The following is a 55,432-nucleotide window of genomic DNA, read 5'->3' as shown; positions in this document are numbered from 1 at the left end:
AGCTTGTGGCGGTCGAGCTCCTCCTGCGCCAGCACCTCGTCGCGCCAGGCCTCGAACTCGCCGAAACCGCGATCCATCCGCCGCGTCAGCCCGCGATCGAGCCAGATCGTCGCCCGCGACAGCGAGGTCAGGAAGCGCCGGTCATGGCTGATCAGCACCATCGCCGAACGCAGCGATTTCAGCTCCTGCTCCAGCCATTCGATCACCGGCAGGTCGAGATGGTTGGTCGGCTCGTCGAGCAGCAGGATGTCGGGCTCCGGCGCCAGCACCCGCGCCAGCGCCGCACGGCGGGATTCGCCGCCCGACATGGTGGCGGGATCTTCCTCGCCGGTCAGCCCGAGCTCGCTGATCAGATATTGCGCGCGATAGGCGTCGTCGCCGGGCCCGAGCCCGGCCTCGACATAGGCGAGCGAGCTCTTGTAGCCAGTGAAATCCGGTTCCTGCGGGAGGTAGCGGATGGTCGCGCCGGGCTGGACGAAACGCTCGGCGCTGTCGGGCTCGACCAACCCTGCGGCGATCTTCAGCAGCGTCGATTTGCCCGATCCGTTGCGCCCGACCAGGCAGACGCGTTCGCCGGGCGAGACCGCGATCTCGGCCGCCTCCAACAGAGGCTGTCCGCCGAAGGTGAGCGCCACGTCGCGCAGGTGAAGCAGAGGGGCCATGAACTATCCAATCGGTCAGGCGCCGGGGATAGACCGGCAGGGCGGCTCTGTCACGCGCGCCCTCGCCTCCGGCGCCGTCCTCATCCCACCCAGAGGCGAGCGGGATCGTCGAGCCCGAAGCGGGCCGGATCGGCCGCGATCGCGGCGAGCCCCTGCTCCGCTGCGTCGGCCGCCGTGATCACGTGCAGGGCGAAGCGCGCGGTCAGATCCTCCATTGGCGGCTTGGCCCGGAAGACCCGCTCCACCGTGCCGAGATCGGCCAGAGGCAGCAGCCGCGGCACGATGCCGCCGGCGATATAGACGCCGCCGGTCGCCTTGAAGGCGAGCGCCAGATCGCCCGCCACCCGCGCCAGAAGCCGCCAGAAACAGACCACGGCCATCAGCGCGGAGGGGTCTCCGTCGCGGGCCAGGGTGGTGACGTCGGCGGCGCTGACATCAGGCTCCGCCGCGCCGCTGGCGCTGGCGACGGCGCGGTGCAGCCGCACCAGCCCGTCGCCGCTCAGCAGGCTCTCGACCGTGACGCGCGGCAGCCCGGCGGACAGCGCCGGCCAGAGCTTCTCCTCGGTCGCATCCTCGGGGCCGAGCCCGATATGGCCGGCCTCGGTCGGCACCAGCACGCCGCGCCCACCCTTCGGCAGGAAAGCCGCCGCGCCGAAGCCGGTGCCCGGACCCAGCACCAGCTTGAGCCCATCCGGCTCCGCCGCACCGGCGACCAGCGTCTCGATGCTCGACGGTTGCAGGACCGGGAGCGAGGCGGCCAGCGCCTCGAAATCATTGACCAGCAGCCCCTGATCCAGCGTCAGCGCCCGGGCGATGTCCTCGCCCTGGAAGATCCAGCTGGCATTGGTCAGCTGCGAGCGCCGCCCCTCGAGCGGCCCGGCGACCGCCAGGATGGCACTGCGCGGCCGCATCGTCAGCGTCTCCAGAACCGCCTCGAACGCCGCCTCCGGCGTGGCATGGGTGCCGGTGCCGATCCGCGCCAGCGGCTGGTGCGGCGCACCGGGCGCCTCGACCAGCGACAACCGGCAATTCGTGCCGCCGATATCGGCGACCAGAACCGGATGCGGGAAGACGCTCATGCCTCCGCCGCTCGCTTCTTATAGGGCGAGAACCAGCCGAGCCCTTCGAGCGTGCCGGCCTCGGGCCTGTATTCGCAGCCGACGAAGCCGGCATAGCCCAGCGCGTCGAGGCGATCGAACAGCAGCGGGTAATCGGGCCCCGACGCGTCCGGCTCGTGCCGCCCGGCGGCGCGCGCGATCTGGACATGGCCGATCAGCGGGAAGAGCTCCTCGAGCCGCCCCGGCACGTCGCCATGGATCAGTTCGCAATGATACATGTCGAATTGCAGCTTCACGTTCGGCCGGCCGGCTTCGCGGACATAGGCGGCGGCCTGGTCGAAATCGCAGAGGAAATAGCCCGGCATGTCCTTGCCGTTGATCGGCTCGATCAGCAGGTCGATGCCGAACTCGCCGAGACGGTCGGCGGCATGGGCGAGCGAGGCGCGATAGGCGGCCTGCGCCGCCTTGTCCTGCGGATCGGCATGGCCCGCCATCATGTGCAGCCGCTTCGCCCCGGTTTCATGGACATAGGCCAGCGCCGTCTCGATCCCCTCGCGGAATTCGCGCTCGCGCCCCGGGATCGCGGCCATGCCGCGCTCGCCCTTCTCCCAATCGCCCGGCGGCAGGTTGAAGAGCGCCTGCTCGACCTCGGCGCCGGCCAGCGCCAGCCCGACCTTTTCGGAAGCGTGCTCATAGGGGAAGAGGAACTCGACCGCCTCGAAACCCGCATCCGCGGCCGCCTTGAAGCGGTCGAGAAAGTCCCATTCGGTGAACATCATCGAGAGATTGGCGGCAAAGCGCGGCATGTCGGCCTCAGGTCTGGAGCGGGAGCGCCATACGCTAAAGCATGATGCCTGAACCTGCGAACCGGTTTTCGGCTGCCGCCCCCGTCGCATCTCAACGCGACCGCGGCGGATGCGTTCCCCGCGCGGCAGGCTCGCCTACTTCTTCGCCGGAGGGTTCGGATCCTTGGAGAAATTGCGGAAGACCATGTCGGGCGAGGAGGTGTTGTGCCGCGAATGGGTGGTGCGGCCCATCCAGACATCGGTCGCCTTGGCGCCGGCGAAGGGCATCAGCGGCTCCTCGCGCCAGCCCTTGGCGCCGGGCTCCCGCACCGCGATCCGCGCCACGTCGTTGTTGAACTCCGTGACATACATCGAGCGCAGCGCCACGAAGGCCTTGCCGCCGGTCACCGGCTTGTCGAGCAGCGCGTCGAGAACCATCCGGTTCTCGTCGACGCTGTCGAGCTTCAGCGTGCCGTTGCTGCCATCCTTGAACGCCATCTTGAAGGACAGCGTCGCCGGATCGAACTCGATTTCGCGGATGTTCACGACCGGGCGCGCGCCATCCTGCTCGATCGGCCCGAACAGGAAGGAGGAGCCATAGGAGGAGAAGCCGAGATGCCCGGGTGGCATCGGCCTGGCGCGCCAGTAACCATCCTGCGGATAGACCACCAACACCTCATAGGATTTGTCCTTGCCGAGCTTCCAGAGCTGGACGAGATGCAGCCCCTTCTCGACACGATCCCCGACCTTGAAGACCGTGTCGGCCGGCCGCCAGAAGGTCGGGAAGGTATAGCCGACCAGCCAGTACTCGATGCTCTCATAGAAGGTGACGCGGCGCGGCGGCACCGGCGCCTTGAACACCGGGTCGCCGGTCATGTCGCAGGCGGTCCAGTCCGCCTCCCAATTATCCTTGACCAGCCCGGCGATATAGGCCGGATGCGCGGCCTCGATCTGGAAGCGCCGCACCTCGGGCGAGAGCGCCTTGATGGTGACGTTGTCCTTCTCGGCGCAGAGCACCGGCTCGGATTCGTTCTTCACCTCCACCGCCACGTCGCTTGCGGCCCGTACCGGCAGGCTAGACGCGAGCAGCAGGGACAGGAACAGGGTTACGAGCTTGGCTTGCATGGACGTCTTCCGATGGTGGCGGGCAGTGTCGAGCGCGCGCTGGCGCCGTGAAGAAGCATCAGGCGCCGAGCACCGCATACACATCGCCGGAATTGGCGGCGTGCGGAAGCTCCCGCAGGAACTGGCCCATCGCCTCGGCGCTGGCGCCCTCGCTCAGTTCGAGCCGCTGGCTCTCGCCCAGCGCCACGTTGAAGCGATAGGGTCCGAGCGTCTCGAGCAGCGCGAGGCAGGCCTCGGCCACGTCGCGCTGAATGGTGGTGAATTCGAAGGAGATGACCGGGATCGGCCGCGTCAGCCCGGCCAGCACATGGGCCTCGAAGCCCTCGACGTCGATCTTGGCCAGGGCCGGTACGCCATGCGCGGCGATCAGCGCGTCCAGCGTCGTGCATGGCACGCCGAGGCTGCGGTCCCAGACCTGGTCCTGCCAGCCATCGGCCCCCGCGGCCGCGCCGACGAAGGCGTCGGAGGCGGTGGAGACGGTGGGGTTCGCGCTGTTGATCTTCAGCTCGATCACGCCCTCGCGGTCGCCGCAGGCGGCCTGGACCAGCGTGACCAGCGGATCACGGCCATGGATCAGCCTGATGGCGCGCGCCGGCCCGGGTTGCGGCTCCAGCGCGACGACGCGGGCGCCGAGCCTGCGGAAGGAGGAGATCCGGTCGCCGACATGCGCGCCGATGTCGAAGGCCAGGTCGCCCGGCGCCAGGAATTGCGCATAGAGCGCATCCATGGCGCGGTTGCGCTCGGCATCGCCGTGATAGACCCGCAGCGACCGCGCGAGCGCCTTGGCCGTGCCCCTGGGATAGGCGATGCCGGGCATCATTCAGTCAGCCTCGTTGCGGATGGCGCGGAGTTCGGCCGGCGGGTCGAAATCCTCGGGGATGCCGCACAGCCCGGCCTTGGCGAACCAGTGCCCGAGCGCCGGCAGCGCGGTGATCATCGCGAAGGGGATCCCCAGCACATAGCCCGCTGTCAAGGGCAGGGACCAGATCAGCACCGTCGGCGACAGCACCGACAGCGTCGCGAAGATGTAGAGCCCGAACAGCAGATGCGGCCAGAGCCCGGCGAAGGCCGTGGCGAAGGAGAGCGCATGCGCGTCGCGGGCCTGGCCGTTCCAGCCGATCCGGGCCCGGCCGAAGGCGAGGCCGATCATGAACAGCGTCGTGCGGAAGGTGGAGACCGCGCCCTGCAGGAAGGCGAAGACGATCTCGATCAGCGAGGACAGGATGAAGCGGCCCGTGCCGCCATAGCGGGACGTACCGCCGCGCGTCAGCAGGATGTCAGCGAAGCCCGCCAGTTTCGGCGAGAGATACATCGCGAAGAACAGCACGTAGAGACCGGCGGCGAGCGTCGCGGGATAGGCGGGGATGCCGGCATCCTCGATCACCTTCACCGGCAGCAGCGCGATCATCAGCGTCCAGGCCGGCAGGCCGAGGAACATCAGGATCGCCCAGACCAGCTGGAAGCGGCTCATCGGCTTCAGGCCGGGCAGGTCGAGCAGCTTCAGATATTGCAGATTGCCGAGGCACCAGCGCAGGTCGCGCTTGGCGAAGTCGAGCATGGTCGGCGGGTTTTCCTCCCAGCTCCCCATCTCGGTCGGCAGCACGCGCACCTCGTAGCCGGCGCGCCGCATCAGGGTGGCCTCGACCTGGTCGTGGCTCATCACCGCCCCGCCGAGCGGCGGCCCGCCCGGCAGCACCGGCAGATGGCATTCGTCGCGGAAGGGCGCGATCCGGACCATGGCGTTGTGACCCCAGAACGGCCCGCAATCGCCGATCCACCAGGCCGAGCCCATGGTGTAGGGCCGCATCCCGTGGCGCATGCCGAACTGGAAGATCCGGGCGAAGGCCGAGCGGCTCGGCATGCCCACCACCAGGCTCTGCAGGATACCGAGCCTTGGATGGGCCTGCATCATCCTGGTCAACGTCACGATCGCCTCGCCCGACATCACGCTGTCGGCGTCGAGCGGCAGCATGACCTCGTAATCCGCGCCCCAGCGCTCGCAGAAATCGCGGACATTGCCAGCCTTGAACCCGGCATTGTCGCTGCGGCGGCGATAGAGCAGCCGGCCGGCCTCGCCGAGATCGCGCGCCCATTCCGCCGCGAGCCGCTCCTCGACCGCGCCGACCGCCGCGTCATTGGTGTCGGACAGCACGAAATAATCGAAGGCCGCCCCCTCCCCCGTCGCATCGACACTGTCGCGGACGACGCGCAGCCGGCGGAACGCCCGCTCCGGATCCTCGTTGCGCAGCGTCATCAGAATGGCGGTGCGGATGCTGATCGGCGTCGCCAGCTCTCCGGCCTCGGCGAAAGGCGCGACGCGCGCCAGCCCGTCGCGCACGCCATGCAGCAGCCAGAGCCCGATCACCGCGTTCCAGAAGCCCAGCACCGTCCAGGGCGCGCCGAACAGGAAGGCGACAAAGATCGCGTAATCGGCGACACTCCAGCCGCCCGCGCCGAGCACCTCGGCCAGGCCGAGCAGCAGCAAGGCGAGCGTCGCGAGGTTGAGGCCGAGCACCAGCAGGCGGCGGAACCGCAGCACCGCCAGCCCCTGCAGCCCGGCCGGCGTCGTCTGCGTGGCCGCGAGCCCTTGCGCGCCCGGCTGGAACGTGGTCGGAGCGGGGCGCTGGTTCATGGCGGCTTCCGTCAGGGGCTGGCGGGACGAACGGGAACGGATGGACAGACGAGGCACGATGCGGGACCGGGTCGATATGGCGCAGGAGGGACGTCCGGCAACGGTCCCGGGCGCAGGCCGCACGGCCCGGGCGCTCTGGTATGTCGCGGCGGGTGAATGCGCCCTGAACGCGGTTTCGCTTCCGGAGCCCGGTCCCGAGGATTGCGTGGTGCGCACGCTCTGGAGCGGCATCAGCCGCGGCACCGAGCGGCTGGTCTTCGAAGGGCGGGTGCCGCCGAGCGAGTTCGAGCGCATGCGGGCGCCGTTCCAGGAGGGCGATTTCCCGTTTCCGGTCAAATACGGCTATTGCGCCGTCGGTATCGTTGAAGCCGGGCCGGCGCGGCTGCTCGGCCGCATCGTCTTCTGCCTGCACCCCCATCAGGACCGCTTCGTGGCGCCGGCCGACCGGCTGGTCCCCGTCCCCGCCGAGGTGCCGGCCCGGCGCGCTGTCCTCGCCGCCAATATGGAGACGGCGCTGAACGCGCATTGGGATGCCGGCTCCGGCCCGGCCGACCGTATCGTCGTGGTCGGCGGCGGGGTGCTCGGCCTGCTGGTGGCCTGGCTCGCCGCAAGGCTGCCCGGCGCGGAGGTGACGCTGGTCGATCTCGACCCCGCCCGCGCCGCCATCGCCGCCTGGCTGGGGCTCGGCTTCGCCCTGCCGGGCGAGGCGCCGCGCGAGGCCGACATCGTCTTCCACGCCAGCGCCTCCGCGCCGGGGCTCGCCACCGCCATCGCCGCGGCCGGGCAGGAAGGCTGCATCGTCGAGATGAGCTGGTATGGCGAGGGCGCCGTCGCCGCTCCGCTCGGCGGCGCCTTCCATGCGCGGCGGCTGCAACTGGTCTCGAGCCAGGTCGGTGCGATCGCCCCCAGCCGCCGCCCCCGCTGGGATTATGCCCGCCGCAGCGCCGCGGCGATGGCCCTCCTCGCCGAGCCGCTGCTCGACGCGCTGATCACCGAGGAGATCGCGTTCGACGAGGCGCCCGCCAGGCTCCCGCTGCTTCTCGCCCCCGGCGCGCGTGGCCTGACGGCCGCGATCTGCTATGAAGCCGCGCCATGACGTCGCCACGTTCGCATCCCCGTCCGTCGCTCGTGCCGGAACTCTACATCACCTCGCTCCCCGCGAGCCTCGCCTTCTGGCGCGAACTGCTCGGTTTCCGCGTGCTCTATGACCGGCCGGAACAGGGTTTCGCGGCGATCGAGCGCGACGGCGTCGAGTTCATGCTGGAGGAATACGAGACGGGGCCCTCCGAGCGCTGCTGGGATACGGGCGCGCGCGAGAAACCCTATGGCCGCGGCATTAATTTCGAGATCGGCGTGGACGATCTCGACATCCTGCTGGCCGCCCTGAACCGCGCCGCCTGGCCGCTGTTCTTCGGGCCCGAAGAGCGGTGGTACCGAATCGCTGCGGATGAGGAGACGGGCGTCCACCAGTTTCTCGTGCAGGATCCGGACGGGTACCTCCTGCGCTTCTCGCAATCCCTAGGCCGCCGCCCGATCGCGGCCTGATCATCCGCTCCCCACTCTCCGAAGGAAACCGCATGTTCTCAGTCGAAGTCCGCGATCGCATCATGATCGGCCATTCGCTGCCGGACCCGTTCTTCGGCCCCGCGCAGAACATGCATGGCGCCACCTTCGTCGTCGACGTCGCCTTCTTCCGGGAGCAGCTGACCCGGCAGAACGTCGTGGTCGATATCGGCGCCGCGCTGACCGTGCTGAACGCGACGCTGAAGCCGCTCAACTACCAGAACCTCGACACGCTGCCGCAATTCGCCGGCGTGCTGACCACCACCGAATTCCTGTGCAGGCACATCTTCGACGCCATGGCCGCGGCGGCGCGCAGCGGCGCCCTGGGCGAGGACGCTGGCGGCCTCTCCCGCATCCGCGTGACCTTGCACGAGACCGATCTGGCGCGGGCGAGCTATGAGGGTGCGCTCGCGTGAGCGAGATCGCCTTCGCCATCCCCGGCGACATCGACCTGCCGACCGGCGGCTACGCCTATGACCGGCGGCTCCTCGCGGAATGGCGGGCCAGCGGGGTGGCGGCGCGCCATCTCCCGCTGCCCGGCTCCTTCCCGGCTCCGACGCCTGAGGACCTCGCCGAGACCGGCCGCTCGATCCTGTCCCAGCCCTTCGACGCCGCGCTGCTGATCGACGGCCTCGCCTATGGCGCCTTACCCGAGAGCATCGCCGCCGGCCTCGCCGGCCGCGTCGTCGCGCTGGTTCATCACCCCCTCGCCTATGAGACGGGGCTGACGGTCGATCGGGCCAGCGCGCTGCGGGCGAGCGAGACGGCCGCCCTGCGCTATGCCAGCGCCGTCATCGTCACCAGCCCGGCGACGAAGCGGCTCCTGATCTCGGACTATGGCGTGCCCGAGGATCGCATCACGGTGGCCGTCCCGGGGGTCGACCGCGCCGAACGGGCCGCGGGTTCGCCGCCCGGCAGCGGGCTCGCCCTGCTCGCCGTCGGCTCGATCGTGCCGCGCAAGGGCTATGACGTGCTGGTCGCGGCGCTGGCCGGGCTCGCGGATCTGCCCTGGCGGCTGACCATCATCGGGGCTGAAGACCGCGCGCCGGAAACCACGGAAGCCCTGCGGCAGCAGATCGCGGAGGCCGGCCTCGGCGACCGCATCACCCTGGCCGGCGCCGTCGACGACGCGGCGCTGGCGCGCGCCTATGCCGCTGCCGACCTCTTCGTGATGCCCTCGCTGTTCGAAGGCTATGGCATGGTCCTCACCGAGGCGCTGGCGCGCGGGCTGCCGCTGATCTGCACCACGGGTGGCGCGGCCGCCGAAACCGCGCCGGACGCAGCCGCCATCAAGGTGGAGCCCGGAGATGTCGCTGGGATGGCAGCAGCCTTGCGGCAGGTGATTGACGACGGCGCGAGGCGGGCGCACATGGCGGATGCGGCCTGGGCGGCGGCATCGACCTTGCCTGCCTGGGCCGAAACGGCCGCGATCGTCGCGCGGATCTGCCGGAAGGTGATGTGAATGGGTGGTTTCTCTCCCGATTGGCTGGCGCTGCGCGAGCCGGCCGATCATGCGGCTCGCAACCCGCAGGTCCTCGCCGCCGTCGGCGTCCATTTCGCTCCCAGACACGCCATCTCGATCGTCGATCTCGGCTGCGGCGCGGGCTCGAACCTGCGCGGCGCCTATGCCGCCCTGCCCGACCGCCAGCACTGGACACTGGTCGATTACGACGAGAACCTGCTCGCCACCGCCCGCGCGCGCCTGATCGCCTGGGCGGACGAGGCGCGCGAACAGGGCGAGGAGATCATCCTTTCCAAGGCCGGCAAATCCCTGACCGTGGATTTCCGGCAGGCCGACCTGACCCGCGATCTCGAATGGATTCTGGGCTGGCAGCCCGATCTGATCACCGCGGCGGCCCTGTTCGATCTGGTGTCGCGCCGCTGGATCGAGCGCTTCGTCGCCGCTCTCGCCAGCCAGAAACTGCCGCTCTACACCGTGCTGACCTTCGATGGCCGCGAGAGCTGGACCCCGGCCCATGCCGCCGACCGGGCGATGCTCCAGGCCTTCCTGCATCACCAGCGCGGGGATAAGGGCTTCGGCCCCGCCGCCGGCCCCGATGCAACCGAGGCGATGGCCGAGGCCTTCCGCAAGACCGGCTTCGCCGTCTCCACCGGCGACAGCGCCTGGCAGCTCGGCGAGGCGCAGCGCGAGCTCGTCGAGGCGCTGACGCGCGGCATCGCCGACGCGGTGCTGGAGACCGGGCAGATCGAGCCGGCGCGGGTGTCGGAATGGCTCGCGGCCAAGCGCAGCGCGACCGGCCTCGTCGGCCATCTCGACCTCTGGGCCCGTCCGGTCTGAACCGGGCGGCCGCGCTCAGCCGCGCGGCTTCAGCCCCGGCAGCATCCGCCTGAGCACCCCGTCGCGGCGCAGAAAATGATGCTGCAGCGCCGCCGCGACATGCAGCGCCGCCAGCACCATCAGCACCCGCGCCAGCAGGCCGTGCACCGCGAGCGCCCGCTCGGCCCGCGGCTGGTCGGGCCCGGTCAGCGCCGGCAGGTCGAACAGGCCGAAGATGGTCAGCGAGGGATAAAGCGATATGCCGATCCAGCCGAGCAGCGGCACCACCAGCAGCAGGCCATAGAGCAGCCAGTGCACCGCATGCGACAGATGCTTCTGCCAGGGACGCAGGCTCGGCTCGTCCGGCGGCGCTCCCTTCAGCAGCCGGTAGAGCAGCCGGCCGGCGACCAGCCAGAGCAGCAGGAAGCCGAGCAGCTTATGCGTGCTGAACATCGCATTGGTGATGCCGTCCCAGACATCCATCGTCTCGCCGCGATAGGTCATTGCGAAACCCAGCGGCAGCATGACGAGGATGCCGGCGGCCGTCGCCCAGTGCAGATGCCGTGCGGCGGGGCGGTAGACGGGGTGGTTCGTCGCTTGCCTCGCGGACTGGTCATGATCCTGCGTCACGGCTGTCCCCGGTTGCTGCCCCTGTCGCGGGCAGGCATTGCGCGTTAATCATTCATCTGTCGTTCAACGTCTCACCCCTATACGCCCTGTCAACAGATTGGATGGCTGCGAGTTCAGTCGGTAAGGCCTGATCGCCTTGGAACAGTGTCGGACCTGTCGCGTTCTGCCCCGCGGCCTCGGTACGCATCCAGATCGGGCTTTCGCACGTAGATGCTACAATCCTCCGCCGTCCCGCGGCGCAATCTGACGGATACTTCCCATGTCTCAGTCGCGTACCCTATTCGGCCGCCCGCAGGACACTGACCTCGTCACCGTCGACCGCGCCATCGCCGAGTTCCGGGCCGCCCGCCCGGTGCTGCTGCGTGCCGGCGAGACGCTGGCGCTGGCGATGTCGGCGGAGCTGTCGGAGCCGGGTCTCGTCGCGCGGCTGGATACGCTGGCGCAGGGCCATGGCTACCTCATCCTCAGCGCCGCGCGGCTGCGCCGGATCGGCGCCAAGGGCCGGACCGAGACCGGCGTCTTCGCCATGCCGACGATCGACCCCTCGCGGGTCGAGACGCTGGCCATGAAGACCGATGCGAAGATGGACGCCCCCGTCGCGCCGGCCGGCGAGATCGACACCGCCGCGCTCGAGCTGGCGCGGCTCTCGCTCGTCGTGCCCGCCGTCATCATGGTTCCCGTCACGGCCGAGGCTATCGCCGGCGAGCCGCTGGTCTCGGTCGATATCGCCGCGATCAACGCCTATCGCAGCGCGCAGACCGAGACGCTGACCATCGTCGGCCGCGCCCCCGTGCCTCTGGAAGGCGCGCCGGAAACCGAATTCGTGGTGTTCCGCGGCGGCGAAGGCCTGCGCGACCAGGTCGCGATCATCGTCGGCAAGCCCGACCTGGGCGAGGCCGTCCCGGTGCGGCTGCACTCGGCCTGCCTCACCGGCGACCTGTTCGGCTCGCTGAAATGCGATTGCGGCGACCAGCTGCGCGAGACGGTGCAGTGGATGGCCGAGAATGACGGCGGCATCCTGCTCTATCTCGACCAGGAAGGCCGCGGCAACGGCATCTCCAACAAGATGCGGGCCTATAAGCTGCAGAGCCAGGGCTGGGACACCTATGATGCCGACGAGGTGCTGGGCTTCGACCTCGACCAGCGCCATTTCGACTTCGCCGCCGTGATGCTGAAGCAGCTCGGCGTCAGCAAAGTCACCGCTCTGACCAACAACCCGATCAAGATCGGCGCGATCAAGGCCGCGGGCCTCGAGGTCGCGGCGACGCAGCGGGTGCTCGGCCGACCGAACGTCCATAATGTCCGCTACCTCGCCTCCAAGCGGGATCGCGCCGGCCATTTCATCGATATGGACGCGCTGATGGCGCGGGCCGCTCCGAAGGATTGATCGCGCCGCCGGCTTCGGGCACACCCGCCTGATGCCACCGCCTCTCTACGACCCGGACGAGACGCAGCCCCCGCGCTGGCCCCTGGCCGGCGTGGTCCTGATCGTCTGCCTCGCCTGGTTTGCCCTGTCCTGGCCGTGGCTGTCGGGGCTCGTCACCATTCCCTGGGACGCCAAGGCGCATTTCTACCCGCAGCTGCAATTCCTCGCCGGCAGCTGGCACAAGGGGCTCTCCGCCTTCTGGACACCCAATGTCTTCGCCGGCTCGCCGCAGGTCGCCGATCCGCAATCGCTGATCTTCTCGCCCCCCTTCGCGCTGATCGCCGCGCTCAATCCCTCGCCCGATTTCAGCTGGAGCGATGGCGCCGTGCTCGGCATGCTGCTGGCCGGGGCGCTGTGTTTCGTGCTGCTGTTCAAGGATCGCGGCTGGCACCCCGCTGGCGCGGTGGTCGCGGCGCTGGCCTTCGCCTTCGGCGCCTCGGCCGCCTGGCGCATCCAGCATATCGGGCAGGTGCTCAGCCTCGGCTATTTCGCGGTCACGCTGCTGCTGGTCTCGCGCGCGCTGGAGCGCGGCTCGGTGCTGTACGGGCTCGCCGCGGGGATCGTCGCCGGCTTTATGGTGCTGGGGCGGGATCAGGTGGCGCTGCTCGGCGTCTACGCGCTGGCCGGCCTCGTCCTCGCCGCCATCGCCATGGATCGCCGGCCCTGGCAGGCGCTGCGCACCAGCCTGCTGCCGCTGCTCGCCGGCGTGATCGGCGCGGTCGCCGTGGCCACCGTGCCGATCCTGCTGACCGCCTTCCTCGCCCAGGAATCGAACCGGCCGGCGATCGATTTCATCGGCGCCGGCAAGGGGTCGCTGCATCCCGCCGCGCTGTTGACCGGGCTTTTTGCCAATCTCTACGGCGCCGCCGGCCCGCTCGAGAATTTCTGGGGTGCGCCCAGCCCCGGCTGGGAGGCGCGTTTCGGCGCGCTGGAGCTCTATCTCGCCCGCAATATGAGCCAGCTCTATCTCGGCCTGCTGCCGGCCGGGCTGATCCTGACCATCGGCATCGTCAGAGGCGCGCTGTGGCGGCGGGAGATCAGGGCGCTCAGCCTGGCGGCGCTGCTGCTGCTGCTCTTCGCGCTCGGCCGCTACACCCCGGCCTTCCGCCTGTTGTTCGAGCTGCCGGGGATCGATTTCTACCGCCGCCCCGCCGATGCGCTCTTCCTGGTCGGCGCGATGCTGGCCCTGCTCGGCGGCTACCTCACCCATCTCGTGATGAGCGACGCCGCACCGCGCGCCAAACCATGGCAGCGCCTGGTCGAGATCGGGCTCTTTCTCGGCGCGACGCTGCTCGCGCTGTGGCTGGCCTGGACCGTCGGCCGGCTGGATGTCGCTGCTGTGGCGATCCTCACCGCCGGGCTGTGCGGGGTGCTGAGCCTCGGCGCGCTGGTCGCGGCCCGCGGGCTGAGCCTGCAGGGCGCGGGGCTGACCGCGGCGATCGTGCTCGGCGCGACGCTGACCGTCGATCTCGCGGTCAATAACGGGCCGAGCGAGTCCACCGCCCTCCCCGCCGGGATGTACGAGGTGCTGCGCCCCGACAGCCGCAACGATACGATCGCGCTGCTGAAGCGCGAGACCGCGCGCACCGCCGCCCCCGACCGGCGCGACCGCATCGAACTCGCCGGCATCGATTTCCACTGGCCCAATGCCAGCCTCATTCATGGGCTGGACAACACGCTGGGCTATAATCCGCTGCGTCTCGGCCTCTACAGCAAGGCGACCGGGGCGGGCGACCATGTCGCCCTGCCCGACCAACGCAGCTTCTCGCCGCTGATGCCGTCCTACCGCTCGCTGCTGGCGGATATGCTGGGCCTGCGCTTCATCGCCACCGGCGTACCGGTCGAGCAGATCGACAAGGCGCTGAAGCCGGGCGACCTGCCGCAGATCGCCCGCACCAAAGACGCCTATGTCTACGAGAACCCGCGCGCCTTGCCGCGCGTGCTCCTGGTCGCCGATGCCGCCAAAGCCGATTTCGACCAGATCCTGGCGAGCGGCCGGTGGCCCGAGCGTTTCGACCCGCGCCGCCAGGTCCTGCTCGACAGGGAGGCGCCCGCCCGCCCGCCCGGCCCGGCGCTGCCCGGCTCGGCCAGCATCCTCGACTATGGCACGACCGAGGTGGCGATCGCGGTCGACGCCCCCTCCGGCGGCTATCTCGTGCTGAACGACGTCTACCACCCCTGGTGGCGGGTCAGCATCGACGAGAGGCCGGCCGAGCTGCTGCGCGCCAATGTGCTCTTCCGCGCCGTCGCCGTGCCGCCCGGCCGCTCGACCGTGCGCTTTACCTTCGCGCCGCTACAGGGGCTGTACGCGGATGTGGGGAGGCGGCTCGGCGCCCGCCCCTCTCCGCCTGCCGGGTCGGACCGCTGAAAGATGCCGCGCTCGCAGGTTACACTGCCCCTGCCCGTCTCGCTCTAAACCAAAGCCGCCATCGCCGCGATCGGCCGCGCCTTCTGCCCCGCCAGCACCTTCGCCACGCCCGCCGGGTCCAGCACCCCGCCGCGCATCGTCTCGTCGCGATGGATGCCGCCGGCGATGAACAGGCTGTCGAAGCCCATCAGCTGCGCGCCGGCGAGATCGGTGCGGACCGCATCGCCGATCACCAGCACCTTGGCCGGATCGACCTCGCGCCCGCCGCGCGCCTCGCGGGCGGCGGCCAGAGCGAGGTCATAGGCCGGGCGATGCGGCTTGCCGGCCCATGCCACCGAACCGCCCAGCTCCTCATAGATCGTCGCCAGCGATCCGGCGCAGGGCAGCAGATCATGCCCGACATGGACGACGAGATCGGGATTGCCGCAGATGAAGGGCAGCCCGCGCGACGCGAAGCGCTGCAGCAGCGGCCGGTACTGCTCCGGCTGTTCGGTGCGATAATCGTTGAGCTCGGTGGCGACGACGATTTCGGCCTCCTCCTCGCCGACGATCTCCATGCCCAGCCCCTCGAACACGGCGAGATCGCTCTCGCAGCCGATATGATAGGCCTTCTGGTGGTGGCTGGCGGCGATCAAGGCGCGGGTGACATCGCCGGAGGTGACCAGCCTGTCCCAGCAGCTGCGCGGCACCCGCTTCCCGTCGATGACCTCGGCCACCTGGGCCGAGGGCCCCGGTGCATTCGACAGCAGCACCACCGCGCCGCCGGCCTCGCGATAGCGCGTCAGCGCCGCGCAGGCCGGCTCCAGCGCCCAGAGCCCGTCATGCACGACGCCCCAGACATCGCTGATCAGCACGTCGTAGCGCGCGAGCAGATCGCCCGCCTCGGTCAGGATCGGCAAGGTCATCAGCGGCTCGTTCCGGCAAAATCCTGGGCCATGCGCGCTTCCACGACGGCACGGCTCGGCAGCGGCGCCACGGCGCCGTAGCCCTGCGTCGAGAGCGCGGCGGCGACATTGGCATAGGCACCGGCGGCGAAGGCATCGCCGCTGCGGATGAATTCGGCGAGGAAGGCGCCGTCATAGCAATCGCCGGCGCCGGTCGCGTCGATCGCCTCGACCGCGATCGGCACCAGCCGCTCGCGCCGCTCGGGCGTCGCCACCAGCGAGCCTTCATGGCCCAGCGTCAGCGCCACGACCTTGGCGCCCTTGGCGAGATAATGATCGGCGATCGCGTCCGGCTGCTGCAGCCCGGTCAGCAGGATCGCATCGTCGAGCCCCGGCAGCACGATGTCGGCCATGGCGCAGGCGGCCTCGATGATCGCCCGCGCCCGGGTCAGCGGCCAGAGCTTCAGGCGCAGATTCGTGTCATAGGCGGTCAGCACCCCGGCACCGCGCGCCAGCTCGAAGGCTTCGAACACCGCGTCGCAGGCGCTGGCGGAAATCGCCTGGCTGATGCCCGAGGCCTGGATCACCTTTGCGGCGGCGATGGCCTCGCGCGGCAGATCGCGCGGGCCGTAGAGGCTCGCCGCCGAACCGGCGCGCGCATAGGAGAACACATGGCCGGAGGGGCCGTGATCGACGAAATACAGCCCCGTCGGCGCGGAAGGATGGGTGGCGACATGGCTGTCGTCCACCCCTTCCCGCGCCCAGAGCGTGCGGAAGGCGCGGCCGGCCGCATCATCGCCCAGCGCACCGGCATAGGCGACGCGCGCCCCCTGCCGCGCCGCCGCGACGGCGCAATTCGAGGTGTCGCCGCCATGGCCGAACTGGAAAGTGCCGGGCTCGCCGCGAGTGGCGTTGAACTCGCCCAGCGGTTCGCCGATGCACAGAAGATCGAAGCTTGGTGATATCACGGGCAAGGCACCATCCGGCGGTGGGAGCAACAGGCCGGCCTTACTAGAACAGGAGCGGCCCGCGGGAAACCGGATTTGTCGGGCGCGCGGCGCCGCCGCGTCGGGCCTCTAGGGTCGGGGCTTCGCCTTCCGTGGGGGTCGCGGGAGGAGCGCGGCAGGCTATTCCGCCGCCTCCTGCCGGGGCGGCAGCGCCAGCAGCTGCTCGGCGACGCGGCTGATTTCGGCCCGCAGCGCGGCATGGTCCTGGCCGGACGGGCCCGCCTGCCTCATCTCGCGCTTCAACTGCAGCCTGTCCTCGCGCGATTGCGCGAGAGCGCCCTGCAGCGTCTGGATCTCCGCATGCAGCACCTCGAGCCGCTCGTCGCGCTCGCGCATCTGCTCCTGCATCGCTACCGCCTCCTCCTGCCGCAGGGCACGCTCGGCGGCCAGCGTCGCTTCGCTGGCGGCGAGCTTGCGCGCGACGTCGTCGCGGGCGGCTTCCAGCATCAGCTGCTGGGTGCGGCCCTCGACCAGCGCCACCTTCAGCCCGTCCGCTTCCGTGCGCAAGCCGGCGAGCTCGTGCTCGCGCTCCGCCAGCGACGCCTCGGCCCGCTCCAGCGTCTCGTGCAAACCGGCGAGCTCGTTGTTGCGGGCGGCGAGATCGGCAGCGAGCCGCTTCAGCGCGGCGCGCTCCTCGGCCAGCGCCTGTTCGACTTGGGCGAGCTCGGCCAGCCGCGATTGCAGCGTCGCACCCGTCTCGCGATGCGCGCCCTGCTCGGCCGCGAGCGCCTCGCGCGTCGCCGACAGCGCCGCGCTCGTGGCCGACAGCTCGGCCTCCAGCCCGGCGATGCTGCTCAGATGCGCGGCGATCTCGCGCTTCAGCGCGGCGTTTTCCATGTCGCGGCGGCCGGCCTCCTGCATCGCGGCGGCCTTGGCCTGGAAGCCGCGCTCAGCCTGCTGCTCCAGCACGCGTTCGCGCAGAGCGAGCTCCGCCCGCAGATGATCGCGATCGGCGGCGATCTCGGCCAGGGACAGGGGAAAGGCGGCTTCGGCCCGGCGGCGCGCCAGCCTGTCGGCGCGGCGGGCCAGGGCCGGCACCGCGGCGAGCGCGATCAGCGTCGCCGACAGGAAGCCGAGCGTGACCAGCATGACGGCTTCGATCAAGGGCCGCTCCGCAACGAGACCATACAGTCTTGAATTTGGCACGCCGGGCGCGGGAAAGCCAGCATCTCGCGCCGGCCCGCGCCGTCAGAGGCGCCGGATCAGAAGGGATTCCACGTCGCCTGCGGCGTGAATTTGAGATAGCCGAGATTGACGCCGAGCCGCCAGCCGACCCCGGTGCGGATCGGCACCAGCGTCACGCCCTCGGCGGCCATGGCCGTGAAGCCGAAACCGCCGATGAAATAGGCGGAGCCGTCGACGCCGACGAAGCGCTGATACAGCGCGTCGACGCTCGGAAGATTATAGACCAGCATCATCGTGCGGGCGCCCTCGCCGCCGAAATCGAAGCCGACGGAGGGGCCCTGCCAGAACACCTTGCGGTCCCCGGCATTGCGGGTGAAGAGCTGCCCCTCGCCATAGCGCAGCCCGCCGACGAAGGCGCCGGAGGCTTCCTGGCCCAGCACATAGCCGTTGGGCTCGCCCCAGCGCCGCACCGCTTCCTCGATCGTCAGCGCCAGCCCGCGCGAGACATTGCCGAAGAACTGATGGCCGGAATTGACGAGCTCGTTCTGGCTGAAGGACCGCGCGGGCGCATTGGCGCCCTGTGCCAGAGCCGGCAGCGGCAGCGCCAGCGCCGCCCCCGTGGCCGCGAGGCCTCCAGCGACGAAATTGCGACGGGTCTGTGTCATCGTGTCCTCTCCAGGATGGGCGTCCGGTCTCGCCTGGCGGCCGGTGCTCGGAAGGCGGCAGCACCCGCGGAAGGCGAGCTGCCGGAGTCCGTCGCCCGGGCGGGCTGGCTCCGGATCCCGCCCGCTAGACGGGGCCGGGAGCCGGAAAATCGTGACGCCACTCGAATGCGCAGCTTTTCGGTAAGGAGATTGATACGGTGCAAGTGTATCCAACCCGTGAAGATTCCAGCGCTCTCCGCGCGGATGGAAGCAGCCCCAGGGATTTGACGGCATGAAGGCCATAACATGGCAGCGCTGGATTTCGGTCGCGGGCGGGGTGCTGGCGATGTCGCTGGTCCTGCAGCCGGCTTTCGCCTCCCAGCCGGACACGTCCATGGTGGCCGGCCTGCCCGACGGGCTGCCCGAGCTGCCGCGCCTGGGCGAGAGCATGCAGCGGCATCTGCGCAGCGGCATCGCGCTCAGCGGCTTCGACCCGATCGGCTATCACCTGCACGGCCGGCCGACGCCGGGCCGCCCGGAATTCGAGATCCTCTATAACGGCTCCGTCTGGCGCTTCGCCTCGGCGGCCAATCGCGACACCTTCCTCGCCGCTCCCGAGATCTACGCCCCGGCCTTCGAAGGCTTCGACCCGCTGGGCGTCGCGGACGGCCATGCCGTCGAGACCAGCCCGGCCGAATTCGCGATCATCGATGGCCGCCTGTTCCTGTTCCGCACGGCGGAAAACCGCCGCGCCTTCCTGAAGGACAAGGGGCTGATCGCCCAGGCCGTAGCGCATTGGGGCGACGTCGCCCGCGCCGTAATACGCTGAGGCGACCGCCCGCTCCGTGATACGCTGAGGCGAGCGCCGCCGCGGTGGCCGGACGCGCCCCCGCCGAGCCGCTGACGCCGGGGCGTTACGCAGATTGCGGGCAGCGCGTGGCTCTGCAAGGCTGGAGCGAGCGGAGTGCGATCCGCTCGCCGCGCAGCAGGTAGCCATGCGGCTGGTACCCTAGGCAACTGGACGCCGGGCGCCGCCGAATTCCGTCAGGTCAAAACACATTCGGCCGGCCCCCGAGCAGCCCGGCCCCCACAAACAACCCGACCCCCCCGGCGGCCAGACGTCCTGCAGCCAGACCCAGCGCAGCAAAACGCCCTGCAGCCGCCCTCGCCTGCCGACTTAGGCGCCGACATCCCTCCCCCCAGGACAAAGGTGAGGGCCGAATTCCTGGTCCGGCCCTCACAAGTCAGGTCTCTACTTCTGGAGGTTGATGACCGAGGACGCCAACCGGTGATCATCGTGCCATGGCGGCGGCCCTCGGTCGGTGACGAAGTTCACGTTCCGGGGCCGGTGAATCCGGCGGGCAGGCGGCCATGTCGCCGAGATGATCGCGCAGCGCGGCCTGCAGATCGCCCGGCTTCTCGATGATGATGGTCTGGCCCTCGAGGCTGATGATCCCGCTCCGCGCCAGCGCGCTCATCTGCTTGGTGACGGTCTCGCGCTGCGAGGCGATCCGCCGCGCCAGCTCGGCATGGGTCGGGGCCGGCGCGATGACGATCCGCCCGGTCTCGGTGCGCAGGCTGAGCCGGATCAGTTCGGCAAACAGCCGCTCGCGCATCGGCAGCACCCGGCTCTCCACATAAAGCTGGTTCAGCAGGCGCACGCGCGTGCAGAGGCGGCGCGTATAGGCTTCCGCGAAGGGCGCCGAGAGCCGCAGCCGCTCGAGAAACTCGTCGCGCCGGAACAGGATGGCGCTGGTGCGCTCCAGCGCCTCGTAGCAGGCATCGGGAATGCCGCCGTCCAGGGCCTGGAGATCGCCGATGAAATCCCCCGCCCCGAGCTCGCCGAGCACGGCATCCGACCCCTGCGGCGTCATGTAGAAACATTGCGCCCGCCCGCTTTCGATCAGCAGGACGGTCTCGGACAGATCGTCGGGCTGCCTGATGACGGCGCCCTTCTCGAAACTGCGGCGGGGCAGACGCTCCATCGCGTGGACGGTTTCGTAGTTTCTCAGCATATCGCCCCCACTCAATGCCGAAGTACTGCAACTGAAAAAAAGACATTTCAGTATTTAATTAGATAGATCGCGGCGTAGTATCGAATATATTTGCCGCTATACACAAACGCGCGGCTGCGGCCTATGGGAATTTCGTAGATTGACACTGTCTGCCATTCCCGCAGGCGTACCCCGAACCCGATCCCATGCTGCGAACCGCAAATCCATCACCTCGCCAATCTGAAAATTACGTAACGTAATTTATATATAAGATGATTTTGTTCGATGCGGTGAAATATTTCACATGTGCCATTGGCGCAACTATTGGAGGTATTGAAACAATGATGTGAACAATTTCACATGAGGTAACACCCGTATTCACTAATCCTGAGATCGGCAGATTGAGATTGCCGAACCAGATTAAGCGAACTCTTTTGGGGGTCCCTGTGAAAAAGATCACTACTCTTCTCCTTTCGACGGCCAGCGCCCTGGTGGCCGCCAGTGGCGCCGGCGCTGCCGACCTGCCGTCCCGCAAGGCGGCGCCGGTCGAATATGTCCGCGTCTGCAACACCTATGGCGCAGGCTTCTTCTATATTCCGGGCACCCAGACCTGCCTGCGCGTCAGCGGCCGCCTGCGCGCCGAAGGCCTTTACCTCCAGCCTGTCAAGAAGAACGACGACGTCACCGGCTTGCGGGCCTATGGCCGCGTGAACGTCGACGCACGCACGGCGACGGCCTATGGCACGCTGCGCACGTTCATCCGCTACGACGCGATCCGCCAGAGCGGCGCCTACAGCAAGGGCGGCCTGCAGGCCAACGAGACCACAGTCGCGCTCGACAAGGGCTTCGTGCAGTTCGGCCCGCTGACCGCCGGTCGCGCCCAGTCGATGTTCGACTTCTACGCGGATGATCTGAACTGGGGCACGCTGCGCGGTTCGGACCAGTCGACGCAGATGTTCGCCTATACCGCCACCTTCGGCAGCGGCGTCAGTGCCACGCTCTCGCTGGAAGACGGGACAGAGCGTCGCAACGACAGCTGGCAGCGCGCCGACGACTTCAAGAGGAAGGCTGACACCAATCTGCAGGGCGGCAATCGCTTGCCCGACCTGGTGGCCAATCTCAACGTGACGCAGGGCTGGGGCTCCGCTCAACTCTCCGGTGCCCTGCACGAGATCACGGCCAGTTCGGCCCGCGCCGCACAGCAGGTCGACAGCAAATACGGCTTTGCCGTGCAGGCGGGCTTGAAGCTCAACCTGCCGATGCTGGCGCAGGGTGACGTGCTTTGGCTCCAGGGCGCCTATGCCGAAGGCGCGCTGAGCTATCTGCAGGCAGGCTCCATCAGCGCCGGCGGCGTGAAGACCACTGCGGATGATGCCTACGAAGCCGTCAACGGCTCGACCTCGAGCCTCAAGCTCTCCAAGGGCTACGCGATTACGGCCGCCTTCCAGCATTACTGGACGCCGGCGATTCGCCAGGCGGTGTTCGGGTCGTATCTCGACGTCAACACCTTCGACCGCTTCAAAGGCGCTGCGACCGGCCAGACCGACTACAAGGAATTTCGTGTCGGTTCGAACCTGATCTGGTCCCCCGTCAGCGGGCTCGATATCGGTGTCGAGGTGCTCTACGCCAAGCTCGATCCCAAGGGCCGCGTCGCCGATTCCAACCGCGGCGGTACCTTCACGCTCGGCAGCGACGACAGCCTGTCGGCCCGCTTCCGCGTGCAGCGCGAGTTCTGAACCACCCGCCTCAGAGGCTCCCGGCGCAAGCCGGGGGCCTTTTCGCGTTTCCGCCCTCCCCGGATCTCGACCGCCGGAGCCCGATCATGACCGAAGAGCAGTGCAGGCTGGCCCGCGCCATGCTGGGCTGGAGCGCCGCCGAACTCAGCCGCCGCGCCAATGTCGGGCTGCGGACGATCCGCGAATTCGAAGCGGGCGGGCGGCCGATCCTCGATACCACCCGCAACAGGCTGCGCGCGGTGTTCACCGTCAGCGGCATCGAATTCCTCAACGACGCCGACGGCATCGGCATCCGCCGCCGCCTCTCCGTCACCGAATATTGCCAACGCCACCCGGCGGAGCAGCGGCTCTGACGCAAGGCGGCCCGAACGGGCAAGGCTCGCGCACAGCGGTTTCGGAGGGAAAGGAGCCGAGGCTCGGTGCGCGAGCGACGCGGCATCGGCCGAGGCACGGCATCAGCGGCATCTGCATCGGTCAAGGCAGCGGTGCGGGCTTCGGCATCGGTGCGGCATCTGCGTCGGCTCGGCATACAGCGCGGCATCGGCACGGCTTCGGCAACGGTGCGGCACCGGTGTCAGCATCGGCCAAGGCAGCGGTGCGGCACCGGCATCGGTGCAGCATCGGCATCGACATGGCACCAGCATTAGCGCGGCACGGCATCAGCGCGGCGTGGGCACGGCATCCGCATCGGCCAAGGCAGCGGTGCGGGCTTCGGCATCGATGCGGCAACGGCATCAGCGCGGCATCGGTGCGGCACCGGTATTAGCGCGGCATCGACACGGCTTCGGCATCGGCATCGCGAGCAAGAAGAAGATCACCAGATCTCCGATGGCTACGCTGCTACGCGCCCCCCTGCCCCAGCGACCCTCCCCCACCCCGAACGGATCAGGCGCGCAAGCCTCGTCGCCTCAGCTTTTTTCCTCAGTGAGGTGCCGGGCCGCCGCCACGGCCTGCCTGGCCAGATCTTCGCTCGCCGCGGCGACGAAGGATGGGTTGCGGAAGCCGCGATCGGCGCAGCCATAGCGCGGCCGCTCCCCGTCGAGGGTCAGAACCGCGCCGCCGGCGGCACATAAAATCGCCTCTCCCGCCGCGATGTCCCACTCCATGGTCTGGCCGGCGCGGATATGGAGATCGGCCTCGCCACCGGCGATCAGCCCGAATTTCACGGCCGAAGAGGCCGGCATCGTGCTGGCCGAGCCCATCTCCCGCGCCACCGCGTCGCTGAGCGCGTCGCCATGGAAGCGGCTGACCAGCGTCGTCGGACCCGCCGCGGGCAAAGGCCGCACCCGGGCCGGCTGCGGCGTGCCCAACGCGGCGCCATCCTGCGCCAGCCTCTGCGAATAGGCGCGGTCCCCGGCGAACCAGAGCCTGGCCAGCTGCGGCGCCGCGATCGCTCCGGCGACCGGCCTGCCCGCCCGCACCACCGCGATGGCGACGCAATAGCTCTCGCCCCCGGCCAAAAATTCGCGTGTGCCGTCCAGCGGATCGAGCAGGATGAAGACCGGGCCGGGCGCGATCTCGCCGGCGCTTTCCTCGCTGATCACCGGGAAATCCGGCAGGAGCCGCGCCAGCGCCTGTTTCGCGGCATGGTCGGCCGCGAGATCGGCCGAGCAGACCGGCGAGCCGTCGGGCTTGAGCTTGACGTCCCGGGCGGCGCGCATCGCCAGAAGCTTTGCGCCGGCCAGGCAGGCCGCCTCCGCCACCTTGCGGGCAAGGGCGTCGCAATCCAAGAAGACCGGGTCATCCGGAGCGATCATCGCGGCCCTGCATCCTCGTCTCGCGACATCGCGCCGCCCGGGTTAACCACATGCAAACCAGGCTGGCACCATATCTTCCTCGACCGGCGCTTTCCCGTATCGACGAAAAGCGATGGTTTCCTGTTTCGATGCAAGCCCGCGACCCCTCTTCGATCTCACGCCTTCGACCCCCGGGACCCGCCATGACCGCCATCACGCTCGATCCGCTCGACCTGGCTGCGCTCCTCTGCAGCCGCGTCTGCCATGATGTGATCAGCCCCGTCGGAGCGGTTGTCAACGCGCTGGAGGTTCTGGAGGAGGATGACCCGTCGATGCGGGACTTCGCCCTCGACCTGATCAAGAAGAGCGCCCGCAACGCTTCGGCCCGGCTGCAATTCGCCCGGCTCGCCTTCGGCGCGGCCGGTTCGGCCGGGGCGATGATCGATCTCGGCGATGCCGGCAATGTCGCCAACGGCTTCCTCAACGACGAGAAACTCTCGCTGGACTGGGATGCGCCCCGCGCGCTGCTACCGAAGAACCAGGTGAAGCTGCTGCTCAACCTTTTGACCCTGGCAACCCATGCGGTGCCGCGCGGCGGCAAGCTCGTCTCGCGCGCCACGGTGGAGGGCGAGCAGGGCCGCTTCGTGATCACCGCCACCGGCTCCCATGCCCGCATCCCCGCCCATGTCGAGGATCTGCTCGCCGGCCGCTCGGAAACCGGGACGATCGACGCCCATGCCGTGCAGCCGCTCTATACCGGCATGGTGGCGCGTGCCGCCGGGATGAGCGTCAGCTTCGCCATCGATGGCGACACCGTCACCATCACCTCGGAAAAGCAGGATTGATTCGCCACCTAGCTGCGAATTCCCACGCTTGGCCGGATGATCTCAACCGATCATAAACCCTTGTGGGGCTTAGATTGCCGGGCAAATGAGCGCGCGGGTCGATCTCCGGCATGGATGAGCTGCTACAAGAATTCCTGAGCGAGACCGGCGAAAGCATCGACACGGTGGATCGGGAACTCGTGCGCTTCGAGCAGGAGCCGAACAACCGCGAGATCCTCAACAACATCTTCCGCCTGGTGCATACCGTGAAGGGCACCTGCGGCTTCATCGGCCTGCCCCGGCTGGAAGCGCTGACCCATGCGGCGGAATCGGTGATGGGGCAGCTGCGCGAGGGCGCCACCGTCAACGCGCTCTGCGTCACCGCGATCCTCGAGACCATCGACCGGATGAAGGACATCCTGGCCGAGCTCGCCGACAAGGGCGAGGAGCCGGCCGGCAACGACGATAATCTGATCGCCGAGCTGCGCGCGCTGGACGAGCAGGCCAAGCAGGAGCTGGCGACCACCCGCCCCCCCGATACCGAGACGCAGGACGCCGTCGCCGCCTATCTCGCCCGGCATGGCGGAGCCGCCGCCGCGGACGCGATCGATCTCGAATTCCGCGCCGCGCCGGAGGCCCGCGGGCTCGACGGGCGCCTCGAAGCCCAGCCCGAAGCCGCGCCGGGCGAGGACGGCCTGCCCCGCGAGATCCGCGCCTCGACCGGCCCCGCCACACTGCGCGTCACCGTCGATACGATCGAACATCTGATGACCATGGTCTCGGAGCTGGTGCTGACCCGCAACCAGCTGCTCGAGATCTCACGCCAGCAGGAGGATGCGCAGCTCAAGGCGCCGCTCCAGCGCCTCTCGCTGATCACGGCCGAGCTGCAGGAAGGCGTGATGAAGACGCGCATGCAGCCGATCGGCAATGCCTGGTCGAAGCTGCCGCGCATCGTCCGCGACCTCGGCGCCGAGCTCGGCAAGCGCATCGAGCTGGTGATGGAGGGCGACGACACCGAGATCGACCGCCAGATCCTCGACCTGATCAAGGATCCGCTCACCCATATGGTGCGCAACTGCGCCGATCACGCCATCGAACTGCCCGAGGAGCGGAAAGCCGCCGGCAAGCCGCCGCACGGCACCATCCGCCTCGCCGCCTATCACGAGGGCGGCTCGGTCACCATCGCGGTCTCCGATGACGGGCGCGGGCTCGATATCGGGCGCATCAGGCGCAAGGCTCTGCAGCGCGGCCTGGCGCAGGAGGCCGAGATCGAGCGGATGAGCGATGCCCAGATCGCCCGCTTCATCTTCCATCCCGGCTTCTCGACCGCCGAGACGATCACCGCCGTCTCCGGGCGCGGCGTCGGCATGGACGTCGTCAAGGTCAATGTCGACACGATCGGCGGGCTGATCGACATCGCCAGCACGCCCGGGCTCGGCACGACCTTCACCGTCAAGATCCCGCTCACTTTGGCGATCGTCTCGGCGCTGATCGTATCCGCCGGCGCGATGCGCTACGCCATCCCGCAGATCGTGGTGCGCGAGCTGGTCCGCGTTAAGCCGGGGGCGGATCATCGCATCGAGCGGATCAACGGCGCCCCGGTGCTGCGCCTGCGCGAGCGGCTGCTGCCGGTGATCTCGCTCGCCTCGCTGATGGGCGCCGGCGAGACCGCGATGACCGACGGCTTCATCGTGGTGACGCAGATCGGCGAGCGGCAATTCGGCATCCTGGTCGACAGCGTCTTCCACACCGAGGAAATCGTGGTGAAGCCGATGTCGATGAAGCTTCGGCACATCCCGATCTTCTCCGGCAACACGGTGCTGGGCGACGGCGCGGTGGTGCTGATCATCGATCCCAACGGCATCGCCCGCCATGTCGGCGCCGCGGTCTCGGAGGGCGGCCGCGACGAGGCGCAGGCCGCGCCCGTCTCCGCCGTCGGCGAGACCACGACGATGCTGGTCTTCACCACCGGGCAGGACGGGCTCAAGGCTCTGCCGCTCTCGCTGGTCACCCGGCTCGAAGAGGTCGATGCCGCGGAATTCCAGTTCAGCGGCGGCCGCACCCTGCTGCACTACCGGGGCCGGCTGATGCCGATCGTGCCGGTGGGAGAGACGCAGATCCGGCGCGAGGGCCTGCAGCCGCTGGTCATCATCTCGGAGGGCGAGCTGACGATGGCGCTGGCCGTCGACGCGATCATCGACATCGTCGAGGAGACGCTGGACGTCGAAATCCAGGAGACCCGCGACAAGAGCGTGATCGGCTCCGCCGTGATCCGCGGCCGCGCCACCGATATCGTCGACCTCGCGCATTATCTGCCGCAGGGCGACCCGGACTGGCTCAGCGCGCGCCGCAATCCCGAGAAGCCGGCGGCCGGCGCGCAGATCCTGCTGATGGAACCCTCGGATTTCCTGCGCGAGATGCTCACCCCGGTGCTCAAGGCCTCGGGCCAGCCGGTGCAGCTCGCGGCCGACCACGAGACGGCGCGGCGCCTGGTGCAGCAGGGGGGCATCGCCGTCCTGCTGCTCGATCTCGACCGCGACGGCGAGGCCAGCTTCGCGCTGGTGTCCGCGCTGCGCGGCGGCGAGGGCGGCCGCGATCTGCGCATCATCGGGATGACCAGCCTGGCGACGCCGGATCTGCAGATGCGCGCGCTCCAGGCCCGGCTCGACGAGGTGGTGGCGAAATTCGACCGGCGCGCCCTGCTGAACGAGCTCAGCGAATCCAAGGCGGCGGTGAGGCTGGCGGCATGAGCTATCGCTTCGCAGGGAAGGCCCCGAGACCCAGCGCCGGCGCCGCGCCCGCCGCGTCCCTGGATTACGTCACCGTGATGATCGGCGAGCAGATGCTCGGCCTGCCGATCGAACGCGTCAACGACGTCTTCATCGCCACCCGCTTCACCCCCGTCCCGCGCGCGCCGCGCGATATCGTCGGCCTGTTGAACCTGCGCGGCCGCGTCGTCACGGCGATCTGCCTCAGGAAGAGGCTGGGGCTCGATCCCATCGTCGAATGCCAGCCGGATGGCCGCTGCGAGCTCGTCTCGGTCGGCGTAGAGGATGCGGGCGAGCCCTATGCGCTGATCGTCGACGCGGTCGGCGAGGTGACGCGCCTCGACCGGTCCACCTTCGAGGCCGTGCCGGTCAATCTCGATCCGAATTGGGCGACGCTCGCCAGCGGCGTCCACCGCCTGGAAGACCGGCTGCTCGTCATCCTCGACGTCGACGCCGTCCTGTCCATCGACATTCCCGTGGCTGCCTGATGCGCCGCCTCATCGCTCCGGAGACCAAGCCATGAAGTACTGCCTCGTCGTCGATGACTCCGCCGTCATCCGCAAGGTCGCGCGCCGCATCCTCGAAGGCCTGCAGTTTCGCATCGCCGAGGCCGAGGACGGCGCCCGCGCCATCGATGCCTGCAAGGGCGAGATGCCCGATGCCGTGCTGCTCGACTGGAACATGCCGATCATGGACGGCTATGATTTCCTGCGCGCCCTGCGCCAGATGCCGGGCGGACGGCGGCCGAAAGTGGTGTTCTGCACCACCGAGAACGATATCGCCCATATCGCCCGCGCCATGCATGCCGGGGCCGACGAATACATCATGAAGCCTTTCGACAAGGAGATCGTCGCGTCGAAATTCCATCAGGTCGGCCTGCTTTGAAAGCCATGGCGGCAGCGGGGTTTTTCGCCTCGGCCGCCGAGGCGACGGGCCCTGTTGCCCGCCATCAGGCCGATGGCGGCGAGACCGGCTTGCCGGGACGGCCCGACGGGATTTTCGCCAGTCCGGCGACGCGCCCGAAAACGGTGGTGATCGCGGATGATTCCGTCGTCGCCCGCGGGCTGTTCGCGCGCTGGCTCGGCGAGAGCGGGCAGTTCCACGTCGTGGCGGTGGCCGGAGACGGCGAGACCGCGATCGCCCATGCGGCGCGTTTCCAGCCGGACCTGATGGTCCTCGATCTCAACATGCCGGGGGTCGACGGCGCCACGGCGCTGCCGGTGATCCTGCGGGAGAGCCCGCATACGGGGGTGCTGCTGGCCACCACCCTGACCGAGACCAATGCGCGGATCGCGCTGGAATGCATGACCAAGGGCGCGATGGACGTGCTCTCCAAGCCGGACAGCCGCAACGGCATGACGCTGTCGCTGGATTTCCGCAGCGAATTCCTGCTCAAGCTCAGCAATATCGTGCAGGCCCCGGCGCGGCAGGGCCATCTGCCGCCGCAGCTCGATCTCGATCTGCCGACGGCCGGCCCCGTCGATCTCCGCGGGCTGGTGGCGGTGATGCCGCGCTATCTGCTGATCGGCGCCTCCACCGGCGGGCCGAGGGCGGTATCGAAGGTCCTGACCGATATCGGCGACGCGCTGAACGACCTGACCACGCTGATCGTCCAACATATGCCGCCGCTGTTCACGGCCTCCTATGCCGAACAGGTCGGCGCGCTGACCGGCATCCCGACGCGCGAGCCCTATGATGGCGAGCGGCTGTCGCGGGGCGCGATCTATGTCGCGCCGGGAGGGCGCCATCTCGGCATCGGCCGCAGCCTCGGGCATCTCGTCGCGCGGATCAGCGACGCGCCTCCCGTGCGCTATTGCCGCCCGGCCGTCGACGTCCTCTTCCGGGACGGCGCGCAGCATCTCGGCGCGGCGGCGCTGGGCCTCGTCCTGACCGGGATGGGCAGCGACGGCACCGAAGGCGCGGGCGCGCTGCGCGCCGCCGGCGCCGCGATCCTCGCCCAGGATGAATTCTCCAGCACGATCTGGGGCATGCCGGGTTCCGTGGTGCGGGCGCGCCATGCCAGTGCCGTCGTCTCGCTCGACCATCTCGGCGGCGCGATCCACGCTCTCCTGCGCGGAGCCCGCCCGTCGTGACAGACGCCGATTTCGCCTTTCTGCGCGCCCTGCTGAAGCAGCGCTCCGGTCTCTATCTGGGGCCGGACAAGCGCTACCTCGTGGATAGCAGGCTCGGCATGCTGTGCCGGCGGCGCGGCATCTCATCCATCGCGGTGCTCGTCCAGGCGCTGCGCCAGGGCCAGGACGCGGCGCTCGAGGCGGCGGTGGTCGAGGCCATGACCACCAACGAGACGCTGTTCTTCCGCGACTCCACGCCGTTCGACCTGTTCCGCAACGTGCTGCTGCCGGAGAAGCGGGCCGAGAACGCGGCCAGCCGCACCCTCAGGATCTGGTGCGCCGCCGTCTCGACGGGGCAGGAAGCCTATTCGCTCGCGATGATCATCGACGATCTCGCGCCCGATCTCGCGGGCTGGACCATCGAGATCCTCGGCACCGACATTTCCGAGGAGGTGCTGGCCAAGGCGCGCCGCGGCATCTACTCGCAGTTCGAGGTGCAGCGCGGGCTGCCCGTGCAGATGCTGCTGCGCCATTTCAGCCAGATCGGCGACACCTGGCAGATATCCGAGCGGATCCGCAGCATGGTGGAGCTGAAGCCGCATAATCTGCTGGAGCCGAGCGCGCGCTTCGGCCAGTTCGACATCATCTTCTGCCGCAACGTGCTGATCTATTTCGACGTCGAGACCAAGGCCAAGGTCATGGCCGAGCTGTCGCAGCGGCTGACGCCGGAGGGTGCCTTCGTGCTGGGCGCCGCGGAAACCGTGATCGGCATCACGACCACCATCGCCCCGGACAAGCTCCAGCGCGGGCTCTACCGCCAGCAGGGCTCGCTGCGCGCCTCCACCGCCTTCGCCCTGCCCTTCCAGCCGCCCCGCAAGCTCGCGGCCACGGCCTGACGCCGGCCTCCGCCGCGCGGCGGGTGGCGACGGCTCCGCTCGGACCGCGCAAACAAAAACCCCGCCTCGCGGCGGGGTCCCCGTCAGCCTGCCGTGTACATCCGACGGTCAGGCTAGATGTCGTTATAGCGTCGCCCCATGACAGGCCCGTGACGCTCCCGCTCAGGCGGGGATCCGCTCGTCGACGTCGCTCGGCTCGCGCAGCACATAGCCGCGGCCCCACACCGTCTCGATGTAGTTCTTGCCGTCGGAGGCGTTGGCCAGCTTCTTGCGCAGCTTGCAGATGAAGACGTCGATGATCTTGAGTTCGGGCTCGTCCATCCCGCCATAGAGGTGGTTGAGGAACATTTCCTTGGTCAGGGTGGTGCCCTTGCGGAGCGAGAGCAGCTCCAGCATCTGGTATTCCTTGCCGGTCAGGTGCACCCGGGCGGCATCGACCTCGACCGTCTTGGTGTCGAGATTGACGACGAGATCGCCCGTCGTGATCACCGACTGCGCATGTCCCTTCGAGCGGCGCACGATCGCATGGATGCGGGCGACGAGCTCGTCCTTGTGGAAGGGCTTGGTCAGATAATCATCCGCGCCGAAACCCAGCCCCTTGACCTTGTCCTCGATGCCGGCGAGCCCGGAGAGGATCAGGATCGGCGTCTTGACCTTGGCGACGCGCAGAGACCGCAGGACCTCGTAGCCCGACATGTCGGGGAGGTTCAGATCGAGCAGGATGATGTCATAGTCGTAGAGCTTGCCGAGATCGACGCCTTCTTCACCGAGATCGGTGGTGTAGACGTTGAAGCTCTCCGATTTGAGCATGAGCTCGATGCTTTGGGCGGTTGCGCTATCGTCTTCGATCAGCAGAACCCGCATGTCACGTCCCCAATTTCGCCCCGAGGCAAACAATCCGCTCTTATCGTCCGAACCACCGCGGCTCTCGACGACGACGTGCTTGCCCGATGAAACGCCACGCGACACGCTACGGAGAATTGGTTAACAAACCGTGATTCCTGAGCGCAAGCGGTTCGTGAAAGAAAGTGAACGATCGTTGTCGAGGTGAGTCGAATTTGACACGGATCGGTAGCGCTTTCTTCCGCGAAACACCCTTTCGCGGAGGCAGCGACCTGAACCGGGGGCCAAATCACCCCGTGGCATGTCACAGCCTCGATCCGCAGTGTTAATCACACAGGTAAACGAAAGGTTGACGGACGCCTCATGACAGCCCCCTCGCGCCTCACCGATCGGCTCCCGACGCTCGCCGCCCGCATCGGCGAACTCGACGGGATCACGGTCTATGGTCGCGTAACGGCAGTGAAGGGGCTTCTGGTCGAGGTTTCCGGCCCGATCGGCGCGATGAGCCTGGGCGGCCGGGTGCTGATCGAAATCGCCACCGGCACGCGCGTTCCCTGCGAGGTCATCGGCTTTTCCGGCGAGAAGGCGCTGGTGATGCCGTTCGGCGGGCTCGACGGCGTTCGCCGCGGCTGCCCCGCCTATGTCGACAAGACGCTGCCCGGGCTGAAGCCCTGCGACGCCTGGCTCGGCCGCGTCGTCGACGCGCTCGGCCGCCCGGTCGATGGCGGCCCGCCTCTGCCCCAGGGCGAAAGGCTTTACGCCTTCCGCAACGATCCGCCCGCGGCCCATGCCCGGCGGCGCGTCGGCCCGCCGCTCGATCTCGGCGTCAGGGCTCTCAACGCCTTCCTGACCTGTTGCATCGGCCAGCGCATGGGCATTTTCGCCGGGTCGGGCGTCGGCAAATCGGTGCTCCTGTCGATGCTGGCCCGCTATGCCCGCTCGGACGTCAACGTCATCGGCCTGGTCGGCGAGCGGGGGCGCGAGGTGCAGGAGTTCCTGCAGGACGATCTCGGCCCGGACGGGCTGGCGCGTTCCGTCGTCGTCGTCGCGACCTCGGACGAGCCGGCGCTGATGCGCAAGCAGGCGGCGCTGACCACGCTCACCATCGCCGAATATTTCCGCGACCGGGATCGGCAGGTGATGTGCCTGATGGATTCCGTCACGCGTTTCGCCATGGCGATGCGCGAGATCGGCCTCGCCGCGGGCGAGCCGCCGACCACCAAGGGCTATACGCCGACGGTCTTCGCCGAGCTGCCGCGCCTGCTGGAACGCGCCGGCCCCGGCATCGGCGAAGGCGCGATCACCGGGCTCTTCACCGTGCTGGTCGATGGCGGCGACCATGACGAGCCGGTGGCGGATGCGGTGCGCGGCATTCTGGACGGGCATATCGTGATGGAGCGCTCCATCGCCGAGCGCGGGCGCTATCCCGCGGTCAACATCCTCAAATCCGTCTCGCGCACGATGCCGCGCTCCTGCGACCCGGCCTTCTATCCGGTGGTGCAGAAGGCGCGCGCGACGCTCGCCACCTATGCCGATATGGAGGAGCTGATCCGGCTCGGCGCCTATCGCCAGGGCGCCTCGGCCGAGGTGGACGAGGCGATAAGGCTGAACCCGGCGCTGGAAGCCTTCCTGAAACAGGCCAAGGACGACGCGACCTCGCTGCCCGAGACCTATGCCCGTCTCGAGGCGATCATGAGTTCCTGAGCCGTCCGAGCAGGACCAGCATCGCCGCCAGCGCCACGCCCTGCAGCGCGCCCGACACCAGCAGCGCCCCGGCCGCGCCGAGCCAGCCGATCAGCCAGGCGAAGAGCAGCGGCGCCATGGCGAAGGCGAGGTTCTGCGGCACGGTCAGCCGCCCGAGCATGGCGCCGAAGCCCTGGCGCCCGAACAGCACCAGCGGCAGCGTCGCCCGCGCCACCGCGATCACCCCCATAGCGGCGTTGAACATCAGCACGAAGACAACGGCCAGCGTGAAACTCCCCGGCCCGAACGCCAGGATCAGACAGGCCAGCGGCCCGAAGATCAGCCCGGCCAGCATGAAGCTCTCGACCCGGACGCGGTCGCCGATGGCGAGTTCGGTGAGGCGCGAGACCAGCACCGCCGGCCCGCCCAGCGAGGCGATGCCGACCGCCGCCTGCTGGTCGAGCCCGGCATTCTGCAGCAGGCTGATCAGGTGCAGCGGCAGCCCCCAGGACACCAGGCCGCTGACCGAGAACACCAGCGCCACCAGCCAGAACACCGCGCGCCTGTCCGCCTGCGGCACGCGGCCGCCGTCGACGGGCGGCGGCGCGCCCGGCACGCGGCTCGGCGCCGGCGCCTGGCGATAGGCCGGGATGCAGAGATGGATCGGCAGGACGATGAAGAGATGCATGGCGGCGAAGGCCAGCAGCGCCATGCGCCAGCCGAAGCCTTCGGTCAGCACCGTCGCCACCGGCCAGAACACGGTCGAGGACAGGCCGCCGACCACCATCATCAGCCCGATGACCCGGCGCGTCTTGTCCCCCATCAATTGCGCGATGGTGACGTTGCCGACATTGGCGAGCGTCATGGCATGGCCGATGCCGATCACGATCCAGCTGGCGAGATAGCTGATCGGCCCCTGCGACGACGCCAGCGCCGCGAGGCCGAGCGCGCAGATCACCGCGCCCACGCTCATCGCGCGGCGCGTGCCGCGCATGTCGAAATACCGTCCGAGCGCCGGGGCGATCAGCGCGCCGGTCACCAGCAGCACGGTGACGCCGCCGAAGACCACCGCCGGGCTCAGCCCGATCTCGCGATGCAGGTCGAACACCAGCACCGACGGTGCCCAATAGGTCGTGCCCCAGCCGATGATGCGGGTCAGCGCCAGGCCGGTGAGCAGCGGCGCGTGCAGCGGCGGTCGCCAGCCGGTCGGCGGGGAATTGGGTGGGGGAGAGGCCAAGCGTTCGTCCCGGCGGATCGAACCGCCTCAGAATTCGTTCGGATTGGAACTATCCCAGATTGCGCCGGCGAGGCAGCCCGCGCGACGCGGCCGCATCATGCAAAAAAGCACTGGATTGCAGTAAGATTCAATCAACCTCCTTGCTTCATTGTGCGTCTGTCTCGCGGACGGAGTTCCGGCGGCGCGTCGAGGGGTCGATGCGCGGCCGAATGCGTAACCAGGAGTTAAATTGACAATGAAGTCGCGAGACACCCTGCTGCGTCTCAAGCGCTTTCAGGTCGACGAAAAACGTCGGCGCGTGAGCCAGATTGAGATGATGATCGCCGAATTCCATCGGATGGCGTCCGATCTCGATCGCGAGATCCAGAGCGAGGAAGCGCGCGCCGGCATCTCCGACCCCGCCCATTTCGCCTATCCGACCTATGCCAAGGCCGCGCTCGGCCGCCGCGACAACCTGATCCAGTCCGCCGATAATCTGAAGGGCCAGCTCGACGAGGCCAAGGCCGCGCTGCAGGAAGCCTTCGAGGACATGAAGAAGGTCGAGATCCTCGACGACCGCGAACGCGCCAGCGAACGCGCCGCCGAAGCCGCCCGCGACCAGGCGATGATGGATTCGATCGGCTTGCGCGCCCGCCCGAGCCTCTGACCCCGATCCGCTCCGCCCCCGCGGCGGAGCTGAGCCGTCAGGCGATCACCGGATGATGCGCCACGCTGTCGCGCGGCAGATGCCCGCCGAGCCGCGGATCATCCGCCACTTCGACGCTGCGCCTGAAGGCGGTGAAGCCGGAGCGCCGGTAGAAGTCCGGCGCCGAGGGATGGTCGAGCGTGCAGGTATGAACCCAGAAGCGCTGGATCGGCCGCTCCCAGGCAAATTCCAGCGCCCGGTTCATCAGCCAGCGTCCCGCCCCCATGCCGATGACGCTGTCGTCGAGCCCGAAGAAGGCGAGCTCGCCCTCGCCCGCCACGCGGAAATCCAGCTCCAGCAGGCCGACATCGCGCCCTTCATGCCGCAGGGCGAAGACCAGCACGGCCGGGTCGGCGAGGATGGCGCGCAGCTCCGAGACCGGTTTGACGAGGCGGCTGAACCACATCCAGCGCTCGCCCAGCCCCCGGTAGATCGCGAGATAGCGCTCCACATCGTCCCGGCCGATCGGCTCGAGCGACAGGAGCTCGGTGCCCGGCGGATCCGCCTTGACCGGAGGGCGCGCAGTCATCTCCAGCGAGGTGACGATGGCGGCGATCTTGCCGGGTGGCAGATCGGTGGTGCCGGAAAGCGAAATGGTCAGGCTGTCGGACATGGCTGGCTGGCTCGAGGACTGGGCAGGCGGCCGCGATGCTGACATGATGCAGGCGTCACTATCGCGATGATGCTCAGCACGATCATGGATCGATTCTCCGGCCCGAGGTCAACTGCCGCCGCGAGGCGCCGGCAGGGCTGGCTGCGGCTGGCCCTGGCGCTGGTCGTGATGCTGGGCACCGTGCTGCCGCATGCCACACTATCCGCCATGCCGGCAGCCCCCGCGGGTGTGACGCATGCCGAAGCGGAGCCGGCTTCGCCCTGCCATGGCGAGACGCAGGCGCCGACCCATCCTCGCGAGGGTCCGGTCGCATCCGCCTGCTGCGGCCTCGGCTGCGCATTGCTGGCGATCCCGTCGGGCCTCGCGCCGACGCAGGTGCCGGCCTTCTGGACCCGGCTGTCGGGCAGCCAGGATCCTGCGGCGGCCGAGACCGTCCCGGAGCCTGGCGAGCGTCCCCCGCGTTCCCTGGCCTGACCCTCTCCATCCCCATCAACGGCCGGCCGGCACCCATCGCCGGGACGGCCCCCGACCGAACTGGAAACGATCATGAAGCACGCGCTCTATATCCCCGCCCTGCTCGGCGCCCTCGCCTTCGGCGGCGCCGCCTTCGCCCAGCAGGGCCATGGCGGTCACGCCGGCCATGGCGGCCATGGCGGCCATGCCGCGGCACCGGCCAAGCCGGCGGAGACCCCGTCCTCGGCCGCCTATCGCGAGGTCAACGCCAAGATGCACAAGGACATGGACATCCCCCTGACCGGCGATGCCGATGTCGACTTCGTCAAGGGCATGATCCCCCATCATCAGGGTGCGATCGACATGGCCCGCGTCGTGCTCCAGCACGGCAAGGACCCGCAGCTGAAGACGCTGGCGAACAGCATCATCGCCGATCAGGAGCGTGAAATCGCGATGATGCGCGACTGGCTCAAGGCCAAGGGCCACTGACCGGACGCCGCCTGGAGCCGCATCGGCCAGGGCGGGCGCTCTCGGGGGCGCTTGCCCTGGCCTGCGCCGGCTGGCACAGAGGTTGCCGAGCGGCGTAGCGTCAGTCGAAGCGAGGCCGCGGGGGCAGACGCAAGGTAATATCAGTGCTGACGATCATGACCTGCCGCCCGCCGGCACCGCTCGCGCCCTGCGTCCTCCGATGAAGCGGTATCTGGATTATCTCTGGCCGCTGATCGGGCTCGTCGCGGTGATCTGGTCCGTCGATCTGCTCTGGGACAAGCTGAAGACCGAGGCCGGCACGGATGCCGCCATCCTGGCGCGGCTCGAACAGGGCGGGCTCTGGGACAACATCGTCGTCGTCGCCAGCCGCATCGGCCAGAAGATCGCGGTCATCCCGCCCGACGCCTTTCTCCACGCCGGTCTGGCGACCCTCGTCGCCTATGCCGCTCTCGCCTGGTACGACCGGATTGCGCTGATCCATCTCGGCCGCGAGAAGGGGATTTCCTGGCTCTACGTCTCCGTCTGCTCCTTCGTCACCTATGCCCTGTCGCATAATATCGGCGCCTCGGTGTTTTCCGGGGGCATGGTGCGGTTCCGCGCCTACACCGCCAAAGGCCTGACCGCGGCCGAGGTGGCGGTGCTGATCGCGCTCTGCTCCTATACCTTCGCCTTCGGGACGATCCTGCTGATGGGCCTCGTCCTGCTCTACGAGCCGGAGATCCTGCGGCCGCTGACGCGGCTGTCGCGGCATTTCGCCATCGGCGACGGCGCCGCCTGGTGGATCGGCGTCGGTATGCTCGCCTTCGTCGCGCTCTACACCATCGGCTCCTGGCTGAAGTTCAGGCCGCTGCGCGTCGGCAAGTTCGAGCTGATCTATCCGCGCCTGCCGATCGTCGCCCGGCAATATCTCGCCGCGCCGCTCGAACTCGCGGGCGCCGCCGGGATCATCTATTTCGCGCTGCCCGAGCAGGGCAATCCCGGCTTCATGATCGTGCTCGGGGCCTTCCTGCTGTCCTTCTCGGCCGGGCTGCTGAGCCAGGTCCCGGGCGGCGTCGGCGTGATGGAGGCCGTGTTCCTGGCGGTGATGCCGCAGATCCCGGCGCCGGCGGTCTTCGCCGCGCTGCTGGTCTGGCGGATGTATTACCTGATCATCCCGCTGGTCGTCTCCCTGCCGGTGGTGCTCGCCTTCGAGCGGGCGCAATTGCGCAAGACCAAGCTCGCCGCTGCCGTCGCTCAGGCCGACGCCAAGGCCCGCACGCTCGATCCGCCGATCGTCTGAGGTCAGCGCTGGGAGAGCGCGATGCCGGCTGCGGCGAACATCAGCAGCGCGCCCAGCGCTTCAGCCGCGCCGAAGGGTTCGCCCAGCACCGCCATCCCGGCCGCGACCGCTATGACCGGGCTGATGAAGGCATAGAGCCCGGCATAGAACGCCCCCCAGTCGCGCAGCAGCCTGAGATAGATCGTGAAGCCGATCAGCGAGCCGGCGACGATGATGAAGCCGAGCGCCTGCGCCGTCGGCCAGGCGGCCAGCGCGTCGAGATGCCCGGCCGTGACCGGCTCGATCGCCAGGGAGAGCGCGACCAGGCCGACCGCGCCGATCGTCGATTGCCAGCCGGCCAAGGTCAGCGTCGGGATCGCCGGCGCGATTTTGCGGGTCAGCACCGCGCCGGTGCAATAGGACAGCGTCCCCAGGGCGACGGCGGCCAGCCCCCATAATTCGAGCGGGTCGCGCTGGGCGCTCCCGAGCCCGCCGGCCGCGCGCGTCCAGAACAAGAAGCACAGGCCGACGAAGCCGAGGCCCACCGCCGCGACCTGGCGCCGGGTGATGCGCGTGCCCTCGATCAGCCGGCTCGCCAGCAGCGACCAGATCGGGATCGAGGCCAGATTGACGATCGCCGCCAGACCCGTCGGCGCATGGGCCGTGCCCCAGAACACCAGGCTGTAGCAGCCGGTGTTGACCAGCATCGCCGTGGCCACCAGCCGCCCGCGCGCCTCCACGGGCACGCGCAGCGCGTCCCGTCCGGCCCAGGCCAGCAGCAGGGGCCCGGCGAGGACGAAGCGGGCGGCGGCGAAGAAGATCGGCGGCACATGCTCCGCGGCGATCTTCACCGGCAGGAAGGTCAGCCCCCAGACAAGGCACATGCAGGCGAAGAGCACGCCATTGCGCGAGGGCATCGCGATCACAGCAGGCGCTGCATCAGCGCGAGATCGAGCCAGCGACCGAATTTGCGGCCGACCTCGCGCATCAGCCCGGTCTGGACGAAGCCGAGGCGCTCATGCAGCCGGATCGAGCCTTGATTGCCGGCGTCGATTCCGGCGACGAGCGCATGCAGCCCCTGCGCCTGCGCCAGCGGAAACAGCGCGGTCACCAGGGCGGTGCCCAGCCCCTGCCCCTGCCTGTCGGCGCGGATATGGACGCTGTGCTCGGCCGTGAAACGATAGCCGGTGCCGGCGCGGAAGCTGCCATAGCTGGCATAGCCCGCCACCTCGCCGTCGATCTCGGCGACGAGCACCGGGTAACCCGCCGCCTGCCTCGCCGCGAACCAGTCGAGCCGGTCCTCGAGCGACACCGGCTGCTCGTTGAAGACGGCGGTCGAGCTCGCCACGACATGGTTGTAGATCTCCCGGATCGCCGGAACATCCTCTTTCGCCGCCGGCCTGATCATCGCCTTGCGCTCCGCGATATCTACTATAGAAGACGATACGCTATGATCGTGGATGATCTGACGTCAAGGCTGGCGGAACGCATAAGGACCGAGCGCGAAGCGCGGGGCTGGAGCCTCAGCGATCTCGCTTCGGCCTCCGGCGTCTCGCGCGCCATGATCAGCAAGATCGAGCGGGCCGAGGCCAGCCCCACCGCATCGCTGCTCGGCCGGCTCTCCGGCGCGTTCGGACTGACGCTGTCGAGCCTGCTGGCGCGGGCAGAGGCTGCCAGCGAGCGCCTGCGCCGCGCGGAGCAGCAGCCGGTCTGGCGCGACCCCCAAACGGGCTTCAGGCGCCGCGCCATCTCGCCGGCGGGCGAATCCGGGATCGAGCTGGTCGAATCGGAGCTGCCGGCCGGGGCGCGCGTCGCCTATCCCGCCAGCGCCTATGCCTTCATCCGCCAGCAGATCTGGCTGCAGCAGGGCGTGCTCGATTTCACCGAGGGCGGCGAGACGGTGCGGCTGCTGCCGGGAGATTGCCTGGAGCTCGGCCCGCCGGCCGATTGCGCCTTCCATAATCCGGGCCCAGAGCCGGCGCGCTACGTCGTCGTGGTGGTCAAGCGCTGACCCGCGGCAGCGCCTGCGGAGCGCCGTCCTAGACCGTGCCGACCGTCTTCAGCCGCACCCGCGGATGGATCTCGGCCTGGGAGATCACCGGGGTCTCGCGCCGGAACCGCTCGATGATCTGCCGGGCGAAGGGCCTGACCAGTGCGGAGGTCACCAGCGCCGGCATCTCGCCCATGCGCGCCGCATCCTCGAAGCGGTTGCGCACCTGATGCACGAATTCCTGCAGGCGGGAGGGCTGCATGGCGAGGTGGCGATCCTCGCCCTGGCCGATGATCGATTCCGCGAACACCCCTTCCCAGGCCGGCGACAGGGTGATGATCGCGAGGCTCCCCTGCCCGTTCGAGAATTGCGCGCAGATCTGACGGGCGAGCCGGCTGCGGACATGCTCGGCGATCTCGCGCGGGTTCTTCAGCCCGCCCGCCACCTCGGCGATGCCCTCGATGATCGTGCCGAGATCGCGGATCGAGATCCGCTCGGAGAGCAGCAGCTGCAGCACGCGCTGGATTCCGGTGGTCGAGATCTGCGAAGGCACGATCTCCTTCACCAGATCGGCATGGTCCTTCGGCAGCTCGCGCAGCAGCTTCTGCACCTCGCCATGCGAGAGCAGCTCCGGCATGTTGGATTTCAGCACCTCGGTGAGATGCGTCGAGATCACGGTGGCGGCGTCGACGACCGTGTAGCCGCGCAGCTGCGCCTCGTCCTGCAGGGCGGCGTCGATCCAGGTCGCGGGCAGGCCGAAGGTCGGCTCGAGCACATTGTGGCCGGGCAGGTTCACGCTGCCGCCCATCGGATCCATCGCCATGTACTGGCCGACATAGACCAGCCCCTGCCCGGCATCGATCTCCTTGATCTTGATGTAGTAGTGGTTGGCCTCGAGCTGGACGTTGTCGACGATGCGCACCGCCGGCATGACGAAGCCGAGCTCCGCCGCCAGCTGCCGGCGCAGCGCCTTGACCTGGTCTGTCAACCGGTCCTGCCCCTGCTGGGCGTTGACCAGCGGCAGCAGCCCGTAGCCGATCTCGATCTTCAGCTCGTCGAGCTTCAGCAGATCGTTCAGCGTCTCTTCCTTCGGCGTCCCGTCGGCGGCGAGCGGGGACGCCTCCTGCGCGGCGGCCGCCAGCTTGACCTCGTCGGCCTTGGCGATCTTGCCGAAATAATGCGCGAGCCAGCCCGCACCGCCCGCCAGGGCGAGGAAAGGCAGCATCGGGATGCCGGGCAGGATCGCGATCAGCAGCATCACCGCGGCGGACATGCCGAGCGCCTTGGGATAGCCGGAGAGCTGCTTGCCGAGCGCCTTGTCGGCCGCGCCGCGCACGCCGGATTTCGAGACCAGCAGGCCGGCGGCCGTCGACACGATCAGCGCCGGGATCTGGCTGACGAGACCGTCGCCGACGGTCAGCTGGGTGTAGTTGCGGGCCGCATCGCCGAAGCTCATGCCCTGCTGGGCGACGCCGATGATGATGCCGCCGAGCACGTTGATGAAGGTGATCAGCAGGCCGGCAATGGCGTCGCCGCGCACGAATTTCGAGGCGCCGTCCATCGAGCCGAAGAAATTGGCTTCGTCCTCCAGCGCCTTGCGGCGCACCTTGGCGACATCCTGGTCGATCAGCCCGGCCGACAGATCGGCGTCGATCGCCATCTGCTTGCCGGGCATCGCATCGAGCGCGAAGCGGGCCGCCACCTCGGCGATGCGGCCCGAGCCCTTGGTGATGACGACGAAATTGACGATGATCAGGATGGTGAAGACGATCACCCCGATCACGAAATTGCCGCCCATCACGAAATTGCCGAAGGCCTCGATGACATGGCCGGCGGCGGCGCTGCCCTCATGGCCATGCGCCAGGATCAGGCGGGTCGAGGCGAGGTTGAGCGCCAGCCGCAGCATGGTGACGATCAGCAGCACCGTCGGGAAGGCCGAGAATTCCAGCGGCTCCTCGATGAACAGCGCCGTCATCAGCACCAGCACCGACAGGATGATCGAGACCGCCAGCAGGATGTCGAGCAGGAACCCGGGCAGCGGGAAGATGAGCACCACGAGGATGCCCATCACGCCGATCGCGAGGAACAGGTCCGGTCGGTTGAACAGCCCGCCCAGGCCGCTCCCGCCCGGCAGCTTCAACCCACCCGCGCCTGCCGTCACATCGGTCATGGACCGTCAGCCCTCTCGCGTCCCGCAGCGTGCGGAACCCGGCAATTCTTGCCGGGTGCATGGTGAACGACTGGTTAAGATTCGGCGAAAGAGCCGGCTCGGAACCTTTGTCTGAACGGACTGTTATCGAATGGCCGCTCTCCGGCCGCATTCGGTCGTCCCACTCGCAGCGGGGGACCATCAACGGCCGATCGGCCGAATTTCTGGAGACATTCCTGCATGAACAGACGCTCTTTCGTCATCGGCCTTTTCGGCGGCATCGCCGCCACGGGTCTCGGAGGCGCCGCGATCGCCCGTGAGGCGGCGGCCACCTCTCTCGACGCTGCGACCGGCGAGCTCGCTCCCGCGGTCAAGGCGGGGCTCGATCAGGCAGATGCCGATTTCAGCCAGGTGGTCGTGCGCGAACGCGTCGTGCGCCGGCGCCGGCCCGTGGTGACGCGTCGCGTCGTCGTGCGTCGCCGCGGACCGGTAGTGACCCGCCGCGTCATCGTCCGCCGCCCGCGTCGCGTCGTGCGCCGTCGCGTGATCGTCCGCTAATCCAAGCCCGAGGCGGGCGGCGTCACCGGCGCCGCCCGTTTCACATCGAGAGGGATCGTGCAGCCATAATGGAGCCTCCGCGCATGATGCCGCAGGAACCGGTGATCAGCACCAGCATCCCGGCCAGGCTGGACCGTCTGCCCTGGTCGCCCTTCCACACGCTGGTGGTGGTGGCGCTCGGTGTGACCTGGATCCTCGACGGGCTCGAGGTGACGCTGGCCGGCTCGGTCTCCGGCGCGCTCAAGGAAAGCCCGGTCCTGCGCTTCACCAACAGCGAAGTCGGCATGGCGGGAGCGGCCTATCTCGCCGGAGCCGTGTTCGGAGCGCTGTTCTTCGGCTGGCTGACCGACCGGCTCGGCCGCAAGAAGCTTTTCACCATCACGCTCTTCGTCTATCTCGCGGCAACGGCCGCCACCGCCTTCTCCTGGAGCTTCTGGAGCTTCATCATCTTCCGCTTCTTCACCGGCATGGGGATCGGCGGCGAATATACGGCGATCAACTCGACCATCCAGGAGCTGGTCCCCGCCCGCGTCCGCGGCTGGGTCGACCTCGTCATCAACGGCTCCTTCTGGGTCGGCGCGGCCCTGGGTGCCGTCGGCGCCATCATCCTGCTCGACCCGGCCCGGATCGACCCCGAGATCGGCTGGCGGGTCGCCTTCTTCCTCGGCGCGGCGCTCGGCCTGATCATCCTGGTGTTGCGGCAATGGATCCCGGAGAGCCCGCGCTGGCTGATCTCGCATGGGCGCACCCAGGAAGCGGAGACCATCGTCGCCGCCATCGAGGCCCGCGCCGGCGTCGTCACCCGCCGCGACGAGGTCCTGCCGCTGACCCATCTGCGGCCGCGCCGCGCGACCCCGCTCGCCGAGATCGCGCATGTTCTCTTCGTCAGGCATCGCCCGCGCGCGCTGGTCGGCCTCGCGCTGATGGTGTCGCAAGCTTTCTTCTACAACGCGATCTTCTTCACCTACGCGCTGATCCTCACCGATTTCTACGCCGTGCCCTCGCAGAATATCGGCTGGTTCATCCTGCCCTTCGCCGCCGGCAATTTCCTCGGACCGCTGATCCTCGGCCGGCTGTTCGACACGCTCGGCCGGCGCACGATGATCGCCACGACCTATGCGATGTCGGGCCTGCTGCTGACCGGGACGGGCTATCTGTTCTGGCAGGATTGGCTCAGCGCCGCGCAGCTCACCGCCTGCTGGAGCGTGGTGTTCTTCTTCGCCTCGGCGGCCGCGAGCTCGGCCTATCTCACCGTCAGCGAGACCTTCCCGATCGAGATGCGCGCGCTCGCCATCGCCGCCTTCTACGCCATCGGGACCGGGGTCGGCGGCGTCGCGGGTCCCTGGCTGTTCGGCGCGCTGATCGACACCGGCTCGCGCGCCAGCGTGTTCGGCGGCTATCTCTTCGGCGCCGTGCTGATGCTCGGCGCGGCGCTGATCGCCGCGCTGTATGCCGTGCGGGCCGAGCGACGCAGCCTCGAAGACATCGCCACGCCGCTCAACGCGGCCCATCCCGACGACCACCCCCCGCCGCTGCGGGGCCGGCCCGACGAAGTTCTGGGCAAAATGAATCAGGCGATTTGAAGATTTCGGTTGCCAGGTTCACTGCCTGCTGAACGAATTGCGAAGTTGAAAAGGTACGACGCTTCAAACCCGGAGGAACCCGATGGACAGACGCTCATTCCTGGTCACGCTGTTTGGCGGCATGGCGGCCGCCAGCCTCGGCGGCATGGCAGCCGCCCAGGCCGCGACGCCCCAGCCGGCACCCGAGCCCGCGGCTGCGCCCGCCGCCCCCGAGGAACAGGTCTCCGAGGCCGTGGCGCAGGGGCTGGACGAGGCCGATGCCGAATACAGCCAGTATTACTATTACCGGCGACGCCCCCGCTATTATGTGCGGCCGCGCTATTATCGGCCCCGCTACTACCGGCCGCGCTACTATTACCGCCCGCGCTACTATGCGCGTCCGCGCTACTACCGGCGCTATCGCCGCTGGTGACGGAATCCGGGCGGGCTCAATCGCTCGCCTGACAGGTATCGGAGGCGGGTGGGCTGAGGCCTCCCCGCCTCGGCAGCCGCCGGCGCCGGGTCTCGACCCGGCTCCCCGGCATCGCGCCGTGTCAGCCGCGGCCTGCGGAAACTCAGGCCGAGCTGGTTCGCGCCTGGCCGGGCTCGGCCACCACGATCCCGGCGGCGCCATATTCGCTCAGCTTGTTGCGCAAGGTGCGGATCGAGATGCCCAGGATCTTCGCGGCATGGGTCCGGTTGCCCAGCACATGGTCGAGCGTGTCGAGGATCAGTTCGCGCTCGACATCGGCCACGGTGTGGCCGACCAGCGAGCGCGTCATCGCCTCCGCCGTCTGCGCGGCGCGGGAGGCGGCATCCTGACCGGCCGCCGGTCCGAGCGTCTCGCCTTCCGGCGTCAGCACCGCCGCGGCCCCGATTTCCGGCCCCTGCGCCAGCAGGACGGCGCGGTGGATCGTGTTCTCGAGCTCGCGCACATTGCCGCGCCAGGCGTTGGACAGGAGCAGCTTGCGCGCGTCCCCGGCGATGGGGCGCAGCGGCAGCCCGTTGATCTCCGCGTATTTCTTCGCGAAATGATCGGCCAGCGCCAGGATGTCGGCGGGCCGCTCGCGCAGCGCCGGCAGGCGCAGATGCACCACGTTCAGCCGGTAGAACAGATCCTCGCGGAACGAGCCTTCCCGCACCGCCTCGCCGAGATTGCGGTTGGAGGTCGCGATGATCCGCAGATCGACCTTGACCGGCTGCGAGCCGCCGACGCGGTCGATCATCCGCTCCTGCAGCGCGCGCAGCAGCTTGGCCTGCAGGCGGACATCCATCTCGCTGATCTCGTCGAGCAGCAGCGTGCCGCCCGAGGCCTCCTCGAACTTGCCGATGCGGCGGGCGATGGCGCCGGTGAAGGCGCCCTTCTCATGGCCGAACAGCTCGGATTCCAGCAGGTTGTCGGGAATCGCCGCGCAGTTCACCGCCACGAAGGGCTTGTCCTTGCGCAGGGATTTCTGGTGCAGGTGCCGGGCGATCACCTCCTTGCCGGTGCCGCTTTCGCCGGTCACCAGGACGGGAGCGTCGGAGCGCGCGATCTGGGCGGCGAGCTGCACGACGCGCTCCATCGCCGGATCGCGCCAGATCAGGCTGGACTGGTCGGCCGCCACCGCCTCGAGGACCGCCGCGATCAGCTCCGGATCGGGCGGCAGCGGGACATATTCGCGTGCGCCGGCCTGGATCGCGGCCACAGCCGCGCGGGCATCGGTCGAGGTGCCGCAGGCGACGATCGGCGTGCGGATGCGCTCGGCCTCCAGCGCCGCGACATAGGCCGCGATCGGCTGGGCGACGTCGATCATCAGGAGATCGGCGCCCTTCGCGCGCAGCACCGCGAGCGTCTGGTCGAGGCTCTCCGTATGGGTGACGGCCGCGCCATGGGCGATGGCGATCTTCGCCGCCGCGATGATCTGTCCCTTGAGACCGCCGACGATGATGAGGCGCATGGCTCAAGCCTTTCCGCGAGAGAGTGTCGGGGGCCGGCCGGGTCTCACCGGTCGGCCTTGATGATTTCCGTCATGGTGACGCCGAGCCGTTCCTCGACCACCACGACCTCGCCGCGCGCCACCAGCCGCTCGTTGACGAAGATGTCGATGGCCTCGCCGACGCGGCGGTCGAGCTCCAGCACCGCGCCCGGCACGATCTGCAGCAGGTCCCCGATCGCGATCCGGGACGAGCCGAGCACGGCCGAGACCGTCACGGGCACGTCGAAGACCTGCTCCAGATCTTCCGCGGTCTTCACCGGGATCGGACCTGACTGCGCCACCGAACCCGCCTGGCTGTCGAAGGAGAGATCCGCCTGGTTGAGGGGCGGCAGCTTGAGGTCGTTCTCGCTCATCGCACGCTATCCTCGTTCGCCATCGCCGCGACACCGCGGCCGAAGAGGCGGTCCACCGTCTGCTCGACCTGCCGCGACAGGGCCTGCCGGTCGATGGCGAGGCCGCCATCGGCCCATTCGATGCGCCCGTCTCCGGGCGCGATATCCGGCTCGCCGATGACGATCAGCCGTCCGGCATAGCCGCTCTGCAGCGCGACGCGCTTGAGCAGCGCCTCGACCGCCTCGACCGCCCCCTCATGCACCCGCACCACGAGATGCGCCGCGAGGCGGGCATGGACCATGCATTCGCGGATCGCCGCCTCGAGATCGGCCATCGGCTTGTCGGCCAACGCCGCCCCGCCCAGCGCGCGCGCCGCGGCCAGCGCGACCTGCGCCGCCTGTTCCTCGACCGCCAGCGCCCGCGCATCGTCCTGCGCCAGCAGATATTCGGCGGTCCTCGCGATCTGCCCGGCGACCGCGAGGAGCTGGGCGTCGGCCTGCTGGCGCCCCTGCATCTCGCCATCGCGAAAACCTTCGGCCCGCGCCGCCGCGACATCGGCCTCGCCGGCGGCCCGGCGGCCGCCTTCGCGGAAATCCGCCCCGAACATGAATTTCGTCGCCGCAGCCATCAATACACCAGCTCGTCTTCGGAATTGCCCTTGGACAGGATGATCTCGCCCTTGTCGGCCAGTTCCTTGGTCAGCGTGACCATCTTGGTCTGGGCCTCGTCGACCTCCTTCAGCCGCAGCGGGCCGAGGCTCTGGATGTCGTCCTGCATCGTCTTGGCGGCACGGGTGGACATGGCGGAGTAGAAGAATTTGCGCATATCCTCGTTCGCGCCCTTCAGCGCCCTCGCCAGCGTGTCCTTGTCGACCTGCCGCATCAGGGTCTGCAGCCCCGCCGGATCGAGCTTGGAAAGGTCCTCGAAGGTGAACATCAGCGCGCGGATCCGGGCCGCCGCATCCTGGTTCGAGGCATCGAGCGCGGAGAGGAAGCGCATCTCGGTCTGCCGGTCGAAGCCGTTGAAGATCTCCGCCATCATCTCGTGCGGATCGCGCCGGCGCGTCTGGGTCAGGGTCGAGACGAATTCGGTGCGCAAGGTGTTCTCGATGTGGTCCAGCGCCTCCTTCTGGACCGCCTCCATCCGCAGCATGCGGCTGACCACGTCGATCGAGAGCTCGTTCGGCAGGTTGCGCAGCACATTGGCTGCGTGGTCCGCCCGGATCTTGGAGAGGATCACGGCGATGGTCTGCGGGTACTCGTTCTTGAGGAAGTTCGCCAGCACCACCGCGTCGATATTGCCGAGCTTCTGCCACATGTTGCGGCCGGCCGGGCCGCGGATCTCCTCCATGATCAGCGCGACCTGATCCTGCGGCAGGATCTTCTCCAGCAGCGAGATGGTGCGGTCGAAGGAGCCGGTCACGGCGCCGGCGCTGGAGAGCTTGCCGACGAAATCGAGCATCAGCCGCTCGACCTCGTCGGCATCGACCGTGCCGAGCTCCGCCATGGCGCGCGTGATGATGCGGATCTCTTCGTCGTCGAATTCCTGCCAGATCGGCCGGCCATGGTCTTCGCCCAGGACGAGCAGGATCACGGCCGCGCGCTGCGGGCCGCTCATCTCGTCGACGAGGGTGACGCCGCCATAGCCTTCGGCGTCGTCCCTGTTGCCGGTGCGGGGTGCGAGCGAACGTTCGGCCATCTCTAATTGCCCGTCATGCCGCGGCCTTCTCGTGAATCCAGCCGCGCAGCACGGCGACCGTATCGGCCGGATTCTGAGAGACGAGCGCGCCGATCTTCTCGACGGATTGAGCCTTGAGCTGGCCCTTGATCTGGGCGACCGCCAGCATCCGCTCCGAGGGCGCTTCCATCGGGATGCCGACGGGCCCGCCGGTGCCGCTCACCGCGCCGAAGGCGCCGGGCTCGTCCTGCGCCCCGCTCTCGTCGACGATCAGCGCGCCGTTGCGGGCGAAGGAGGGGATCTGGCGCAGCGCGCCCGGTTCCGGCGCCAGCATCTGCTTGACCAGCGGCCGCACCACCACCATCAGCACCATCAGCGTCAGCAGGGCGATGACCACGAGCTCGGCGCCGCGCAGCAGATCCTCCTTGGTGAAGGCCATCAACTGCTGCATCAGCGACTGTTCCGGCAGCTCGGTGATGGCGGGCGGCGCTTCGGCGAAGCGCAGATTGACCACCTCGACCTTGTCGCCGCGCGCCTCGTCGAAGCCGATCGCCGTGCGCACCAGCTGCGCGATCCGCTCCAGCTCCTCCGGCGGGCGCGGCTGGTAGACGATGTCGTTGCCGTTGCGGCTGTAGGAGCCGTCGACGAGCACGGCGACCGAGAGCTTCTTCACCCGGCCGCCCTCCAGCACCTCCGTGCGGGTGGTGCGGGAGATCTCGTAATTGACCACCTCCTCGTTCTTCGAGGAGGCATCCTTCGGCGATGCCTGGCCGCCCTGGTTCTGCTGTGCGCCCGGCAGCTCGTTGCCGACCGTGACGGCTCCGCCGCCTTCGCTGGTGGTGGCGTTCTCGGTGCGGTTCTGGCTGGAGCGGACGACACGGCTCTCCGGGTCGAAGGTCTCCGAGCGGCTTTCGACCCGGTTGGCGTCGATCAGCGCCGAGACCTGCACCCGGGCGCGGCCATGGCCGACGATGCTCGCGACGATGTCCTCGATCTGCAGCTTGGTGCGCTTTTCCACCGCCGTCTGGCGTTCCTCGATGCCGAGACCGGCCAGCCCCTGCTCGCCCTGGGCGCCATCCGCCAGCAGACGGCCGCGCTCGTCGACGATCGAGACGCGGTCGGGCTTCAGCCCGTCCACCGCCGAGGCGACGAGGTGGCGCACGGCGCGCACCTGCGCCGCGTCGAGCTCGCCCGCCAGCTTCAGCACGATCGAGGCGCGCGGCGGCTCGCGGTCGCGCTCGAACAGACGCTTCTCCGGGATCACCAGATGGACGCGGGCCGCCTGGACCCGCCCGATCGAGCGGATGGTGCGCGAGAGCTCGCCTTCCAGCGCCCGCAGATGGTTGATGTTCTGGACGAAGCTGGTCGAGGAGAAGGCGTCGCCCTTGTCGAAGATCTCGTAGCCGACCCCGCCCCCGGCCGGGATGCCCTTGCTGGCGAGGTCGAGCCGCAGCCGCGGCACCGCCGTCTTGTCGACCAGGATGGTCTGGCCGTCGCCGCGCAGCTCGTATTTCACGCCGCGCGTGTCGAGATCCTTGAGGATCGTGCTGACATCGCTGGAGGACAGGTCGGAAAACAGCACGCCCATGGCCGGCTGGGACATCTTGATCATGACGAAGGCGAAGAAGCCGACCAGCGCCAGCGTCACCCCCAGCATCGCCGCCAGGCGTGCCGCTCCGAATTTCGAGAATTGATTGACGATGCCGTTCACGCCGTCATCCGTCCCACGAGGCCAGGTCCTCCGCACGAAGGGCGCGGCGACTAGGCAAGTTTTTCCCAGTGCATGGTTAGCGGCAGGTTAACGAATTCGAGATTGCGCGAATAAGGGCTGTAAAACGTGAAAAAGCGCCGGCCCTGGGGGACCGGCGCCTGCTTCGAGACCGCATGCGGCCCGTCTATTGGCGGTAATGCTGGATCCGCGTCGTCCGCAGGCCGGCGAGGCCGTGCTGGTCGATCGACATCTGCCAGCTCAGGAATTCGTCGACCGTCAGCGTGTAGCGCTGGCACGCCTCTTCCAGGCTGAGAAGCCCGCCGCGAACGGCGGCGACGACTTCGGCCTTGCGCCGGATCACCCAGCGGCGGGTATTCATCGGCGGGAGATCGGCGATCGTCAGCGGACTTCCGTCCGGACCGATCACATACTTCACCCGCGGTCGCAAAGGCTCGGTCATGGTACACTCACACAACTCAACAGAGCTACTGAAAGTGAGCATATCGGCCCGGTTTTAAGATTTAGCTAAAGCGATTGCGCGGGCTGTCCTGATTCGCCGGCTCATCCCTTGGGACGCACCACGGATTTCAGGTTGACGATCGGCACATTGACGGAGCCGACCTTCAGGATCGGGGTCTCGCCCGAGAAATCGACGGAATCGACCACGCCGGTGACCTGGGTCTTCGCGGTCATCGCCGCGCCGGAGGTGTCCTTGGCGTCGATCGAGATCGTATAGGCCCCCTCCGCCGCCTTGGTCCCGGTCGAGGTCGTGCCGTCCCAGGCATAGGTCTGGTCCCCGGCCGAGAGCGAGACGGTCGCCGTCTTCACCACGCTGCCGGCGGCGTTCTTGATGGTGACGGTGGCGGTGCCGGCGCGCGGCATGTTGACGTGCCACTCGGCCTTGCCGTCCTTCAGCCCGGCGGTCGCGCCATCGGCGGTGATGGTGGTACCGATGAAGTTCACCGCATTGGTCGCGGCGGTCACCTTGTCCAGGCTGAGCAGCGCGGTCAGCGATTCATTGGTCTTCAGCTGCTGCTCGACGCCTGCGAACTGCACGAGCTGCTGGGTGAACTGGTTGGTGTCGAGCGGATCGAGCGGGCTCTGGTTCTTGAGCTGCGTCGTCAGCAGGGTCAGGAACTGGTCGAAATTGCCGGCGATGGCACTCTTGCCGGCGATGTTCGTGGTCGACCCGCCGGTCTTGTTCGTCGCCGAGCTGGACGCCGCATTCGTGTTCGCGGCGCCGGTCGTGGCGGTCCCGGTGCTGTTCGTCGTCGAGCCGGTATTGGCGATGGCCATGGCTGTTCTCCTCGCCTCTAGATGCTGAGATCGACGCCGCCGAGCCGGACCAGGCGGCGCGTGCCCCCTGCCTCGACGGGGGCGGCGATCTCGTCGATCGAATTCGTGCCGGAGCGGCCGCGGCGCGGCGGCTCGTCCTCATGGCGGTGCTGGCGGAAACCGGACTGGTCCGAGGGATCGCGCAGCGTGATCGTCACGCCGGAATCGCTCGGCTTCAGCCCCGCCTGTTCGAACGCCCGTTCCAGCGTCCGCGCGTCGCGCTGCAGCAGCTGCAGGGTTTCCACCCGGTCGACGACGAGCTTGGCCGAGACCTCGCCCGCATCGGAGATCTCGAGGTTGACGTCGACCCGCCCGAGCTCGGCCGGATCCAGCCTGATATCGAATTTCCGCCCGCCCGCCAGCGCCCTGAGGCCGATCTCGATCGGCACGACATGCACCGGCGTCGCCGGGCCCGATGCCGCGGCCTGGGCGCCGGCCTGACCGGGCGCGGGCGCGCTCTCGGCTGCCGCCGGGGCTGACAGAGGCCCCTCCGCCTTGGTCTGGCGGAGTTGCGAGAGGAAACTCGTATCGATCGGCTGCAGCGGCGCCGAGACCGGCTCCGCGGGCTTCGCCTCGCCCTTGCCGGCTGCCCCCGCCGGGCCGGGCTGAGCGCCCTCGGCGGGCGCCTCGCGGCTCTTGGCCAGCGCCGAGACTACGGCGCCGAACGGCACCTCTTCGGTGCCTTCCGGGGCCTGCGCGAGCTGCTCGCGCGCCGCATGGGCGACCGAGACCGCCTTTGCCTGGTCCTGGCCCCTGGCGGCGCCCTTGCCCTGGCCCGGCGTTCCGATCGCACCGGTCGCGGCCTCGCCACCGGCTTGTGCCTCCGTCGCCCCGCTCGTCGCCGGTGCGGGTGCGGGCAGCAGCACGGCGCCATCGCCCGTTGCGACCACCGGCTGATCCGTGCCGCCTTGGCCGGGGCCCGCGGCAGCGGCCGGGGCGGCCGGGGCGGCCTCGGCCGGCAGGCTCGTGGCTGGCTGCGCGGGCTCGCCGGTGCTGCCCTCTGTGTCGGTGGCGGCCGGCGCATCGGCGCCCGGCTCATCCTGGCTGGCGCCGGCCTCGAGCGTGCCGCCCTCGCCCGCGGCGAGCTGCACCGCGACCGACAGCTGCTGCGCCGCGGCGGGCGCTCCGGCCCCTTGCGTATCTGTGATATTGGTCTGCGGTGCCGCCGCCAGCGCGAGCTCCGCCGCCTTGGCCGCAGCGACCTGGACCGCGGCGGATGGCCCGGCACCGTTCTGCACTACGGCGGCGCCGCCGGCCGGTGGCGCCTCGGCTTTGGCGGCCTGCCGCTCGGCTTTGGCAGCTTGCCTTTCGGCCGCGGCCGCCTCGCGGCGGGCTTCCGAGGCGTCGGCCGCTGGCGACGCGTGGTCGGGCCTGCCAGGTTCGGATGGCGCGCGCCCGGCTTCGGCGGCCTCGTTGCGTGGGGTCGCGCCCTCCGGCCTGTCGTCGGACCGGCCCCGCGCCGGGCCATCGGCCTCTTCCCGGCGCTCGATGCGTTCGGCCTGGGCCAGATCGCGCCGCTCGCCCGGTGCCGCGCGGCGCGGGTCGCGAGCCTCGTCCCGGGCCGGCCGCGCCGGCGGTTCGGCATCGGCACGTTCGGCCGCCGGCAGAGCGAATTCGGGCGCGGGCGCACGCCGATCGGTCTCGGGCCGCAAGGGACGCGGCACCGGGCGATCGAAGGCGGCAGCTGGCAGGAAAGGCGATTGAACCGACATCGGGAAAAATCCAGCACTCGGACAAGAACGCGTCCAGGCATCGCGGCAGCAAGACCCACGCCAACCCCTCCATCCCATGATTCCAGTAGCTTACCCCGGAGGGTGCGCCTCGGGAGACGGCAGAATTGCGCTGCGCGATCCCGCCGCCCGGCAGGATTTGCCGAGCGGCTGGCAGCCTCGCCGCAAAACCGCTATAGAGCCCGCCAGCCGCGCTCGCGCGCGATCAGGACGAGTTCGCCGCATGACCGCGCCTCTCAATTCGCTGGACATCGCCAAACCCAGGCAGGCGACACGCGTGGTCGCCGCGATGTCGGGCGGTGTCGATTCCTCCGTGGTCGCGGCTTTGCTGAAGCGCGAGGGCTATGAGGTCATCGGCGTGACCCTGCAGCTCTACGACCACGGCGCGGCCGTGCATCGCGCCGGCTCCTGCTGCGCCGGGCAGGACATCCATGACGCCCGCCGCGTCGCCGAGGCGATCGGCATCCCCCATTACGTGCTGGACTATGAGAGCCGCTTCAGGGACGCGGTCATCGAGCGTTTCGCCGAGAGCTATCTCGCCGGCGAAACCCCGATCCCCTGCGTCGACTGCAATCGCACGGTCAAATTCCGCGATCTGCTCGACCTCGCCCGCGAACTCGGCGCCGATGCGCTGGCCACGGGGCATTACGTCGTCAGCCGCGACCTCGGCGACGGCCATCGCGGCCTCTTCCGCGCCGCCGATGCCAGCCGCGACCAGAGCTATTTCCTCTACGCCACGACGCAGGCCCAGCTCGACCTGCTGCGCTTCCCGCTGGGCCATCTCGACAAGGCGCGGACACGCCAGCTCGCCGCGGAGCTCGGCCTCGCCATCGCCGACAAGCCCGACAGCCAGGATATCTGCTTCGTGCCCAATGGCCGCTATGCGGATGTGATCGAGCGGCTGAAGCCCGGCGCCTCCCGCCCCGGCGAGATCGTCCATCTCGACGGCCGCGTGCTGGGCCGGCATGACGGCGTGCTGCGCTACACCGTCGGCCAGCGCAAGGGGCTGGGGATCAGCACCGCCGAGCCGCTCTATGTGCTGCGGCTCGATGCCGAGGCCGCCCGCGTCGTCGTCGGCCCGCGCGAGGCGCTGGGCGTCCGCCGGATCCGGCTGCGCGACCTGAACTGGCTGGGCGAGACGGCGCTGGACGCGCTGCCGCCCGAGGGGCTGGAGGTGGCGGTGCGGGTGCGCTCGACGCGCGAGCCGCGCGAGGCCCGGCTGAGCGTCGATGCGCAGGGCGCCTGCATCACCCTCGCCACCGACGAGGAGGGCGTGTCGCCGGGCCAGGCCTGCGTGATCTACGCCGATTCCGGGCCGGGCGCGCGCGTCCTCGGCGGCGGCGTCATCATGCGCCCGCAGCTCGCCGCCTCGCCGCGCGACGCCACCCCCGCCCTCGCCTGCTCCTGACCGCTCCCCCCGAGACCCGCCATGCCCGTCACCTATGATCTCGAAGGCCAGAAGCGCGTCTACGCGACCTGGGCGAAATTCTACGACAAGGTCTATCAGCGCATGCTGGCGCGGCCGCAGCGCGAGGCCGTGGCGGCGGCCTGCGCCTGCGGGCCCGACATCCTCGAGATCGGCGTCGGCACCGGGCTGACCCTGCCCTATTTCACCCGGGAATCCCGGGTCTATGGCGCCGATCTCTCGCTCGACATGCTGAAGGTCGCCAACCGCAAGGTCGCCGAGCAGCATCTCGACCATGTCCGCGGGCTGATGGTGATGGATGCCTGCCGCCTCGGTTTCCAGGCCGAGCGTTTTGACGCGGTGACGGCGCAATTCGTCATCACGCTGGTCCCCGATCCCGAGCAGGCGCTGGCCGAGATGGACCGGGTCCTGAAGCCCGGCGGCGAGATCGTGATATCGAGCCGGCTCGTCGACGATGGCGGGCTGCTCGCGCCCTTCTGGGCCGGGCTCGCGCCCCTGGCCAAGGCCGTCGGCTGGAGCACCGACTTCAAGGTCAGCCGCCTGACCGGCTGGGCGGCGCGCACCGGCCGCTATGAAACCGTCCATGTCGGCGGCGGCTACTTCAAGGTGGTGCGGCTGCGCAAGACGGCCTCCGCCGGCTGATCCGCGCCGGCGCAATTTAGCCCGACGACAGGGTTGACGGCGCCACCCTCACCCTCCTATATCGCGCCCTCGGCAACAGGCTCCGGCCTGTCCGGCCCCGGGGCGGGGTAGCTCAGCTGGTTAGAGCAGCGGAATCATAATCCGCGTGTCGGGGGTTCGAGTCCCTCTCCCGCTACCATTTCGACAGCGACATCGCGATCCGACGCCGCGAGTGGCGCGCCGATCAGCGCGCTCGCCTCGCCACACATCTCGACTTTCGGCCGCAGATCGCCCGCCAAGGCCTCACCCGCTCACCCCGCCGCTATGATGGCGACGGGCAAGCCTCGGCGCAGGGAATTGCCGACCATGCAGCCCTCGCTCGCCCGGGCGATGATCGGAGCCGGATCCGAGCCGTCGCGCGTCTCGCAGCGCACCGTCATCGTTGCGTCAGACGCCACCATCGGCTCGCCTGCCAGGGTCAGCGAGACGGAGACCTCGATGCTGCCGAGGCTGACGCCCATCGTCTCCGCGACATAGCGCAGGTCGTTGCAGAAACAGCCGCCGAGCGCGAGGGCGAGCATCTGCGCCCCGTTGAAGCCGAGCCCCATTCCGCCGGCTTTCCCCTCTGGCCGGTCGACCACCAGCGTATGCCCGCCGGCCCAGCCGAGAGCGGCCTGCGTGCCCGGGATGTTCCTCAACTCGACGGAGACGAGACTCATCATCGCACCTGTTGTCGTCGGGATGACCGGCATGGTGTCACGTGAGGAGCGATGTGAGAAGGCGCAGCCGCGAGGCCGGGCGCCTGCCGCTCCCATGCGCGCCTGCCGACTCCTCCGCAGGAACGCCGGCGGTCGCGCCGCGTTCTCCGCTCATCGCGAGGAACGCCA

Annotated in this window: 55 protein-coding genes and 1 tRNA gene (1 of these 56 running past the window's edge); 28 read left to right on the top strand and 28 right to left on the bottom strand. The window is 69.0% G+C overall.

Annotated elements, in window-relative coordinates; all coding sequences use genetic code 11:
* The 6 genes from ASG72_RS09610 to mdoH form a co-directional block, all read right to left on the bottom strand.
* Window positions 1-662, bottom strand: partial view of an ATP-binding cassette domain-containing protein gene (locus tag ASG72_RS09610; RefSeq protein WP_056711500.1) — the start only. 1,150 nt of this gene lie to the left of the window's left edge; only the first 662 of its 1,812 coding nucleotides appear in the window; its start codon is at window positions 660-662; its stop codon lies off the left edge, out of view.
* An 80-nt stretch (window positions 663-742) separates the two neighbouring features.
* Entirely contained in the window at window positions 743-1,741 is a 999-nt protein-coding gene (locus tag ASG72_RS09605) for a glucokinase (protein WP_056711498.1), read from the bottom strand.
* Window positions 1,738-2,526 carry a 2-oxo-tetronate isomerase gene (gene otnI, locus ASG72_RS09600; protein WP_056711496.1) on the bottom strand — a complete coding sequence of 263 codons (789 nt, stop codon included), beginning with the start codon at window positions 2,524-2,526 and terminating at the stop codon, window positions 1,738-1,740. Before otnI ends, ASG72_RS09605 begins: the two co-directional genes overlap by 4 nt.
* Window positions 2,527-2,661: 135 nt before the next feature.
* Entirely contained in the window at window positions 2,662-3,630 is a 969-nt protein-coding gene (locus ASG72_RS09595) for a hypothetical protein (RefSeq protein WP_056711494.1), read from the bottom strand.
* A gap of 58 nt (window positions 3,631-3,688) precedes the next feature.
* Window positions 3,689-4,450, bottom strand: coding sequence for an FkbM family methyltransferase (locus ASG72_RS09590; protein ID WP_244488759.1), 762 nt, complete (start codon window positions 4,448-4,450; stop codon window positions 3,689-3,691).
* On the bottom strand, window positions 4,451-6,262 hold the full coding sequence (gene mdoH, locus ASG72_RS09585) for a glucans biosynthesis glucosyltransferase MdoH (RefSeq protein WP_056711492.1): 1,812 nt from the start codon (window positions 6,260-6,262) through the stop codon (window positions 4,451-4,453). It lies immediately after the preceding gene.
* 40 nt (window positions 6,263-6,302) lie between these two features.
* Between mdoH and ASG72_RS09580 the strand changes: the two genes are divergently transcribed.
* From ASG72_RS09580 to ASG72_RS09560, 5 genes are read left to right on the top strand one after another with little or no spacing between them, the layout of a single operon-like run.
* Window positions 6,303-7,358, top strand: coding sequence for a zinc-binding alcohol dehydrogenase (locus ASG72_RS09580; protein ID WP_244488758.1), 1,056 nt, complete (start codon window positions 6,303-6,305; stop codon window positions 7,356-7,358).
* A complete protein-coding gene (locus tag ASG72_RS09575) occupies window positions 7,355-7,807 on the top strand; it encodes a VOC family protein (RefSeq protein ID WP_056711489.1) in 453 nt (150 codons plus the stop codon). The genes ASG72_RS09580 and ASG72_RS09575 overlap by 4 nt, the downstream gene beginning before the upstream one ends.
* Window positions 7,808-7,839: 32 nt before the next feature.
* Complete coding sequence (locus tag ASG72_RS09570; protein WP_056711487.1) at window positions 7,840-8,241, top strand: 6-carboxytetrahydropterin synthase; 402 nt, start codon at window positions 7,840-7,842, stop codon at window positions 8,239-8,241.
* Window positions 8,238-9,287, top strand: a complete 1,050-nt coding sequence (locus ASG72_RS09565; protein ID WP_056711484.1) for a glycosyltransferase family 4 protein — start codon at window positions 8,238-8,240, stop codon at window positions 9,285-9,287. Before ASG72_RS09570 ends, ASG72_RS09565 begins: the two co-directional genes overlap by 4 nt.
* Entirely contained in the window at window positions 9,288-10,124 is an 837-nt protein-coding gene (locus ASG72_RS09560; RefSeq protein ID WP_056711482.1) for a class I SAM-dependent methyltransferase, read from the top strand.
* Window positions 10,125-10,139: 15 nt separating this feature from the next.
* On the opposite strand, the gene ASG72_RS09555 is transcribed toward ASG72_RS09560, so the two are convergent.
* Window positions 10,140-10,733, bottom strand: coding sequence for a cytochrome b/b6 domain-containing protein (locus ASG72_RS09555; protein ID WP_056711479.1), 594 nt, complete (start codon window positions 10,731-10,733; stop codon window positions 10,140-10,142).
* A 259-nt stretch (window positions 10,734-10,992) separates the two neighbouring features.
* On the opposite strand from ASG72_RS09555, the gene ribA reads away from it, so the two are divergent.
* The gene (gene ribA / locus ASG72_RS09550; protein WP_056711477.1) at window positions 10,993-12,120 is read left to right on the top strand and encodes a GTP cyclohydrolase II RibA; all 1,128 of its coding nucleotides are present in this window, start codon (window positions 10,993-10,995) and stop codon (window positions 12,118-12,120) included.
* A gap of 31 nt (window positions 12,121-12,151) precedes the next feature.
* On the top strand, window positions 12,152-14,527 hold the full coding sequence (locus ASG72_RS09545; protein WP_056711475.1) for a hypothetical protein: 2,376 nt from the start codon (window positions 12,152-12,154) through the stop codon (window positions 14,525-14,527).
* 44 nt (window positions 14,528-14,571) lie between these two features.
* Here the strand turns inward: ASG72_RS09545 and ASG72_RS09540 are convergent, their stop codons facing one another.
* The 4 genes from ASG72_RS09540 to ASG72_RS09525 form a co-directional block, all read right to left on the bottom strand.
* Entirely contained in the window at window positions 14,572-15,432 is an 861-nt protein-coding gene (locus tag ASG72_RS09540; protein ID WP_056711473.1) for a TIGR01459 family HAD-type hydrolase, read from the bottom strand.
* Window positions 15,432-16,379, bottom strand: a complete 948-nt coding sequence (locus tag ASG72_RS09535; RefSeq protein ID WP_348271574.1) for a sugar kinase — start codon at window positions 16,377-16,379, stop codon at window positions 15,432-15,434. The genes ASG72_RS09540 and ASG72_RS09535 overlap by 1 nt, the downstream gene beginning before the upstream one ends.
* A 159-nt stretch (window positions 16,380-16,538) precedes the next feature.
* On the bottom strand, window positions 16,539-17,522 hold the full coding sequence (locus ASG72_RS09530) for a hypothetical protein (RefSeq protein ID WP_056711471.1): 984 nt from the start codon (window positions 17,520-17,522) through the stop codon (window positions 16,539-16,541).
* A 98-nt stretch (window positions 17,523-17,620) separates the two neighbouring features.
* Window positions 17,621-18,208, bottom strand: coding sequence for a DUF1134 domain-containing protein (locus tag ASG72_RS09525; RefSeq protein WP_056711469.1), 588 nt, complete (start codon window positions 18,206-18,208; stop codon window positions 17,621-17,623).
* 271 nt (window positions 18,209-18,479) lie between these two features.
* On the opposite strand from ASG72_RS09525, the gene ASG72_RS09520 reads away from it, so the two are divergent.
* Window positions 18,480-19,016: a YHS domain-containing (seleno)protein gene (locus ASG72_RS09520; protein ID WP_056711467.1), complete on the top strand. Its 537-nt coding sequence runs from the start codon at window positions 18,480-18,482 to the stop codon at window positions 19,014-19,016.
* Window positions 19,017-19,479: 463 nt separating this feature from the next.
* Here the strand turns inward: ASG72_RS09520 and ASG72_RS09515 are convergent, their stop codons facing one another.
* The gene (locus tag ASG72_RS09515) at window positions 19,480-20,202 is read right to left on the bottom strand and encodes a Crp/Fnr family transcriptional regulator (RefSeq protein ID WP_056711465.1); all 723 of its coding nucleotides are present in this window, start codon (window positions 20,200-20,202) and stop codon (window positions 19,480-19,482) included.
* Between the two features lie 425 nt (window positions 20,203-20,627).
* Here ASG72_RS09515 and ASG72_RS09510 point away from each other — a divergent pair, with 425 nt between their 5' ends.
* Window positions 20,628-21,917 carry a porin gene (locus ASG72_RS09510; RefSeq protein WP_082540240.1) on the top strand — a complete coding sequence of 430 codons (1,290 nt, stop codon included), beginning with the start codon at window positions 20,628-20,630 and terminating at the stop codon, window positions 21,915-21,917.
* Between the two features lie 86 nt (window positions 21,918-22,003).
* Window positions 22,004-22,270: a helix-turn-helix domain-containing protein gene (locus ASG72_RS09505; protein ID WP_056711461.1), complete on the top strand. Its 267-nt coding sequence runs from the start codon at window positions 22,004-22,006 to the stop codon at window positions 22,268-22,270.
* Window positions 22,271-22,825: 555 nt separating this feature from the next.
* Here ASG72_RS09505 and ASG72_RS09500 read toward each other — a convergent pair.
* A complete protein-coding gene (locus tag ASG72_RS09500; protein WP_056711460.1) occupies window positions 22,826-23,674 on the bottom strand; it encodes a 3'(2'),5'-bisphosphate nucleotidase CysQ in 849 nt (282 codons plus the stop codon).
* 182 nt (window positions 23,675-23,856) lie between these two features.
* On the opposite strand from ASG72_RS09500, the gene ASG72_RS09495 reads away from it, so the two are divergent.
* The 6 genes from ASG72_RS09495 (at window position 23,857) to ASG72_RS09470 (ending at window position 30,213) form a co-directional block, all read left to right on the top strand.
* Complete coding sequence (locus ASG72_RS09495) at window positions 23,857-24,498, top strand: histidine phosphotransferase family protein (protein ID WP_056711458.1); 642 nt, start codon at window positions 23,857-23,859, stop codon at window positions 24,496-24,498.
* 110 nt (window positions 24,499-24,608) lie between these two features.
* Window positions 24,609-27,227, top strand: coding sequence for a chemotaxis protein CheW (locus ASG72_RS09490; protein ID WP_056711455.1), 2,619 nt, complete (start codon window positions 24,609-24,611; stop codon window positions 27,225-27,227).
* Entirely contained in the window at window positions 27,224-27,733 is a 510-nt protein-coding gene (locus ASG72_RS09485; protein WP_056711453.1) for a chemotaxis protein CheW, read from the top strand. The genes ASG72_RS09490 and ASG72_RS09485 overlap by 4 nt, the downstream gene beginning before the upstream one ends.
* A gap of 31 nt (window positions 27,734-27,764) precedes the next feature.
* Window positions 27,765-28,130, top strand: a complete 366-nt coding sequence (locus ASG72_RS09480; RefSeq protein ID WP_056711451.1) for a response regulator — start codon at window positions 27,765-27,767, stop codon at window positions 28,128-28,130.
* Between the two features lie 5 nt (window positions 28,131-28,135).
* Window positions 28,136-29,338: a chemotaxis-specific protein-glutamate methyltransferase CheB gene (gene cheB, locus ASG72_RS09475; protein WP_056711449.1), complete on the top strand. Its 1,203-nt coding sequence runs from the start codon at window positions 28,136-28,138 to the stop codon at window positions 29,336-29,338.
* Window positions 29,335-30,213 (top strand): protein-glutamate O-methyltransferase CheR, encoded by an 879-nt coding sequence (locus ASG72_RS09470; protein WP_056711447.1) that lies wholly within the window; start codon window positions 29,335-29,337, stop codon window positions 30,211-30,213. The genes cheB and ASG72_RS09470 overlap by 4 nt, the downstream gene beginning before the upstream one ends.
* Before the next feature lie 162 nt (window positions 30,214-30,375).
* Here the strand turns inward: ASG72_RS09470 and ASG72_RS09465 are convergent, their stop codons facing one another.
* Window positions 30,376-31,077 (bottom strand): response regulator transcription factor CtrA, encoded by a 702-nt coding sequence (locus ASG72_RS09465; protein ID WP_056711445.1) that lies wholly within the window; start codon window positions 31,075-31,077, stop codon window positions 30,376-30,378.
* Between the two features lie 342 nt (window positions 31,078-31,419).
* Here ASG72_RS09465 and fliI point away from each other — a divergent pair, with 342 nt between their 5' ends.
* Entirely contained in the window at window positions 31,420-32,760 is a 1,341-nt protein-coding gene (gene fliI / locus ASG72_RS09460; RefSeq protein ID WP_056711444.1) for a flagellar protein export ATPase FliI, read from the top strand.
* Here fliI and ASG72_RS09455 read toward each other — a convergent pair.
* The gene (locus tag ASG72_RS09455; RefSeq protein ID WP_056711442.1) at window positions 32,747-33,976 is read right to left on the bottom strand and encodes an MFS transporter; all 1,230 of its coding nucleotides are present in this window, start codon (window positions 33,974-33,976) and stop codon (window positions 32,747-32,749) included. The two genes, fliI and ASG72_RS09455, sit on opposite strands and share 14 nt — an antisense overlap.
* A 235-nt stretch (window positions 33,977-34,211) precedes the next feature.
* Here ASG72_RS09455 and fliJ point away from each other — a divergent pair, with 235 nt between their 5' ends.
* Window positions 34,212-34,622, top strand: coding sequence for a flagellar export protein FliJ (gene fliJ / locus ASG72_RS09450; protein WP_056711439.1), 411 nt, complete (start codon window positions 34,212-34,214; stop codon window positions 34,620-34,622).
* Window positions 34,623-34,659: 37 nt separating this feature from the next.
* Here the strand turns inward: fliJ and ASG72_RS09445 are convergent, their stop codons facing one another.
* A complete protein-coding gene (locus ASG72_RS09445; protein WP_056711438.1) occupies window positions 34,660-35,274 on the bottom strand; it encodes a GNAT family N-acetyltransferase in 615 nt (204 codons plus the stop codon).
* Between the two features lie 66 nt (window positions 35,275-35,340).
* On the opposite strand from ASG72_RS09445, the gene ASG72_RS09440 reads away from it, so the two are divergent.
* From ASG72_RS09440 to ASG72_RS09430, 3 genes are all read left to right on the top strand, one after another.
* Entirely contained in the window at window positions 35,341-35,748 is a 408-nt protein-coding gene (locus ASG72_RS09440) for a hypothetical protein (RefSeq protein ID WP_056711436.1), read from the top strand.
* 72 nt (window positions 35,749-35,820) lie between these two features.
* Entirely contained in the window at window positions 35,821-36,216 is a 396-nt protein-coding gene (locus ASG72_RS09435) for a DUF305 domain-containing protein (RefSeq protein WP_056711434.1), read from the top strand.
* 199 nt (window positions 36,217-36,415) lie between these two features.
* Window positions 36,416-37,495 (top strand): YbhN family protein, encoded by a 1,080-nt coding sequence (locus ASG72_RS09430; protein ID WP_056711433.1) that lies wholly within the window; start codon window positions 36,416-36,418, stop codon window positions 37,493-37,495.
* Between the two features lie 2 nt (window positions 37,496-37,497).
* Here ASG72_RS09430 and ASG72_RS09425 read toward each other — a convergent pair whose 3' ends face one another.
* Window positions 37,498-38,391 carry an EamA family transporter gene (locus tag ASG72_RS09425; RefSeq protein WP_244488775.1) on the bottom strand — a complete coding sequence of 298 codons (894 nt, stop codon included), beginning with the start codon at window positions 38,389-38,391 and terminating at the stop codon, window positions 37,498-37,500.
* 5 nt (window positions 38,392-38,396) lie between these two features.
* Window positions 38,397-38,882: a GNAT family N-acetyltransferase gene (locus ASG72_RS09420; RefSeq protein WP_056711430.1), complete on the bottom strand. Its 486-nt coding sequence runs from the start codon at window positions 38,880-38,882 to the stop codon at window positions 38,397-38,399.
* 42 nt (window positions 38,883-38,924) lie between these two features.
* Between ASG72_RS09420 and ASG72_RS09415 the strand changes: the two genes are divergently transcribed.
* On the top strand, window positions 38,925-39,485 hold the full coding sequence (locus ASG72_RS09415; RefSeq protein ID WP_056711428.1) for an XRE family transcriptional regulator: 561 nt from the start codon (window positions 38,925-38,927) through the stop codon (window positions 39,483-39,485).
* Window positions 39,486-39,513: 28 nt separating this feature from the next.
* Here ASG72_RS09415 and flhA read toward each other — a convergent pair whose 3' ends face one another.
* Window positions 39,514-41,634, bottom strand: a complete 2,121-nt coding sequence (flhA, locus tag ASG72_RS09410; RefSeq protein WP_056711426.1) for a flagellar biosynthesis protein FlhA — start codon at window positions 41,632-41,634, stop codon at window positions 39,514-39,516.
* Between the two features lie 219 nt (window positions 41,635-41,853).
* On the opposite strand from flhA, the gene ASG72_RS09405 reads away from it, so the two are divergent.
* From ASG72_RS09405 to ASG72_RS09395, 3 genes are all read left to right on the top strand, one after another.
* Window positions 41,854-42,171: a hypothetical protein gene (locus ASG72_RS09405; RefSeq protein ID WP_056711424.1), complete on the top strand. Its 318-nt coding sequence runs from the start codon at window positions 41,854-41,856 to the stop codon at window positions 42,169-42,171.
* 83 nt (window positions 42,172-42,254) lie between these two features.
* Complete coding sequence (locus ASG72_RS09400; protein ID WP_244488757.1) at window positions 42,255-43,754, top strand: MFS transporter; 1,500 nt, start codon at window positions 42,255-42,257, stop codon at window positions 43,752-43,754.
* A gap of 82 nt (window positions 43,755-43,836) precedes the next feature.
* Window positions 43,837-44,166: a hypothetical protein gene (locus ASG72_RS09395; RefSeq protein WP_056711420.1), complete on the top strand. Its 330-nt coding sequence runs from the start codon at window positions 43,837-43,839 to the stop codon at window positions 44,164-44,166.
* Between the two features lie 142 nt (window positions 44,167-44,308).
* Here ASG72_RS09395 and ASG72_RS09390 read toward each other — a convergent pair whose 3' ends face one another.
* The 8 genes from ASG72_RS09390 to ASG72_RS09355 all read right to left on the bottom strand — a co-directional run bounded on the left by ASG72_RS09390 (window position 44,309) and on the right by ASG72_RS09355 (window position 52,480).
* Entirely contained in the window at window positions 44,309-45,673 is a 1,365-nt protein-coding gene (locus ASG72_RS09390) for a sigma-54 dependent transcriptional regulator (protein ID WP_056711418.1), read from the bottom strand.
* Window positions 45,674-45,717: 44 nt separating this feature from the next.
* Window positions 45,718-46,065, bottom strand: coding sequence for a flagellar motor switch protein FliN (gene fliN, locus ASG72_RS09385; protein ID WP_056711416.1), 348 nt, complete (start codon window positions 46,063-46,065; stop codon window positions 45,718-45,720).
* Window positions 46,062-46,673 (bottom strand): FliH/SctL family protein, encoded by a 612-nt coding sequence (locus ASG72_RS09380; RefSeq protein WP_056711413.1) that lies wholly within the window; start codon window positions 46,671-46,673, stop codon window positions 46,062-46,064. Before ASG72_RS09380 ends, fliN begins: the two co-directional genes overlap by 4 nt.
* The gene (fliG, locus tag ASG72_RS09375; RefSeq protein ID WP_056712534.1) at window positions 46,673-47,662 is read right to left on the bottom strand and encodes a flagellar motor switch protein FliG; all 990 of its coding nucleotides are present in this window, start codon (window positions 47,660-47,662) and stop codon (window positions 46,673-46,675) included. Before fliG ends, ASG72_RS09380 begins: the two co-directional genes overlap by 1 nt.
* Window positions 47,663-47,756: 94 nt before the next feature.
* Entirely contained in the window at window positions 47,757-49,433 is a 1,677-nt protein-coding gene (fliF, locus tag ASG72_RS09370) for a flagellar basal-body MS-ring/collar protein FliF (protein ID WP_082540237.1), read from the bottom strand.
* Window positions 49,434-49,617: 184 nt separating this feature from the next.
* Window positions 49,618-49,893, bottom strand: a complete 276-nt coding sequence (locus tag ASG72_RS09365) for a DUF1153 domain-containing protein (RefSeq protein ID WP_038359348.1) — start codon at window positions 49,891-49,893, stop codon at window positions 49,618-49,620.
* A gap of 101 nt (window positions 49,894-49,994) precedes the next feature.
* The gene (locus tag ASG72_RS09360) at window positions 49,995-50,729 is read right to left on the bottom strand and encodes a flagellar hook assembly protein FlgD (RefSeq protein WP_082540236.1); all 735 of its coding nucleotides are present in this window, start codon (window positions 50,727-50,729) and stop codon (window positions 49,995-49,997) included.
* Between the two features lie 17 nt (window positions 50,730-50,746).
* Window positions 50,747-52,480 (bottom strand): flagellar hook-length control protein FliK, encoded by a 1,734-nt coding sequence (locus tag ASG72_RS09355; protein ID WP_156395880.1) that lies wholly within the window; start codon window positions 52,478-52,480, stop codon window positions 50,747-50,749.
* A 241-nt stretch (window positions 52,481-52,721) separates the two neighbouring features.
* Here ASG72_RS09355 and mnmA point away from each other — a divergent pair, with 241 nt between their 5' ends.
* The 3 genes from mnmA (at window position 52,722) to ASG72_RS09340 (ending at window position 54,744) form a co-directional block, all read left to right on the top strand.
* Window positions 52,722-53,906 carry a tRNA 2-thiouridine(34) synthase MnmA gene (gene mnmA, locus ASG72_RS09350; protein ID WP_056711409.1) on the top strand — a complete coding sequence of 395 codons (1,185 nt, stop codon included), beginning with the start codon at window positions 52,722-52,724 and terminating at the stop codon, window positions 53,904-53,906.
* A gap of 21 nt (window positions 53,907-53,927) precedes the next feature.
* Window positions 53,928-54,566, top strand: a complete 639-nt coding sequence (locus ASG72_RS09345) for a class I SAM-dependent methyltransferase (RefSeq protein ID WP_056711406.1) — start codon at window positions 53,928-53,930, stop codon at window positions 54,564-54,566.
* Window positions 54,567-54,667: 101 nt separating this feature from the next.
* Window positions 54,668-54,744: transfer RNA gene (locus ASG72_RS09340), tRNA-Met, on the top strand.
* Window positions 54,745-54,856: 112 nt separating this feature from the next.
* Here ASG72_RS09340 and ASG72_RS09335 read toward each other — a convergent pair.
* The gene (locus ASG72_RS09335; RefSeq protein WP_056712529.1) at window positions 54,857-55,264 is read right to left on the bottom strand and encodes an OsmC family protein; all 408 of its coding nucleotides are present in this window, start codon (window positions 55,262-55,264) and stop codon (window positions 54,857-54,859) included.
* Window positions 55,265-55,432: the final 168 nt, after the last annotated feature.

The organism is Allobosea sp. Leaf344 (assembly GCF_001426225.1).
GTDB lineage: Bacteria > Pseudomonadota > Alphaproteobacteria > Rhizobiales > Beijerinckiaceae > Allobosea.
Note: the sequence above shows the minus strand (reverse complement) of the source record. Positions and strands in the feature narration are given on the sequence as shown.

Coding starts and splice junctions, on each gene's coding strand:
- ASG72_RS09605 (WP_056711498.1), bottom strand. CDS start 1,741: ATGAGCGTCTTCCCGCATCCGGTTCTGGTCGCCGATATCGGCGGCACG.
- otnI (WP_056711496.1), bottom strand. CDS start 2,526: ATGCCGCGCTTTGCCGCCAATCTCTCGATGATGTTCACCGAATGGGAC.
- ASG72_RS09595 (WP_056711494.1), bottom strand. CDS start 3,630: ATGCAAGCCAAGCTCGTAACCCTGTTCCTGTCCCTGCTGCTCGCGTCT.
- ASG72_RS09590 (WP_244488759.1), bottom strand. CDS start 4,450: ATGATGCCCGGCATCGCCTATCCCAGGGGCACGGCCAAGGCGCTCGCG.
- mdoH (WP_056711492.1), bottom strand. CDS start 6,262: ATGAACCAGCGCCCCGCTCCGACCACGTTCCAGCCGGGCGCGCAAGGG.
- ASG72_RS09580 (WP_244488758.1), top strand. CDS start 6,303: ATGGACAGACGAGGCACGATGCGGGACCGGGTCGATATGGCGCAGGAG.
- ASG72_RS09575 (WP_056711489.1), top strand. CDS start 7,355: ATGACGTCGCCACGTTCGCATCCCCGTCCGTCGCTCGTGCCGGAACTC.
- ASG72_RS09570 (WP_056711487.1), top strand. CDS start 7,840: ATGTTCTCAGTCGAAGTCCGCGATCGCATCATGATCGGCCATTCGCTG.
- ASG72_RS09560 (WP_056711482.1), top strand. CDS start 9,288: ATGGGTGGTTTCTCTCCCGATTGGCTGGCGCTGCGCGAGCCGGCCGAT.
- ribA (WP_056711477.1), top strand. CDS start 10,993: ATGTCTCAGTCGCGTACCCTATTCGGCCGCCCGCAGGACACTGACCTC.
- ASG72_RS09545 (WP_056711475.1), top strand. CDS start 12,152: ATGCCACCGCCTCTCTACGACCCGGACGAGACGCAGCCCCCGCGCTGG.
- ASG72_RS09540 (WP_056711473.1), bottom strand. CDS start 15,432: ATGACCTTGCCGATCCTGACCGAGGCGGGCGATCTGCTCGCGCGCTAC.
- ASG72_RS09525 (WP_056711469.1), bottom strand. CDS start 18,208: ATGACACAGACCCGTCGCAATTTCGTCGCTGGAGGCCTCGCGGCCACG.
- ASG72_RS09520 (WP_056711467.1), top strand. CDS start 18,480: ATGAAGGCCATAACATGGCAGCGCTGGATTTCGGTCGCGGGCGGGGTG.
- ASG72_RS09515 (WP_056711465.1), bottom strand. CDS start 20,202: ATGCTGAGAAACTACGAAACCGTCCACGCGATGGAGCGTCTGCCCCGC.
- ASG72_RS09505 (WP_056711461.1), top strand. CDS start 22,004: ATGACCGAAGAGCAGTGCAGGCTGGCCCGCGCCATGCTGGGCTGGAGC.
- ASG72_RS09500 (WP_056711460.1), bottom strand. CDS start 23,674: ATGATCGCTCCGGATGACCCGGTCTTCTTGGATTGCGACGCCCTTGCC.
- ASG72_RS09495 (WP_056711458.1), top strand. CDS start 23,857: ATGACCGCCATCACGCTCGATCCGCTCGACCTGGCTGCGCTCCTCTGC.
- ASG72_RS09490 (WP_056711455.1), top strand. CDS start 24,609: ATGGATGAGCTGCTACAAGAATTCCTGAGCGAGACCGGCGAAAGCATC.
- ASG72_RS09485 (WP_056711453.1), top strand. CDS start 27,224: ATGAGCTATCGCTTCGCAGGGAAGGCCCCGAGACCCAGCGCCGGCGCC.
- ASG72_RS09480 (WP_056711451.1), top strand. CDS start 27,765: ATGAAGTACTGCCTCGTCGTCGATGACTCCGCCGTCATCCGCAAGGTC.
- cheB (WP_056711449.1), top strand. CDS start 28,136: ATGGCGGCAGCGGGGTTTTTCGCCTCGGCCGCCGAGGCGACGGGCCCT.
- ASG72_RS09465 (WP_056711445.1), bottom strand. CDS start 31,077: ATGCGGGTTCTGCTGATCGAAGACGATAGCGCAACCGCCCAAAGCATC.
- fliI (WP_056711444.1), top strand. CDS start 31,420: ATGACAGCCCCCTCGCGCCTCACCGATCGGCTCCCGACGCTCGCCGCC.
- fliJ (WP_056711439.1), top strand. CDS start 34,212: ATGAAGTCGCGAGACACCCTGCTGCGTCTCAAGCGCTTTCAGGTCGAC.
- ASG72_RS09445 (WP_056711438.1), bottom strand. CDS start 35,274: ATGTCCGACAGCCTGACCATTTCGCTTTCCGGCACCACCGATCTGCCA.
- ASG72_RS09440 (WP_056711436.1), top strand. CDS start 35,341: ATGATGCTCAGCACGATCATGGATCGATTCTCCGGCCCGAGGTCAACT.
- ASG72_RS09435 (WP_056711434.1), top strand. CDS start 35,821: ATGAAGCACGCGCTCTATATCCCCGCCCTGCTCGGCGCCCTCGCCTTC.
- ASG72_RS09430 (WP_056711433.1), top strand. CDS start 36,416: ATGAAGCGGTATCTGGATTATCTCTGGCCGCTGATCGGGCTCGTCGCG.
- ASG72_RS09425 (WP_244488775.1), bottom strand. CDS start 38,391: ATGCCCTCGCGCAATGGCGTGCTCTTCGCCTGCATGTGCCTTGTCTGG.
- ASG72_RS09420 (WP_056711430.1), bottom strand. CDS start 38,882: ATGATCAGGCCGGCGGCGAAAGAGGATGTTCCGGCGATCCGGGAGATC.
- ASG72_RS09415 (WP_056711428.1), top strand. CDS start 38,925: ATGATCGTGGATGATCTGACGTCAAGGCTGGCGGAACGCATAAGGACC.
- flhA (WP_056711426.1), bottom strand. CDS start 41,634: ATGACCGATGTGACGGCAGGCGCGGGTGGGTTGAAGCTGCCGGGCGGG.
- ASG72_RS09405 (WP_056711424.1), top strand. CDS start 41,854: ATGAACAGACGCTCTTTCGTCATCGGCCTTTTCGGCGGCATCGCCGCC.
- ASG72_RS09400 (WP_244488757.1), top strand. CDS start 42,255: ATGATGCCGCAGGAACCGGTGATCAGCACCAGCATCCCGGCCAGGCTG.
- ASG72_RS09395 (WP_056711420.1), top strand. CDS start 43,837: ATGGACAGACGCTCATTCCTGGTCACGCTGTTTGGCGGCATGGCGGCC.
- ASG72_RS09390 (WP_056711418.1), bottom strand. CDS start 45,673: ATGCGCCTCATCATCGTCGGCGGTCTCAAGGGACAGATCATCGCGGCG.
- fliN (WP_056711416.1), bottom strand. CDS start 46,065: ATGAGCGAGAACGACCTCAAGCTGCCGCCCCTCAACCAGGCGGATCTC.
- ASG72_RS09380 (WP_056711413.1), bottom strand. CDS start 46,673: ATGGCTGCGGCGACGAAATTCATGTTCGGGGCGGATTTCCGCGAAGGC.
- fliG (WP_056712534.1), bottom strand. CDS start 47,662: ATGAGCGGCCCGCAGCGCGCGGCCGTGATCCTGCTCGTCCTGGGCGAA.
- ASG72_RS09365 (WP_038359348.1), bottom strand. CDS start 49,893: ATGACCGAGCCTTTGCGACCGCGGGTGAAGTATGTGATCGGTCCGGAC.
- ASG72_RS09360 (WP_082540236.1), bottom strand. CDS start 50,729: ATGGCCATCGCCAATACCGGCTCGACGACGAACAGCACCGGGACCGCC.
- ASG72_RS09355 (WP_156395880.1), bottom strand. CDS start 52,480: ATGTCGGTTCAATCGCCTTTCCTGCCAGCTGCCGCCTTCGATCGCCCG.
- mnmA (WP_056711409.1), top strand. CDS start 52,722: ATGACCGCGCCTCTCAATTCGCTGGACATCGCCAAACCCAGGCAGGCG.
- ASG72_RS09345 (WP_056711406.1), top strand. CDS start 53,928: ATGCCCGTCACCTATGATCTCGAAGGCCAGAAGCGCGTCTACGCGACC.
- ASG72_RS09335 (WP_056712529.1), bottom strand. CDS start 55,264: ATGAGTCTCGTCTCCGTCGAGTTGAGGAACATCCCGGGCACGCAGGCC.